50 protein-coding genes (1 of these 50 running past the window's edge) are annotated in these 57,671 nt (G+C 66.3%); 19 read left to right on the top strand and 31 right to left on the bottom strand.

Features of this window, described 5'->3' with window-relative positions; all coding sequences use genetic code 11:
• On the top strand, window positions 1-572 hold the 3' portion of the coding sequence (locus ACAG21_RS18270) for a hypothetical protein (protein ID WP_370497672.1). 163 nt of this gene lie to the left of the window's left edge; only the last 572 of its 735 coding nucleotides appear in the window; the start codon falls outside the window, past its left edge; the stop codon is at window positions 570-572.
• Window positions 573-644: 72 nt separating this feature from the next.
• Here the strand turns inward: ACAG21_RS18270 and ACAG21_RS18265 are convergent, their stop codons facing one another.
• From ACAG21_RS18265 to ACAG21_RS18255, 3 genes are all read right to left on the bottom strand, one after another.
• On the bottom strand, window positions 645-2,897 hold the full coding sequence (locus ACAG21_RS18265; protein ID WP_370497671.1) for a hypothetical protein: 2,253 nt from the start codon (window positions 2,895-2,897) through the stop codon (window positions 645-647).
• 191 nt (window positions 2,898-3,088) lie between these two features.
• Window positions 3,089-4,567 carry a hypothetical protein gene (locus ACAG21_RS18260; protein ID WP_370497670.1) on the bottom strand — a complete coding sequence of 493 codons (1,479 nt, stop codon included), beginning with the start codon at window positions 4,565-4,567 and terminating at the stop codon, window positions 3,089-3,091.
• Window positions 4,568-5,046: 479 nt separating this feature from the next.
• Window positions 5,047-5,766: an FkbM family methyltransferase gene (locus ACAG21_RS18255; protein WP_370497668.1), complete on the bottom strand. Its 720-nt coding sequence runs from the start codon at window positions 5,764-5,766 to the stop codon at window positions 5,047-5,049.
• A gap of 163 nt (window positions 5,767-5,929) precedes the next feature.
• On the opposite strand from ACAG21_RS18255, the gene ACAG21_RS18250 reads away from it, so the two are divergent.
• From ACAG21_RS18250 to ACAG21_RS18230, 5 genes are read left to right on the top strand one after another with little or no spacing between them, the layout of a single operon-like run.
• Window positions 5,930-6,898 (top strand): TauD/TfdA dioxygenase family protein, encoded by a 969-nt coding sequence (locus tag ACAG21_RS18250; RefSeq protein ID WP_370497667.1) that lies wholly within the window; start codon window positions 5,930-5,932, stop codon window positions 6,896-6,898.
• Between the two features lie 13 nt (window positions 6,899-6,911).
• Window positions 6,912-7,754, top strand: a complete 843-nt coding sequence (locus ACAG21_RS18245) for a DUF6065 family protein (RefSeq protein WP_370497666.1) — start codon at window positions 6,912-6,914, stop codon at window positions 7,752-7,754.
• Between the two features lie 14 nt (window positions 7,755-7,768).
• Window positions 7,769-8,743, top strand: a complete 975-nt coding sequence (locus ACAG21_RS18240; RefSeq protein ID WP_370497665.1) for a hypothetical protein — start codon at window positions 7,769-7,771, stop codon at window positions 8,741-8,743.
• A 13-nt stretch (window positions 8,744-8,756) separates the two neighbouring features.
• Window positions 8,757-9,404 carry a hypothetical protein gene (locus tag ACAG21_RS18235; protein ID WP_370497664.1) on the top strand — a complete coding sequence of 216 codons (648 nt, stop codon included), beginning with the start codon at window positions 8,757-8,759 and terminating at the stop codon, window positions 9,402-9,404.
• Window positions 9,401-10,177, top strand: a complete 777-nt coding sequence (locus tag ACAG21_RS18230; RefSeq protein ID WP_370497663.1) for a hypothetical protein — start codon at window positions 9,401-9,403, stop codon at window positions 10,175-10,177. Before ACAG21_RS18235 ends, ACAG21_RS18230 begins: the two co-directional genes overlap by 4 nt.
• A gap of 4 nt (window positions 10,178-10,181) precedes the next feature.
• Here the strand turns inward: ACAG21_RS18230 and ACAG21_RS18225 are convergent, their stop codons facing one another.
• The 19 genes from ACAG21_RS18225 to ACAG21_RS18135 all read right to left on the bottom strand — a co-directional run bounded on the left by ACAG21_RS18225 (window position 10,182) and on the right by ACAG21_RS18135 (window position 32,502).
• Window positions 10,182-10,772 (bottom strand): DUF4254 domain-containing protein, encoded by a 591-nt coding sequence (locus ACAG21_RS18225; protein WP_370497662.1) that lies wholly within the window; start codon window positions 10,770-10,772, stop codon window positions 10,182-10,184.
• A complete protein-coding gene (locus ACAG21_RS18220) occupies window positions 10,765-11,808 on the bottom strand; it encodes a glycosyltransferase family 9 protein (protein ID WP_370497661.1) in 1,044 nt (347 codons plus the stop codon). The genes ACAG21_RS18225 and ACAG21_RS18220 overlap by 8 nt, the downstream gene beginning before the upstream one ends.
• Before the next feature lie 23 nt (window positions 11,809-11,831).
• Window positions 11,832-12,851 (bottom strand): glycosyltransferase family 9 protein, encoded by a 1,020-nt coding sequence (locus ACAG21_RS18215; protein ID WP_370497660.1) that lies wholly within the window; start codon window positions 12,849-12,851, stop codon window positions 11,832-11,834.
• A gap of 12 nt (window positions 12,852-12,863) precedes the next feature.
• Window positions 12,864-13,649, bottom strand: a complete 786-nt coding sequence (locus ACAG21_RS18210; protein ID WP_370497659.1) for a sulfotransferase — start codon at window positions 13,647-13,649, stop codon at window positions 12,864-12,866.
• 53 nt (window positions 13,650-13,702) lie between these two features.
• Entirely contained in the window at window positions 13,703-14,050 is a 348-nt protein-coding gene (locus tag ACAG21_RS18205) for a YbaB/EbfC family nucleoid-associated protein (protein ID WP_370497658.1), read from the bottom strand.
• A gap of 146 nt (window positions 14,051-14,196) precedes the next feature.
• Window positions 14,197-15,597 carry a type VII secretion protein EccE gene (gene eccE / locus ACAG21_RS18200; protein ID WP_370497657.1) on the bottom strand — a complete coding sequence of 467 codons (1,401 nt, stop codon included), beginning with the start codon at window positions 15,595-15,597 and terminating at the stop codon, window positions 14,197-14,199.
• 8 nt (window positions 15,598-15,605) lie between these two features.
• Window positions 15,606-16,952, bottom strand: coding sequence for a type VII secretion-associated serine protease mycosin (gene mycP / locus ACAG21_RS18195; protein WP_370497824.1), 1,347 nt, complete (start codon window positions 16,950-16,952; stop codon window positions 15,606-15,608).
• Window positions 16,953-17,107: 155 nt separating this feature from the next.
• Window positions 17,108-18,958, bottom strand: a complete 1,851-nt coding sequence (eccA, locus tag ACAG21_RS18190) for a type VII secretion AAA-ATPase EccA (RefSeq protein ID WP_370497656.1) — start codon at window positions 18,956-18,958, stop codon at window positions 17,108-17,110.
• Window positions 18,955-20,508, bottom strand: coding sequence for a type VII secretion protein EccE (eccE, locus tag ACAG21_RS18185; protein WP_370497655.1), 1,554 nt, complete (start codon window positions 20,506-20,508; stop codon window positions 18,955-18,957). The genes eccA and eccE (ACAG21_RS18185) overlap by 4 nt, the downstream gene beginning before the upstream one ends.
• Window positions 20,505-22,157, bottom strand: a complete 1,653-nt coding sequence (mycP, locus tag ACAG21_RS18180; protein ID WP_370497823.1) for a type VII secretion-associated serine protease mycosin — start codon at window positions 22,155-22,157, stop codon at window positions 20,505-20,507. The genes eccE (ACAG21_RS18185) and mycP (ACAG21_RS18180) overlap by 4 nt, the downstream gene beginning before the upstream one ends.
• A 5-nt stretch (window positions 22,158-22,162) precedes the next feature.
• Window positions 22,163-23,656 carry a type VII secretion integral membrane protein EccD gene (eccD, locus tag ACAG21_RS18175; RefSeq protein ID WP_370497654.1) on the bottom strand — a complete coding sequence of 498 codons (1,494 nt, stop codon included), beginning with the start codon at window positions 23,654-23,656 and terminating at the stop codon, window positions 22,163-22,165.
• Window positions 23,656-24,684, bottom strand: a complete 1,029-nt coding sequence (locus tag ACAG21_RS18170) for a MinD/ParA family protein (RefSeq protein ID WP_370497653.1) — start codon at window positions 24,682-24,684, stop codon at window positions 23,656-23,658. The genes eccD and ACAG21_RS18170 overlap by 1 nt, the downstream gene beginning before the upstream one ends.
• Window positions 24,685-24,719: 35 nt before the next feature.
• Window positions 24,720-25,553 (bottom strand): ESX secretion-associated protein EspG, encoded by an 834-nt coding sequence (locus ACAG21_RS18165; protein ID WP_370497652.1) that lies wholly within the window; start codon window positions 25,551-25,553, stop codon window positions 24,720-24,722.
• Window positions 25,554-25,611: 58 nt separating this feature from the next.
• The gene (locus ACAG21_RS18160; RefSeq protein WP_370497651.1) at window positions 25,612-25,908 is read right to left on the bottom strand and encodes a WXG100 family type VII secretion target; all 297 of its coding nucleotides are present in this window, start codon (window positions 25,906-25,908) and stop codon (window positions 25,612-25,614) included.
• A gap of 42 nt (window positions 25,909-25,950) precedes the next feature.
• The gene (locus ACAG21_RS18155; RefSeq protein WP_370497650.1) at window positions 25,951-26,274 is read right to left on the bottom strand and encodes a WXG100 family type VII secretion target; all 324 of its coding nucleotides are present in this window, start codon (window positions 26,272-26,274) and stop codon (window positions 25,951-25,953) included.
• Between the two features lie 141 nt (window positions 26,275-26,415).
• On the bottom strand, window positions 26,416-26,922 hold the full coding sequence (locus ACAG21_RS18150) for a pullulanase (RefSeq protein WP_370497649.1): 507 nt from the start codon (window positions 26,920-26,922) through the stop codon (window positions 26,416-26,418).
• A 43-nt stretch (window positions 26,923-26,965) separates the two neighbouring features.
• Window positions 26,966-29,053, bottom strand: coding sequence for a serine/threonine-protein kinase (locus ACAG21_RS18145; protein WP_370497648.1), 2,088 nt, complete (start codon window positions 29,051-29,053; stop codon window positions 26,966-26,968).
• Window positions 29,054-29,093: 40 nt separating this feature from the next.
• A complete protein-coding gene (locus ACAG21_RS18140; protein WP_370497647.1) occupies window positions 29,094-31,028 on the bottom strand; it encodes a serine/threonine-protein kinase in 1,935 nt (644 codons plus the stop codon).
• Window positions 31,029-31,059: 31 nt separating this feature from the next.
• Window positions 31,060-32,502: a CCA tRNA nucleotidyltransferase gene (locus ACAG21_RS18135; protein ID WP_370497646.1), complete on the bottom strand. Its 1,443-nt coding sequence runs from the start codon at window positions 32,500-32,502 to the stop codon at window positions 31,060-31,062.
• Window positions 32,503-32,653: 151 nt separating this feature from the next.
• Here ACAG21_RS18135 and ACAG21_RS18130 point away from each other — a divergent pair, with 151 nt between their 5' ends.
• The 8 genes from ACAG21_RS18130 (at window position 32,654) to ACAG21_RS18095 (ending at window position 43,694) form a co-directional block, all read left to right on the top strand.
• On the top strand, window positions 32,654-33,385 hold the full coding sequence (locus ACAG21_RS18130; RefSeq protein WP_370497645.1) for an NUDIX hydrolase: 732 nt from the start codon (window positions 32,654-32,656) through the stop codon (window positions 33,383-33,385).
• Window positions 33,382-35,790 carry a DUF6049 family protein gene (locus ACAG21_RS18125; protein ID WP_370497644.1) on the top strand — a complete coding sequence of 803 codons (2,409 nt, stop codon included), beginning with the start codon at window positions 33,382-33,384 and terminating at the stop codon, window positions 35,788-35,790. Before ACAG21_RS18130 ends, ACAG21_RS18125 begins: the two co-directional genes overlap by 4 nt.
• Window positions 35,787-39,413: a lipid II flippase MurJ gene (locus tag ACAG21_RS18120; RefSeq protein ID WP_370497643.1), complete on the top strand. Its 3,627-nt coding sequence runs from the start codon at window positions 35,787-35,789 to the stop codon at window positions 39,411-39,413. Before ACAG21_RS18125 ends, ACAG21_RS18120 begins: the two co-directional genes overlap by 4 nt.
• Before the next feature lie 61 nt (window positions 39,414-39,474).
• Window positions 39,475-40,062: an RNA polymerase sigma factor SigM gene (gene sigM / locus ACAG21_RS18115; RefSeq protein ID WP_370497642.1), complete on the top strand. Its 588-nt coding sequence runs from the start codon at window positions 39,475-39,477 to the stop codon at window positions 40,060-40,062.
• Between the two features lie 47 nt (window positions 40,063-40,109).
• A complete protein-coding gene (locus ACAG21_RS18110) occupies window positions 40,110-40,880 on the top strand; it encodes a hypothetical protein (protein ID WP_370497641.1) in 771 nt (256 codons plus the stop codon).
• A 94-nt stretch (window positions 40,881-40,974) separates the two neighbouring features.
• A complete protein-coding gene (trxB, locus tag ACAG21_RS18105) occupies window positions 40,975-41,991 on the top strand; it encodes a thioredoxin-disulfide reductase (RefSeq protein WP_370497640.1) in 1,017 nt (338 codons plus the stop codon).
• On the top strand, window positions 41,988-42,341 hold the full coding sequence (gene trxA, locus ACAG21_RS18100) for a thioredoxin (protein WP_090597962.1): 354 nt from the start codon (window positions 41,988-41,990) through the stop codon (window positions 42,339-42,341). The genes trxB and trxA overlap by 4 nt, the downstream gene beginning before the upstream one ends.
• A gap of 132 nt (window positions 42,342-42,473) precedes the next feature.
• A complete protein-coding gene (locus tag ACAG21_RS18095) occupies window positions 42,474-43,694 on the top strand; it encodes an N-acetylmuramoyl-L-alanine amidase (protein ID WP_370497639.1) in 1,221 nt (406 codons plus the stop codon).
• Here the strand turns inward: ACAG21_RS18095 and ACAG21_RS18090 are convergent.
• The 9 genes from ACAG21_RS18090 to rpmH form a co-directional block, all read right to left on the bottom strand.
• Window positions 43,691-44,455 carry an acetyltransferase gene (locus ACAG21_RS18090; protein ID WP_370497638.1) on the bottom strand — a complete coding sequence of 255 codons (765 nt, stop codon included), beginning with the start codon at window positions 44,453-44,455 and terminating at the stop codon, window positions 43,691-43,693. The genes ACAG21_RS18095 and ACAG21_RS18090 overlap by 4 nt on opposite strands.
• A 285-nt stretch (window positions 44,456-44,740) precedes the next feature.
• Window positions 44,741-45,724 carry a ParB/RepB/Spo0J family partition protein gene (locus ACAG21_RS18085; RefSeq protein WP_370497637.1) on the bottom strand — a complete coding sequence of 328 codons (984 nt, stop codon included), beginning with the start codon at window positions 45,722-45,724 and terminating at the stop codon, window positions 44,741-44,743.
• Window positions 45,725-45,747: 23 nt separating this feature from the next.
• A complete protein-coding gene (locus ACAG21_RS18080) occupies window positions 45,748-46,767 on the bottom strand; it encodes a ParA family protein (RefSeq protein ID WP_370497636.1) in 1,020 nt (339 codons plus the stop codon).
• Window positions 46,764-47,549, bottom strand: a complete 786-nt coding sequence (gene rsmG, locus ACAG21_RS18075) for a 16S rRNA (guanine(527)-N(7))-methyltransferase RsmG (RefSeq protein WP_370497635.1) — start codon at window positions 47,547-47,549, stop codon at window positions 46,764-46,766. The genes ACAG21_RS18080 and rsmG overlap by 4 nt, the downstream gene beginning before the upstream one ends.
• A gap of 68 nt (window positions 47,550-47,617) precedes the next feature.
• A complete protein-coding gene (locus ACAG21_RS18070) occupies window positions 47,618-48,184 on the bottom strand; it encodes a protein jag (RefSeq protein ID WP_370497634.1) in 567 nt (188 codons plus the stop codon).
• An 84-nt stretch (window positions 48,185-48,268) separates the two neighbouring features.
• Window positions 48,269-49,318, bottom strand: coding sequence for a membrane protein insertase YidC (gene yidC, locus ACAG21_RS18065; RefSeq protein ID WP_370497822.1), 1,050 nt, complete (start codon window positions 49,316-49,318; stop codon window positions 48,269-48,271).
• Between the two features lie 43 nt (window positions 49,319-49,361).
• The gene (yidD, locus tag ACAG21_RS18060; RefSeq protein ID WP_370497633.1) at window positions 49,362-49,724 is read right to left on the bottom strand and encodes a membrane protein insertion efficiency factor YidD; all 363 of its coding nucleotides are present in this window, start codon (window positions 49,722-49,724) and stop codon (window positions 49,362-49,364) included.
• Window positions 49,721-50,077 carry a ribonuclease P protein component gene (gene rnpA, locus ACAG21_RS18055; protein ID WP_370497821.1) on the bottom strand — a complete coding sequence of 119 codons (357 nt, stop codon included), beginning with the start codon at window positions 50,075-50,077 and terminating at the stop codon, window positions 49,721-49,723. The genes yidD and rnpA overlap by 4 nt, the downstream gene beginning before the upstream one ends.
• A gap of 23 nt (window positions 50,078-50,100) precedes the next feature.
• Entirely contained in the window at window positions 50,101-50,244 is a 144-nt protein-coding gene (gene rpmH, locus ACAG21_RS18050) for a 50S ribosomal protein L34 (protein ID WP_003874369.1), read from the bottom strand.
• Window positions 50,245-50,866: 622 nt separating this feature from the next.
• Between rpmH and dnaA the strand changes: the two genes are divergently transcribed.
• From dnaA to ACAG21_RS18025, 5 genes are all read left to right on the top strand, one after another.
• A complete protein-coding gene (gene dnaA / locus ACAG21_RS18045) occupies window positions 50,867-52,387 on the top strand; it encodes a chromosomal replication initiator protein DnaA (protein ID WP_370497632.1) in 1,521 nt (506 codons plus the stop codon).
• A 537-nt stretch (window positions 52,388-52,924) separates the two neighbouring features.
• A complete protein-coding gene (gene dnaN / locus ACAG21_RS18040; protein ID WP_370497631.1) occupies window positions 52,925-54,124 on the top strand; it encodes a DNA polymerase III subunit beta in 1,200 nt (399 codons plus the stop codon).
• Window positions 54,125-55,291, top strand: a complete 1,167-nt coding sequence (recF, locus tag ACAG21_RS18035; protein WP_370497630.1) for a DNA replication/repair protein RecF — start codon at window positions 54,125-54,127, stop codon at window positions 55,289-55,291. It begins immediately after the preceding gene.
• A complete protein-coding gene (locus tag ACAG21_RS18030; RefSeq protein ID WP_370497629.1) occupies window positions 55,288-55,854 on the top strand; it encodes a DUF721 family protein in 567 nt (188 codons plus the stop codon). Before recF ends, ACAG21_RS18030 begins: the two co-directional genes overlap by 4 nt.
• A gap of 267 nt (window positions 55,855-56,121) precedes the next feature.
• A partial coding sequence (locus ACAG21_RS18025; RefSeq protein WP_370497628.1) for a DNA gyrase subunit B occupies window positions 56,122-57,671 on the top strand: 1,550 nt, incomplete at its 3' end.

The following is a 57,671-nucleotide window of genomic DNA, read 5'->3' as shown; positions in this document are numbered from 1 at the left end:
TGAAGGGATTGCCGGAAGCCCAAGCGGCCCTTACCAATACGGGCTCGAAGATCGTCACGGCAGCCGACATGTACGCCCAGACCGACCAACGGCTCGGCGAGAACGTCAGCAAGGTGCAGTTTTTTGCTGCTTCCGAACCCGGTGGGACGGACCAACCGCCAAGTGCGTCCAAGCTGCTGGGCGCCCAGACAAACGACAAGAAGACCGACGACAAAGACGGCAAGAAAGACGACAAGAAGCCGCGCCCGACGACGCCGACCGACCTCAGTCAGTTCGCCGCGATGGGTCAGGCGGTGCAACCTCTCTCCCAGGGCCTGCAGACGGTCATGTCGACCGCGCAACAGGCAGGCAGTGGCATGGGAAGCGCGACGCCGGCGAAGCTGGCCGACGACACCAAGAAAGACGAGACCACCAAGCCCGACGACGCACCGGCCGGCGAATCGCGACTGGTCGACGCAACAACGAAGGACACCGACGGCGCCGCGTCGGGCACGGCGGGCTCCGGTAGCGCTCCCGTCGACGCACCGGCGGCCGGCAGCCCAGGGACGACGCAGTCCGAGATCGGGATCTAAGCGACTGTCGCCGTTGACCTTTCGGGCCCGGGCTCTTTCGCCCGGGCCCGGTTCTTTTGGCTGATAGTCCGGCTACGCCGGTGCGAGCACGGGCGCCTCAGCCAAAGCGGCATTGACCAGCTCGCCGATGTACTTCCAGTACATCCAGTCGGCGACCGCGGTGCGTTGTTCGTCCGGGTCGATCGTAGTGTGCGCTTCCTTCAGGAGAACCTCTTCGGCGTGCGCGGCGTAGGCCTGGAACGCCTGCAGGTGCGCAGCCTGGCGGCCGCTCGCATCGCTGGCCATGGGCTTCATCACCTCGAACCACAGCATGAAACGATCGTCCGACGGTACGCCGGCGGCTGGTGCGCCGGCGTCGGCCGACGGGAGCGGCATCTGGGCGAGCAAGTCACCCATTCGCACCCGCCCCGGGCCCGGGGTGACGAGCACGTCCGCGGCCTCGGGCTTGACCACTTCGGCGGATTCGGGCTGCGGTTCCGGCAACGGTTCGGGCTGCGGCTCCGCCGCCGGCTCGGCACCCTCCGGAGGCGGCGGCAGCAGGTCGGCCAAGCGCGTGTCGGGTGTGGCGGCCAGCCGTTCTGCCGCTTCGGAATCCACGACCGCCAACCGGGGCCGGCCGATCATGTCGCCGGTGTCCGGGATGTCGTCGGGTTGCAGGACAATGGTCGCCACCCCGGCATCGGAGTTGGCTAACTGCTCTTGGGTGCCGATGACCGCCCGCAACTCCATCTCGTGGTGAGCCGCCCAGCCCTGCACGGCCATCACCGGATAGGTCGCCCAGCGCGCCCGCTCGCCGGCGGGAATCGTCTCGTCGGCGCTGGCTAGGTAAACCTTCTCCGGCAACTCCACCCCGTCGGGGATGTAGGCCAGGCCGTAGCTGTTGGCTACGACAATCGCTCCTTCGGCGGTCACCCCGGTCACCCAGAAGAACCCGAGGTCGGTACCGCCCATGTCCGGCGCGTTGAGCGCGGCGCCGATACGGCGGGCCAACTGCAGCGGATCGGGCCCGGCGCGACGGGCCGCGTCGGCGGTCGCGGCCGCGGCCAGTGCGTCGCGTTCGATGCGTGCTGCCGAAACCGGAATGGCCGCGGCCGTCGTCACGATGGCTTCGCCGACCTCGGCGCGGTCGGGATGCATCGGTTGCGCTCGGGGCTTGCTCTTGCCCGAACCCCGGGCGGTAGCTGCCGGTCGCGAACTGGCCGATTTGTCGGCGGCCGCTTTCTCCGCGGCTGGGGCGCCCGACCTCCCGCCAGGCCCACCGCTGCCACCAGACCCGCCCGCTCCACCGGCACCGCCGGCGCCCATCGGGCCGGCCGGCACACCACCTGCGCCGGCATGCGCGCCTGCCGCTTCCTCGCCGGGCGTGACCGATGCCGGCATCACGCCGGGCCCCGACGCCGCAGCAGGCGTCACGCCCTTGGGTCCGCCGGCCGCCGGACCCGCACCGGGCTGTGGCAAGCCGGCCGCCGGACTCAACGGCACCGCGGGAGCGGCCGGGCCCAGCGGAGCCGCCGGGGTGACGGGCCCGGACGGGGCAGGCGTCGGCACGGGTCCAACCGGAGACGGCCCCGGGGTCGGCTGCAGACCGCCGCCGCCATCCAACGGGGGCGTCAGCGGTCCCAGCCCGCCACCACCCGGAGTCCCAGGCGTAGGTCCGCCGCCACCCGGGGTCTGCGGATTTAGCCCCCCGCCCCCCGGAGTGACAGGCGCCGGCGGTGGCATCGGCCGCGGGAACGGCGACGGTGACGGGGTGGGACCATCCGGGATGTTGACCGGCGGTGGTGTCTTCTGGTCGAGCAGATCCTGCAGCGCGTTGGCCGGCGGCTTCCACGACTTGCTCACCATGATCTGCGCGGCGGTGCCGTCGACGATGCTGACGTTGGCTCCGAGCGTGGTGGTGACCACCGCGTTGATCTGCTGGGTGCGCTCGGCTTCGTCCAGGCTGGAATCCTTCTCCAGGCTCTCGATCGTCCGATGCGCCTCGACCACGTTATCGATGACGTCCGACTTGGCCTGCACGACTGTCTGGGCAACGTATTTGTGCCAGGTAATCACGGTGGCGAGACCGTTCTGCAGCGTCACCAATCCATCGATCAGCGTGCCGAGTTGGCTGTTGGCGGCAGCGGCCGCGCTACCCGACCAGGATTCGGCGTCGAAGAGTTCGGCCCGCTGCGACTGGCAGGCCTCCAACACGTCGGTGACCTGCCGCAGCACCTGGAGGTACTCCTGGGCGCGGTCGTAGTAGGCCTGCTCATCGACGTCGGGCCACCCGCCCGGGACGAGCATCTGCTCGGCATATCCCCCGGTTGGCTTCGCGAGGCCCATCAGCTACTCCTCCGCAAGGCGGGGCGCACTGCATCGATGCCGCCAATCGCGTGGGCGATAGCGGCTAGCAGGTTGCCGGACATCATGAGTAATAAGCGTAATCGAGGTTGCGACAGGCTAACTGCGCCAAAATTCCGGCTCGTCGACGACCAAATAAGGTGCGTCAATCGAGGTCGGACCGTCGCTTCGAGTCATTGCTTTTCCGACGGGCCCTTGCGCGGACGATTGCCGATCACGCCCTCGGTCCATGACCGCTCCTCGGTGTAGAGGGCGTCCTCGTCGGCTCCGGGTATGCGCTTGCCCTTGCCGCCGCCCTTATCACCGTGCCCGCCCATCGGCATGCCACCCATCCCGCCGCCCGCACCGCCGGCGCCCGGGAGCCCCTTGCCCAGGCCCGCGGTAGCCGGCCCCGGGGCTGCCGCCGCAGCCGGGCGCGACGACGCTTCTCCCGCGCCGGCGGCATCTTGCAGCGGCATCTTCGGCATGCCGCCCATGCCGCCGACGGACGCCGGTTTGATGCCTCCCGCGCCGCCCTTCGGGGCACCTTGCTTCTGCATCGCCTTGTCCACCAGCGCCTGCGCGTCCGGGGTCGGCGGTGTTTGCGGAGTGCCGCCGCCCAGCCCCGTCGGCAACGTCGGCATGGCCGGCATCATCGGCATGTTGGCCGACGGATCCGTGGGAAGGTTGACATCAGGGACATCCGGAACGTCGGGAAGGTCGGCCGGGTCGGGTATGACAAACGCGCCGAACGGTGCGGTCGGGTTCGCCGGAGCCAGCGGAATTCCGCCGGTCGACATATAGGTCTGTATGGCGGTCTCGGACCTTTTCTGCAGGTTCTTGTACCAGTCCATGGCCATGTACAGGTATGGACTTTTGTTCTGGACGTAGTTCCGGTACCAGTAGTCGCACTGTGACACTTCGTAGGACGCGGGGTGCTCACCGTCTTGACCCCATTGCACGGGGTTACCGGGATAACTGCCCGTTGGTTTGACCTTGTTGTGCGCGTCGGCGACCATCTGCGCCTGCTTGGCCAGCGTCGTGAACTGCGTAACCATGCCGAAGATCCACTGCTTCTGTTGCGTGAAATTCGACTCGACGGACGCCCTCGCGTCGCCCTCCCAGTTGACGAACGGGCGGAAGCGGTAGGCGAGCTGCTGAAATTTCAGCTGGTAGCTGTTCCACTCCGTGGCGAACGCCCGGAACGCCGCCCCCTGGTCGGGAGATTCGATATCCGTTGCCGCCTGTCTCACCTCGTAATAGGGGTATTGGAACGGCGGTGGTGGCGGGGGCGGGGGCGGCGGTGCCGGGATGTAGTCCGGGTCGCACATCAGCGATACCTTGTCGTTCGCCGACACCTTGGCCGACGATCCGCCGGACGTCCCGTCCATATTGATCGCGTTGATGCTGTCGGCTGCTCCCTCGTCGGCCTCCTCGTACGCCTTGGCCGCGTTCCGTAGCGACTTCGCCAGCGAACTCCATTCCCGCTGGCACGCTTGGACGTACAACCGCAACGAGTCGGCGTTGATCGCGATTTGCACGGCAGCATCGCGGACAAATGGAAGAGCGCACGGCGCCTGCGGGTTGCCCACGGGCATCTTCGGCAGCGGCGCCTCGATTTCGTCGGCCCGTGCCATGAGTTCTTGGTATTCGACGTTGACCGTCTGCGTCATATCGACTCATTCTCCTCGTGCCCGAGCCACTGTGCTGGGTAGCCCACTTCCCTGGCAGCACCGGCCCGATCAACGAGCTGCGAGGCCAAAGGATGCCAATTCTGTTGTGCCGCTATTTTGTTCGTTCGGCGCACGTCGCGCGGCGACGCTGTCGCCTGAAGCGGGCGACCCGCATCGCCGTCGCGCCCAGCAGCACGATGCGATGCAATCACCGGCCACCTCTTTCGTCTTGCGAGGACATGCGGCGGTGCGGCGGTGCTCCGACCACGACCGAATGCAATCGTAATGCACCAAACAGGGCCCTCGTGCACCGATTTCGCACCCGATCATTTGCGGCTCTTGCGGTTTCGCTGGGCTGTTTTTCGAGACAGCAACCGGCGTGGGCTCGACGGCGTTCGGATTCAGGGCGCCGACACCGCCCGTTAAGCTCGAGTCGCCTGTCATTTACCCGCAGTCCATTTCCGCGGGCCGGTCGGCCGTCAATCGTCGCCGCGGAAAAACACGCCATCGGCTTGCAGCACTTGGCCTGTGCGGATGTCGGTGAAACCGGGCACCAATCCCTTCAGCATGAAACCCAACGAGTCCATCAGGTCGAACGCCTCTTCGGTCAGCATTCCCCCGTCATAAAGGGGTTCGAACGACAGCTCTAATTCGATGCCGACACAACGGTCGTTGACGGTTGCGATGCCGCCGGCGATCACCTGTTTCTCGAACCCCTGGACGTCGATTTTCAGGAACGCCACCTCGTTTGGCGTCAGGACTTCCGAAGCGACCGAGTCGAGCCTGCACACGGTCACTTCCTCGGTGCCGATGTAATTTGCCCTGGGGAACACGTCACGATGTCGTTGCAGCATCGGCAGGATAGAGCTGCTTTCGCCCGCGTTGCCCGCGACATTCATCGAAATCGCGCCGTCGAAATCACCCAGCGCACAGCGCCGGCAATCCCACCGCGGGAGCTTCGAGGCGCCGCGCTGCAAGCGGGCAAACGGCCCGGAGAGGGGTTCGAACGAAACGATGCGGCCGCCGAAATCCGCCTCACGCAGCCGGCCGGCGTACTGGCCGGAATTGGCACCGACATCGAGAACGACGTCGACGCCCCGAAATTTGAGTTCACCCACGAATCTGCGCCGCCAGTCCAATTCGGAATGGTAATTCATCACCTCCTTCTCGGCCCGATTCGCGATCCAATACAAACCCATTGCGCAACACTAACATTGGTCAATTCGGGTCACTGTGTGCTCGCGACGAGCGGTACCCGCGGTCGGCGTCGTTATCCTCGAATCGCGATATGCCCCGGGAGGGGGCATCGATAGGTATATTTCGCATCGCCACGCCCATCCGCAATCAGGAAGGACCGCCGCGATGGTAAGGCCGGCAGAAATCGCGCTGACCGTCACCAAATTGGGCACCCACATTGGCGCGCGCATCGATGGGGTGCGGCTCGGCGGTGATCTCGATGCGGGCGTGGTAGCTCAACTGCACGCGGCGCTGCTGCGTCACAGGGTGATCTTCTTCCGGGATCAGCACCACCTCGACGACGAGCTGCATTTCGCCTTCGCCAAGCGGCTCGGCGCGCCCATCCGGGTGTTCGGCGCCAATGCGATTCCCAATGGCCCACCCGGGGTGTCCCTGGTCGACTCGCAACGGGGCAAGGCCACGCGCTGGCATACCGACCACACGTTTACCCTCAATATCCCGAGGGCCTCGATACTGCGTGCGGTGACCCTGCCCAGCTACGGCGGATCGACGTTGTGGGCGTCGACCGCGGCGGCCTATGCGTCGCTGCCGACGCCGCTGAAACACCTCACCGAAAACCTCTGGGCGCTGCACAGCAGCAACCGCTACGACCAGCTCGGCTACGTCGAGGGGGTGGGTGCCGTGTTGACTCCGGGTGGAACCCCCACCCCGTACCACGCGCTGGCAGACACCAACATGCTGAGCAACCAGCTGCAGGCCGCGCGCGACGAGGAAGCCACCTTCCGGGTCGAACATCCGGTAGTGCGGGTGCACCCCGGGACCGGCGAGCGCACGCTGCTGCTCGGGCAGTGGGCGCGCGGATTCATCGGCCTCGAGCATTACGAGTCGCAGACGCTGTTCGAGCTGCTGCAACGGCGTATCACGTTGCCGGAGAACACTATCCGGTGGGATTGGCAGCCGGGCGACGTCGCGATATGGGACAACTACGCCACCCAACACCGCGCGGTCGACGACTACGACAACGAGTATCGCCTCATGCACCGGGTCGCGTTGATCGGCGAGGTCCCGGTCGATATTCACGGACGACGCAGCCGGCAACTCAGCGGTGGGACACCCGAATCGATTACGGATTAGGAAGCAAAATCTCATGTCAGCGCAGGCGTCCGGCGGTACCGAGCTCACCGGGAGCGATCGCGAACTCATCGCCTACGAGCTGCACAGCGGGCACGGAATCGAGTTGATTCCCGCTCGGCGCGATCGCGGCTGGATGGACTCCACGCACGAGCGATTCGCCAATCGTTGCCTGCCGCTGCTGATGGCCAACCAGGCCGGTTGGCTGGTGATGAATACTGCGCGCGTGCGGGCGCGGTGGAATGGCGGGGCGGGCCGGGACTGCGTCGAGTTCGACTACGGTGACAGTGCGCCGACATTTCGGCCGGCCAGTCACTTCGGGCACGGGATCATCACCTGGAGCCTGCCGTTCCTGTTCCACACCCCACCCGGTTTCAATCTGCTGGTCCGGGGCCCGGCCAATCGCCCGAAGCACGGTATTGCAGCTCTGGAAGGACTCGTCGAAACCGACTGGTCGCCGGCGACTTTCACACTCAACTGGAAGTTCACCCGGCCCCGGGTCTGGGCGACCTTCGACGAGGACGAGCCGGTCGGCATGCTGGTACCGCAACGGCGCGGCGAGCTCGACGAATTCGAGCCGAAGATGGTGTCGATCGCGGCGGCGCCCGACGCGTTGCGCACCGCGTATCACACCTGGTGGCAGAATCGCCGCGCGTTCAATACGGATCTGCAGTATCCGGGGTCATTCGCTCGCCAGGCGGGTTGGCAGAAGGACTACTTTCGCGGCAAGCTCCCCGACGGTTCGGCGGCACCCGATCATGAAACCCGAATGCGTTTACGGCCTTTCACGCGCGTCGAGGCGGAGATCTGCGGATGGCCGATTTCGACCCTGGTCACGTGCCCTGACCGTACCCGTTGACGTTCCGATAATTCATGGGCCACCGCGAACTCGACGACTGGACGCCGATCCGGCTGGATTTCTCCGGTCCGGCCCCGGCGCTCTGGTGGGCCGATCTGTCGGCCGAGCGGTTCACCGATCCCTTCTTCGACCAAACCGTCGCCCGCTGGGAATCCGGCCCGAGCGCGCGGCCGTTGATACGCACCGGGCTCGACGAGCTCGAGAGTCTCGACGGGACAGCGTCGCTCGATCCGGCGGGCATGATCTTTCATCTCTCACGGTGCGGATCAACCCTGGTGTCACGGCTGCTCGGCACCCACCCCGGCCTCGTCGTGGTGGCCGAGCCGGCACCGCTGAACTCGCTGCTCGGCCTCAATCCCGCCCACGTCGACCCGGCCGTCCTGGTGAAGACGGTGCGGCTGCTGGTGCGGGCGCTCGGCCGCCGCCACGGCGACGATCGCCAACTCGTGCTCAAATGCACCAGCTGGAACATCGTCCGCCGGGAGGTCCTTGCCGAGGCGTTCCCCGACACTCCGTGGATCTGGGTGCAGCGAGATCCGGCGAGCGTCCTGGCCTCGCTTCTGGCCGAACCGCCGGGTTGGTTGCGACCACAGGCCGATCTCGTTAAAGCCGCGCAGCTCTTCGGGATTGATCCGACTTTGGTGCCGACGATGGAACGTGCCGAGTTCGCGTCCCGCGCCCTGGCGGCAATGCTCGAGGCGGCGGCGGCGCAACCGGCCGGACGGCTTGTCCTCGATTATGCCTATCTGCCCGAGGCCGTATGGGCGTGCGCGGCACCGCATTTCGGGATCGAAACCAGTGCGGGTGTGATCGCTCGGATGGCCGAACAATCCCGGCTCTACTCGAAGGACCCCACACCTCGGCCTTTTGCCGGCGCCGGCGCCGAAGACCGGCCGGTGTCTGGCACGACGCGAGAAATTGCCGAGCGATTTGCCGGACCAGGGTATCGCGGGCTCAACAGCGTGGCCTTGACCCGAGACGGGGGCTGACGAAATGGCGTTGTTGAGTGCCGACGTCGCTCTGGTGAGCCTCGGCATGTCGTGCCAGGGAGCAATCCAACTGCAGGTGCACCGCGCGCTGGTGGCCCACATCGTCGGATCCGCGGCCGTCATCAAACGCACACCATTCGACTGGCTGATCTGCCCGCCGGCGACCGCGGCGACCATGATTGCCAGCGATCGGTACTACCCCCAGCACGCCGCCGAGTTGGATTGCTGCCCCGAAGCGCCGCCGCGCTGGCCTGCCGTGGGTGACTGTTATTTCTGGCACGAGCCGAAAAGCCTTGCCTCCTGCCCTGACTCATTCTCGGCCAAGTTTGCGCACACATCGCAGACGCTCAGAAGCGTCCGCGAATTCACCCGCCGGATATTCTTCGTCGCCAACACCCAGGACAACCTCGCCGATGAAGTTCAGGCCGTCGCCGCCATCCCTTACATCTTCACCGACGAGGCGATCGACCGCCTCGCCGCGGCTGTTTCACAACGCTTTGATGCGGCGCTCTATGTGGTGTCAACTCCGACGCGCCACGAACTTACGACGCCCGCCAACCTGGACCGGCTGCTGCTGATGGATATCACCCCGGGGATACGCGGCTCGGATTCGGATTGGGCCGAGGTCTTTCGCACCATGCTGCGGCGGTCGATGGCATGAAACTCGACATTCACCTGCAGACCCACTCCGACATCAGCGTGCACGGTGCGCACCGCTACGTCGATGCACCCAAAAATGAGATCCTGCTCCGCTGTACGCAATCACTGGTCACGTCGATCAATCACGCCGAGGGCGACATCATCTTGCGGGTCTTCGACGACCACTCGTCGCGCGAAGTACTGGCGACGCTGCACCGGATACTCGAAACATGCAGCCATCCGGTCGAATTCATCGCACTCGACGATCGCGGATACAACGCATCCTGTCTCTCTTCGTTCTCCAGAGCGCGCGACGACGGCCGCGAACTCGTGTATCTCGTGGAAGACGACTACCTGCACACCCCCTCCGCGATCCAGGAGATGCTCGACGTCCACGTGCTGCTGCGGGACAAGCTCGGCAGCGGTGAGGTCGCGCTGCATCCGTATGACGATCCGAAGAATTACTGGAGCCCGATATTCAGCCGGGAGGACTGTCGCGTCGTATACGGCACCAAGAGGCACTGGCGCACCAACACGCACACCACGAATACCTGCTGGGTAGAGATCGAGACGCTGCGCCGAAACTGGGAGTTGTTCGAGCTGCTCGCCCGCTATTCGAGCACGCCGTATGGCCAGCGGCACCACATCTTCGAAGCGTCGACGATCAACAAGATCTGGCGCGAGCAGGTCACCCTGTATACCCCGATCCCCTCACTGGCACTTCATCTTCAGTACGAGGAACACAAGGACCCCTACCTCGACTGGCGCCAATGGTGGGCGGCCGCGGCCTATTGAAGCCTCAGGCGTCGTGGTTGTCGAACAGGTCGCAATAGCTGCGTTGAGCCGCCGCCTTGAATTGCCGGTACACCTTGAAGCGCAGCTGTCCGGCCTGCATGCGCGCGAGAACCTGCTCAAGCCCGGCGAACAGGTCGTCGTACTGCTCGTCGAGCACGGCCCGACGTGCACCCGACTGGTCGTCACGATCCGTGTGCACGATCCGCAGGGTAAGGACGGACAGCCGGTCGACGATGGTGCCGGGAGTTTCGGTGTGCAGCGCAGCGTTTGGGTTCAGGTCGATGAGATCAAGCACGTCCGTGTCGATGTCTTCGATCGCCCCATTACGCCGCGCGTTGACGTCATCGATACACCGTTTCCGGCGCGCCACCTCCTGGTCGTCGGCACCGGGGCGGCGAACGGCGTCCTCGTGGTGCCACAGCGCGAAATTCAGGGCGTGCAGGTGCAATGCCTTCGCCGCGATGCCGTCGCCAACGGGAGCCTCGGTGGACTCTTCGGTGTGCCACAGCATCGCGATATCGTTGAATCGGCGCACAGCGGCGAGCAAGTCCGCCCCCGCCGAATCGCGCAGTACGCCTTCACCTCGCTCAGACATGCTCTGCCACAATCTCTTCCAGTGCCTCCAGCACTTCCCCCACCGTGATTTCCGTCATGGCGCTCCGGTCGATGTGACGGTGCGGCCCGAATCGGAAACCCCATAGCTCGGGGCGGGTCGGCCCGAAAAGACCCACGCCGGGCACCCGTGCCAGATCGGCGGCGTGCAGCATCGCGGAGTCGACACCGAGGAAAAGGTCCGCGTTGGCGACCATGCCCATGGCGAGGTCGAGGGGTAGTCCGAGATAGGGAAAGACGCGATCGCGCTCGCGCCCGACATTGAGTTCCTCGTCGCCCATCCCGACCACCCACACCACGAAATCGCGGTGCCGTGCCAGGAAACGGTCCAGCACATCGATGAACCGGGTTGCAGGCCAACGTTTTTCTGTCCAACCGGCGTCAGCGTGCACCACCATGACCTTGGTACCGGCCGGTACGGCGGCGCGAATGGACCGGGCTTCGTCCTGCACGGATTGCGCGAGAGGGACCGGCTGGGCGTAGCTTTCGACGCGCAGCGACGGATCGAACAGCCGGGCCAGCTTGAATGTCACGTCGACCGAGTGCGGCAGATCTCGCGGGACGATGATGTCGTAGTCGTCGTCGGTAGGGAAGCCGATGCTCATGGTAGGAGCAAGCCGTCGCCACAGGGAGCGGACGAAGATGTTCGACGGGATGTCCCACGGGATGGCGTTGATAAAGACGTCGACGGCGCCGATATCGGACACCAGTTTGTCGTAGTCGAGGGTCCGACTTGCCTGCCGCCCTATCGGGGGTCCTCCCGGAGCCGTGCCGGTGATGTCGATCAGACGCGGGCTGACCGCATGGAAGCACAGGTCGAAGGCGTCCTTGGGGCAGATCAATGTGAGTGGCGCGGTGAACATTTCGGCCAGCGCGCGCAACGTTGGCAGCGTCAGGATGGAGTCCCCGAGCAGGGTGGAGAAATACACCACCGGGGTGCGTGCCCGCAGCAAGTTGGCGAGCAGGTCGGGCTCAACCCTTGACGCGCGGCCGCCTCGCAGAACTGTAATCTCGTTCAACCCGACCAACCTCCAGCGAGAGCTTAAACGGCCGGGCCATCGCGTCGCACCACAATGTCATGGTCGACGAGGTCTTCCAGCGCGTCCAGCACCGATTCGACGGTGATGTCGGCCATCGTGGGCATATCGATGTGCCGGTGTGGCGCGAACCTGAACCCCCATTCCGCGGCATGCGTTGCGCCGAAGAGCCCGACGCCGGGCACTCGCGCCAGATCGGCGGCATGCAGCATGCTGGAATCTATCCCGACGAAAAGGTCCGCGGTGGCGACCAAGCCCATCGTGAGATCAAGTGGGAGTCCCAGGTGTGAAACCACGCGATCGCCGTGCCGGCCGACATTGAGATCCTCGTATCCCATCCCGACCACCCAGGCCACGAAGTCGCGATGGCGCGCCAAGAACTGATCCAGCAGATCGATGAATCTGGTGACGGGCCAGCGCTTCTCCATCCAGTTGCTGTCCGCATGCACGACGAGAACTCTGGTGCCGGCGGGAACCGCGGCCCGCACCGATCGGGCCCGCTCCGCCACGGCCGCGGGGATGGGCAACGGCTGGGCATAGCTTTCGATGCGCAGCGACGGATCGAACAGCTGGGCCAACCTGAATGTCGAGTCCGCAGCGTGACAATCCCCTTTGGGGATCACAATGTCGTGGCCGGCGTCGGTGAAGCCGATGCTTGTCGTCGGTGCCAGGCGTTGCAGGAGCGGGTGAATGATGACGCTGGACAGCGAACTCCACGGCAGCGTGTCGATGAAGACATCGACCGGTCCGATCTCGGCCGCCAGCGCGTCGTAATCGGGGGGCCGCTGCGGACCTCCCGGCAATGGCGGCGGGCCCACCAGGGGCAGTCCCGTGACGTCGACCAGCCGCGGGCTTACCTCTCGAAAACACAGGTCGAATGCGGCCTTGGGGCAAACCAATGTGATTGGTGCACTGAACATTTCGCCCAATGCGCGCAGGGTCGGCAACGTCAGCACGGCATCGCCGACATTGGTGACGAAACAAAACGTGGGGTTTTGCGCCTGCAGCAATTCACTAAACGTCATTAACCAGCCTGCTCAGTTGTAGCCGAAGCGCTGCGCCAGGGCATCGACCTGGAACCAGATCGGGTCGCCGGCGTCGATGCGGGCCCGAGCCGATGGCGCCTGGCGAAGTGGCGCAAGGTTGCCGGTCTTCCACGGCAGCGGGGCCCCACCACGGTAGAACTGGTTGTCGCCGACCGTCTCCGGGGCCTGATGAGCCAGTGCGACCGCGGTGTCGGAAAACCTCAGACCGAACCGCTGCAGGGCGGTGTCGAGTGTCTGCCTGGGTCGAGCCGCAAAGGCTTCGTAGCGCAGCAACACCAATTCCGCGTCGTGCGCCGTCAGCGGATCCAGGGAACCTTCCACCAGTGCGAAAGCTTCGGCAACCGTGTCCTTGATCCAGAAGTCCAAATCAGTGCGCTGATCCGAATCCCGGTGCAGCAGATACGAGTTCACCACCTCACGCGGATCGCGCAGCACGAACAGGACGACGGCCTCGGGAAAGCATCGCCGCAGGCTCTGCAGCCGCATCGCATACCTCGGGTTCTTCTCGCCCCAGACCGGGCAGGGCTGGGCGATTTCGCTCATGATCGCCCGCAGAGCCTGGGCCGGGTCCGCCGTTTCCTGCAAGAGGCGACGGTAAGTCTGGTAACGGCCGCGCTCGAGCAGGAATGCCGCCAGCGTACCCACGACCGGTCCCCCGGACCGGTCGACGTCGATCAGATCGATCTCGTCGAAGATCTTGATGTCTTCGTGGTCGTTGAGGAACTGGGTGACGATGGTCAACCCGGACCTCGGCGGCCCAACGACAAACAGCTGCACCGCCTGACCGTATCCCCTGAACGGTCCTCCGCTGCGGCAGAATGTCGGTTTGCCTAGTCCTCCCCGGCGATCTTCTGCAGCGAATCGACGATCTGGGACAGCTTTTCGAAGGTCTCCGCCTGGCCCGCCTCGATGCTCGCCGCCGCTTCGGCGGTGGCCTTCGCGAGTGCCTCGTTGATGCGCTCCTGCACCGTTTCGGCGCCCAGCCGCAGCAGCCCATCCTCGAGGTGAACCTGGGTCACACACATGTCACCGTTGATGACCACCTCGACCGTCTCGGATTCGTCCTTGGCGCTGAAGGAGCCGGTGCCCCGCTGCTTCAAGGCGCCCTCGAGGACGTCGCTGAACTTCTTGAACTCGTCCATGACCGCAGTGGCCTGCGGGTGCTCGTGTGGTTGCACGTCATCTTCCTTTGCGTCGGGGATAGCCAGCCTGCCTGGGCGAGTGCCTCGGCCACGCAGACTCTTAGTGTAAAGCGGCGCGCAGTACCCCGAAGACAGTTAAATACCTGTTCATCTGGGCCAAACAAGTGCTCTGAGCGAAGGTGTCAGGAGGCTTCCCGCCTGCCGGGCAGCGCGGTCAGATAGCGACTTTCGTCGGGCTGGGAAACGGGCTGGATCGGCAGTTGGCGGTGCCGCGGGGTGCTGATCAAGTTGTTGCGCAGGATCACCCGGTCCACCCCGGAATGCCGGCCCAGATACGTTGTCGCGTGCGGCCACGACACCTTCGACTCCGGCCCGACTTCAGCGCCGATCAGGTCGGCGAATTCCTGGAAATGTGCTGCGAGCGTGACGGTTCCGCCGGCAGCCGCCGCACGGACGGCGAATTGCATGAATGCCCGGGCGTCACCCAGGTTGATGCTCGCGTCGACATCGTCGAACGGCATGTAGACCGGATACTTGCTCGCCGTCTCGCCGACCAGCACTCCCGCTGACCCGATCGGCAATTGCCAGTGGCGGCCGGAAACGACGGTCTGTCCTTGCAGTGCGGCACGCTGCCCACCCGATACGCGCGAAAAGCCGCGCGGCCTTTTGGCTTTCTTCGGTGTGGTCAGTAGCACGGTGGAACGGGGCGCCATCCCGGCAGCGATGCGGACCCGGGTGATGGTGTGATCGGCCGGCACCGACCACCACACATCCGGGCCCCCGGGTGCGATGTAGGCGGCGGTGACGTTGTCCTGCCCCTTGATCGTCGACCACTTCTCCCGTACGAAGCTGATCTCGGTCGCATGGTCGAAATCGTCGAAACTGCGCGCACATTCGGCATCGACGCCATGGCTGGCCAACCGGTCGGCAATCCGCGTGGTCGACGCCACCAAGTAGCGGGCGATACCCGCGACGCCCTCGTCGCGCCGACGCGCCGACGCCTGAGCGCGCCGCGGTTCGGCGCGCATCACGATCCAGGTTCGCCGGTACGCCGGCGCCGGGTCCTGACCGATCACTTCCCGGTACAAATTCAGCACATCCGGGGACGCCGTCTTGCCCATCCGGAATCCGGCCGACACCACCTCGGCCTCCAAGTCGGGACAATGCACCGCAAGCAGTTGCTCCAGCAGCCGCGTGTCGACCACGTCGTCGGTGTTCGCCTTCCCGTCGACGACCACCGTCGGCGTGAACGGCCGCGGAATGAGCTCGATGACCGCGACCAGCTCCTCGCCTTGCCAGCGCACGGCCACGTGGTCGCCGGGCATCACGGTGGTGCCGACCTCCGCCTCGGAGGGAAGTTCGGGTGACCGGCGATGACGCAGCAACCAAGCGCACATCGCCACCACCCAGCCGGTGAGCCGCCGGCCGCGGAAGGTGACCGTGGCGATCACGGCGCCGACCGCCACCAGGGTCGGGCCGGCCCACTCGTAGCGCGTCCCCATGAACAGCAGGATGCACAGCGGAGCCAGCACGGCCGCCCACATCGCGTGACCGCTGCTGAACCGGAGTCGTATTGATCGCATGGGCTTCGTCAGTGCCGTTTCAGGGCTCGCCCGACGAGTGCGGCGAGTCCCAGCGCGACGATCAAACCCATAACCCCCATCGTGACAGCCTCGATCGGCCCGTGATCCGGGCCCGGCACCGGCACCGGGGCTTGAATCGCTTTGACCGGATCCACCGGCATCGGCGGGCCGGCGGGGACGTCCCAGGTAAGCGCGGCGACCGCATCGATGATGCCCGCACCGACCGCATCGTCGACACCGCCCCCGGGATGGCGTGCGGTCGCGGTGATGCGGTGCATGACCTGGGCCGGCGTCAGATCGGGGAACTTCTGCCGCACCATCGCCGCCAGACCTGACACGTACGCCGCCGCGAACGAGGTTCCCGCGATCGGCACCGGACCCTCTTTGCCCGACAACGCGTCCACCGGGTCGCCGCCGGGTCCGAGCGCGATGACGTTGTCGGCGGCCGCGGCCACACTGACCCACGGCCCGTGCATCGAGAACTCGCTCGGTGCGCCGTTTTGCCCGACACCCCCGACGGTCAGCACCAGCGGCGCGTACCAGGCCGGCGTGACGATCGTCTGAACCCCTTGCCAGCCGCGGGGATCGGAGGGAATGGCCGGGTCGGGTGGCGGATTCTGCTGACAATCACCGCCGACGTTGCCGGCCGCGACGACCACCACGGCGCCCTTGACGTTGACCGCGTAATTGAGCGCGCCACCCAACGTGGTCTCGTCGACCTGCTTCTTGGCCTTGAAGCAGGCCGCCTCGCTGATGTTGATCACACCGGCGCCCAGATTGGCGGCGTGTACCACCGCGCGGGCCAAGCTGCGGACAGAGCCGGCGGCCGGCGTCGCGTTCGGGTCGCCCTGGTCGGGTTGGGAATCCTTCGGCTCGAACGCCTCCGATGTCTGGCGCACCGAGACCAACCGCGCGTCGGGGGCGACACCGACGAATCCGTCGTTCAGCGAGGGCCGCCCCGCGATGATCGACGCGGTCAGCGTCCCGTGCGAGTCACAGTCGGAGAGCCCGTTGCCGTCCTTGACGACGAAGTCGCCGCCCGGATCGGCCGGAACGCGGGGCGAGGCGTCCACCCCGGTATCGATCACGGCCACCGTGACGCCGGCGCCGGTGGCGAACTTCTGGGCCTGGGTGATTCCCAGGTAGGTGTTGGGCCACGGTGCATCGTGGAAATTGGTGCCCGGCAGTGACAACGGCGCCTTGCAGACACGCTTCTGTTCGAGGGGCTGATCGGGACCCGTCACATCGGGTGGAACCGCCGTCGAGTCGATCAACGGTGGCGATACCGCCACGGCGGGAGGTGCACTGACCATGGCTAGCAGCAACGCCACCGTGATCAGCAAGATACGGTGCACCGCCGGACGCTCCATTCGTCAGCCTTGTTTCGCCACCGCACTATCCGGTCGCGGGCCTGCGTGCATCTTAAGCTTTCCGGCAGCGCCGACAACGGGTTTCCCGCAACGCTGGCCACCCGCGCGCCCGCGCGCAACGACTCAGGAATCGGGCCTGATCAAAGCACTATCGGCACATGCTTTTCCGCGCACGCGTCCTTCACCGCCGCAACGATGTCCTGGGTACGCAGCGTTTGCAGATCCTCTACCGTCACCGAGCCTTTGTCGACACGGTGCTGGGCGGCCACCCGCGAGTCGCGCAATCGTTCCGCACGCTCAACGACATTGCGCGCGAACCGGCCGTTGTGCATGACGTCGATGCCGTGCTGCCCATCGGGGGCACGATAGGCGCGCAATGTCGCGCAGGCGGCGGTCAGCGCCTCGCGGGTGGCGGGGTCGAGAACCGTGGCGCGGGGCTTGCCGTAGCGGACCGCGATTTCCACCAACTCGTCGGGTGTGTAGGACTCGAACCGCAGTTTGCGGTTGAATCGGCCCGCCAGACCCGGGTTCACGGTGAGGAATTCGTCGACTTCCTTTTCGTATCCGGCGCCGATGAAGCAGAAGTCGAACCGGTGTACCTCGAGTGCCACCAACAGCTGGTTGACCGCCTCCATGCCGATCATGTCCGGCCGACCGTCCTGGTGGCGTTCCACCAGCGAATAGAACTCGTCCATGAACAGGATGCGGCCCAGCGACCGGTTGATCAGCTCGTTCGTCTTCGGCCCGGATGCACCGATGTGCTCCCCGCAGAAATCCGCCCGCTTGACCTCGACGATCTCCGGGTGGCGCACGATGCCCAGGCCGGCGTAGATCTTGCCGAGCGCCTCGGCGGTGGTGGTTTTACCGGTGCCGGGCGGTCCGACCAGCAGCATGTGGTTGGTCTGATTGGCCACCGGCAAGCCCGCCGCCAGACGCAGTGCGCGAACCTCGATCTGGTCTTCCAGTTCGGCGACCGCGCGTTTGACGTCGGCCAATCCGACTTGGTTGTCGAGCAGCGCGCGACCCTCCTGCAGCAGTTCGGTGCGCCGCCCCTGGTTCTCCTCTTCCTGTCGCTGCTGCTCCGACAGCTCGGTGGTCACGTCCCATTTGTTGGTGCGAGAACTGATCGCATCCTCGTCGGTGACGACCAGCTGCAGCGCGGGGTCGGCCAGCGCTTGCTTGGCCGGCTCGATCAATGCGCCGTTGATCGTCGCTTTGGACAGCCAGATCTGCGCCTTGGGCTCCTCGCCGAGCTGGCGATGTGCCATCCCGCGCACATAGGCGAGGTCGGCGGCGATCAACGGGAAGTCGGTGGGATCGACTGCGGTGACCGCGGTTTCGAGGTGCTGACGGCGCGTCTCGGTCGGGCCGCCGAACCCGGCGCGCAGCTCGACCCGGTCGGTCCAGTCCAGCGCGACGCGTGCCTGCCCGAGATGGGCCGCGGCATGGGCGGCCAGCGTGCAAGTGGCCGCGGTCACCGCGGACATGATGATCGCCTGCGGTGGCAGGATGGCCGCGGCGACCGAGATGACGTCCGGCCACCGTTGGGTGGCGAACATCAGATACGACTCGATGTACTGCTTCCACTGGTGGTTCTCCCAGGTGTCCAGCAGCGTCGAATCGCCCAGCAGCGCTTCAGCTTTCTCGTATTGGCGATCGTCGATGAGTGCACTCGCCAGTGCCAGGCCCGCATGCGATGCCTCGGTGACCGAAATCGACAGATACGGCCCGGCTTTGATCGGGGCGGACAATCGCGCCCCGATCCGGTTGGTCTCCCGGTGCAGCCGGCCGCCGTAGTTGTAGAGCTGTTCGATGGTCGACAACGCCTCGTCACCGGCGGCGATCCGGCCCAGCCACGCGTCGGCCATCGACGGGTCGACTTCCGTCGCCTCCCGAAACCGGGCCGCGGCCGCGGCGGGATCGCTGTCGAGCAACGCCATCGCCGCGTCGAAGTACTTTCGCGCGGCGGCCGGCGTCGTGCTGCTGGTCATGGGGTGTCCACCGCTTCGAGATCAGGGGTTCGCAATGCCATCGGTTCCGACGATACGTATCTATTCTCGGCGCGGAACAGCTCCACTTCCACCGCATGCAGGCGACCATCGGCCGCGATCACATCGACCGTGGCCGGACCCGTCTGGGTGATCAACACGTTTGCGGTTCCCCGGTACGGCTCGCCCGGACCGCCGATCGAGATGAGGGTGTTCGGTCGCGGCGCGGGCGACATGCTGCCGTCGACGACGCTGACCGTGGTGCCCGACACCGGCTTCGGCTGATCGGTCACCGCGACGTCCGGCATCCGAACACTGGCCCACCGCTGCATGTTTCGAGTGTGCACCGTGATCCGCTCGCCGGCACCGGCCAGGCGAATGATGAACCGCTTGGCCAGCGCGTCCTCCGCGGCGATGTGCACCCGGCTGAACTCCCCGGCGTCGTCGAGCGGCAGCAGCATCCGATTCCCGCCGGCGACCTTGCCGAGCAACACACCCGACGGTCCGATCGGCACGACGAGCGGACCGTGCAGCACACCACGACGGATGCCACGCAACGACGGCAGCGGACCGCACAGACTGGCCGCGACGGCCTGCGCCTGCTCGCCCCGCAGAGTCTTCAGTCGCATGCTCAACGATGCCGACGGTGGCTGGGCGCTGCGTACGGTGACGGTCGCCGTCGCGGTGGCCACCCCGTCTTGGGAGCTGAAAAGCGTGACGTTCTGCACAATCCCGTCGACGCGTGCCGACCACGCTTCGGCCAGCGCTTCCGAAGTGATGTCGCCGGGGCGGTACCAGTAGGTGGTCAACCACCCGCTGTCACCGCGCACCGATCGCCACCGCCGATTCGTGACGTCCAGCGCGGAGCGGCCCAACCGCCGCTCCATCTCGACGATGTCGGTGGCGGTGGCGACCTTGGCGCGGATGCCGTGCTGGCGCAGCGCCGCGCTGATCCGCTGGGCGGCCGCGAGGGTGGCGGTACCGACCGAGGTGCGACCGCGTAGCGCCTCGACATTGTCCAGGGCCGCGATGCGCACGATGAGCCAGGTCTCGCGCTGGCCCGCGTAGGGCGGCGTACCGATCAACGTGTCATACACCCGCGGATAGTCACCCGTGCTGCGGCGGCGGGCGCCCGCGGTGACGACGCTCAGCGAATGAAGGGTGAGCCCCAGACTCTGGTGTAGCAGCGGCGTCAGCTCGGTGATGTCGAAGGAGTTCTCGGTATAGGTCGCGGTCGAACCGGTGAACAGCGTTGGCGTGTGCGCCTTTCCGAGCAGCTGGACTGCGGCGACCGCGACGCCGTCCTGATAGCGGATGCCGCCGCCGGCACGGTCATTGGCCACCGTGAGCGGCTCGGTCCACGCGATCGGGCGACGGCGCCGCAGCCACAGAATCAGCCAGGACCACATTGGCTGGCCGCGCCATGGGATCACGCCGACCGCGATACCGATCACCAAACCCGCTGCCGCACCGGGGTATCCGCCGACCGCCCAGCCGATCGTGGCGGCGATGAAAATGGCGACGATGATCGTCAGCTTCGTGGCGGCGGTCATCGCTCGCGCCTGGCCCGAACGATCAGCGCGACGACCGCGATCGCCGCCGCCACGACCCCGGCGAAGATCATCGCGACGTTGCGGGCGCGGTGATCCGGTAGTGGTGGCGGCGGTGCCGGATGGACGATACGACTGGCGGCCGCGGGGGAAAGCCGTTCTCCGGCAGGCACATCGAAGGTCAGCGCGGCCACCGGATCCACGACGCCGTAGCCCACCTGGTTGTCAACCCCGCGGGGTGGATTGTGCGCGGTCTGCAGAATCCTGTTGATGATCTGGTGCGCGGACAGGCTTGGATATTTGGCCCGCACCAACGCGGCCACCCCGCTGACGTACGCCGCGGAAAAGCTGGTGCCCCAGAATGGCATGTTTTTCTCGCCGGGCCGGATCGGCGGATAGGCATTGACCGGTCCCCCGGTTTCCGGCGACAGCCCCATGATCCCGACGCCGGGTGCCGCCGCGGCGACCCAGGGTCCGGCCAGACTCTTGTTGATCGGCGCACCGGCGTTGTCGACCGCGCCCACCGACAACACATAGTCGGAGAACCAGGACGGCGACGATACGGTCTTGACTTGGTGCCAGTCGCGCGGATCGGAGGCGTTGAGTGGGTCGAAGGTTGGGTTTTGGGCGCAGCCTTCTTCGTTGTCATTGCCGGCCGCGGCGACGATGACCGCGTCCTTGACCGTGGCCGCATACCACACGGCGGCGCCGATGGCGGTCTGATCCAGCGGGTCGGCGGCCGAAACACAGGCTGTCACACTGATATTGATCACCTTCGCGCCCATGTTCGCCGCGTGCACGATGGCGCTGGCCAGCGTCGCGATGGTGCCGGCCTTCTTACGTCCCTCGAAGTCGCCGCCGCCGGGGTTCACCGGCTCGAAGGCACGCGAGGACTGGCGGATGGAGATGACGGTCGCGTGCGGCGCGACGCCGGCGACTCCGTCGGGTGCACCCGGCGGCGGCGGCGGCACCTCGGGATCGTCGGGCTGTCCGGGCGCGGGATCCCCCGGCCCGTTCGACGGCGCGTCAGGTGGCGGCGGCGGTGGGGGTGGTGGTGCCACCGTTTGGGTGATCGTCACCGGTGAGGGCGGTGGCGGAGGTGCGGGCGGGGGCGGCGGTCCGCCGGGCGGCGGCGCTCCCGCATCGGTGGGCGGCGGGCCCGCCGGTGGCGGGAAGGCCGGAGCGCTCGGCATCGGAGCCGGCATCGGAGTGCCTTGCGGCGCAGCGGCAATCAGGGACGCCACGACGGTGCCGTGCGCGTCGCAGTCGCTCAGACCGTCGCCGCCCATGATGTAGTCACCACCCGCCACCACTGGCAACCGGCGACTCGGGTTGATGCCGGTGTCGATGACCGCGACGGGCACGCCGTTGCCGGTCGAGTACTGCCAGGCCTTGCTGACGTTGAGCATCGTGAAACCGGGCGCCGGCAGGGCCACGTTCGGATCGGCGACGGTCATCGTCCGGGCACAGGTGAACGACTGCCGCATCGGCTGATCGGACGCGGGCTTACCGTCGGCGGGTACCCGGCCGGGATCAACGACCGGTGGTGGAATCGCCTGGGCCGCAGGTAATCCCGCTATCAGGGCGACCAGCAGGCTCGTCAGCGCCGAGGCGGCGACCCGCTGGGTCATTGCGCGACCGGTGAGCGCCATCGGGGTCATCGCATGCGCACCCAGGTGAACAATCCGCCGATCCATGCGGCCAGCGGCAGGGCCGCGATGATCGCTGCTATCTCCACCCATTCGGCGGTCATCCGCACCAGCGGGGTGAACCGCGTGATCGGCACGAGTAGGGCGGCCAGCAGCCCGGCACCGCCGAAGGCGGCCAGCACCAGCGTGCCCCACAACAGCCCGTACCCCGATGAAGTGGGCTCGTGCAGAACGTATTTCGCGACGCCGACGCACAATGCTGCAGCCGCGCCGCAGACCAGCGCGATCGCTTGTCGTTTGTCGGCGAACGCCCGCCCCCGGCTGATGAAGATCACCACGAACAGGCCGGCCAGCACGGCGGCCGGCAGGCCGCGGTCGTGGCCCGGCATCAGGGTGGCCCACACCGCGACAGGGAGGGTCAGCCCCGCTCCCACGCAGATTCCGGTCAGTACGTTGTTGGCGTGGATCGCCGCGAGCGCGATCTGGGCACCGCGCGGCGTGGTGTCGGAATTCGCGTCGTCGTCGCTGCCTTCCTCCACCGGCGACACCGCGTCGGCGGGCAGGCCCGCGCTGCGCCGGAACAGATCGCGCCCGGTGATCGAGCCGAAATAGGGCGGCCGGATCCGCGCGACCCACAGCGCGATCGTCGGGGCCATGGTCAGCAACAGCAACAGGGCGACAAGCCCGCACATGCCCAGCCATTGCGCGGGCACGGGCCACCACATCCGGGCCGCGGCGGCCGCGCCACCGAGCCCCAGTACGGTCACCACGGTCGCGGCCACATTCGCGTGCCGCCCCGTCGCCGACGTGATTCCACAGGTCAGCACCGCGCCCGCCAGAGCGGCGATAAAGCCGTGGGCGGCCCCGACCGGACCCGGCGCGCCGGACGCCACGCCGGCGGTGAGCAATGGCAACGAGATCCAGCCGAGCCCGTCGACCATGTCGCTGCGGTGCGGCCACCACCGCCATACCGTGGTCGCACCACCGGCGATCAGCAGACCGGCCGTCCCGGTCACGATCGTGGGCATCAGTGAGTCTGTCGAGAAGCGTTGGCGCACAGCCAGTCCCAACAGGGTCAGCGAGACCAACGCCAAGATCACCAACGCGGTGTGCGCGGCGGTCTGCAGCGTTACCGGCTCGAACAGGGCCTTGCCGACCCGGGCCAAACCGGTCGACAGGGACTCGTACTGCGGCTCGAACGATTCACCCGCGACCGCGGGGACCAGCGTGAGTGTGGCGCCGTCTTCGACGCCCAGTTCGTCGAGCGTCTTCGTAACGTCCAGCCGAACTCCGTTGGCCTTGTGGAGTTCGTATCCGATGCCAGACTCGAGTCCGATGAACCCCCGGCGTTTGAGTTCCTCGTTGAGTAGCTCGACGACGTTGTCGATGAAGGCCTCGATCGGGACCGAGGCCGGATAGACCTGTGAAACCAGATGTTCTCCACATACGACCGCGACCGCACAGCGGGCTGGAAACGAGACCTTACCCACGTATGGGGTCATTAACGCGGCCTGTCGGCATCTGGAATGTATTTGTCGGCCAATGCCGCGGTGATTTCGAATATCCGCAGGCGGGTTTTCTTCTTCAGCTCATGCCGGGTATCAATTATGCCGCCTTTTGCAAGGAATGGATCGTACGGCATGAATTCGACCGTTGCGCCCGATTGAGCGAAACGCTCGGTGAGATAGGTGCGCGCCTCCGCGTCGTATTTGTCGCGACTGTCGTTCAGGATCACCATGCTGCGCGACACCAGCTCGTGGTAGCCCATCGAGCGCAGCAGGTCGATGGCTCGGGTTACCGGTAAGGAGGTGTCGGCGGTGAGACCGGACACGAAAACCAGGGTGTCGCACGCGTCGAGCACCGCCTTCATCACGGGGTGCTCGAGGTCGTCGGAGGTGTCCACCACGATCACGGTGTGGGTGCGACGCAGCCGCGACAGCACGCCGGAGAACATCGAGGCGACCAACGGCCGCGGTTGGTCGGACGCACGGTTGCCGGCCAGCACGTCGAGTCCAAGACTGTTCTGCCCCAAGTGTTCTCGGATATCAGCGTAGCCCTGCACGTCGGTGTCGTTGAGGACCGCCGCGTAGTCGCCGGGTGGAGATTCGTCGATCCGCCCGGCCAGCGTGCCGAAGCCGGGGGCCGCGTCGATCGCGACGACGTTTTCGGGCCGGCATTCCCGGAACACCGCGCCGATGCAAGCGGTCATCGTGGTCTTACCGACGCCGCCTTTTCCCGAGACGACCCCGACCACGTACTGCTTGCGGATGTGGCGGCGGATGCGCTCCTGCAGCTCGCGGTAGTGCCTTTCGGCTGGCGATTCGCCGAAGTTGATGACATGGCCCGATATCTGGTAAAGGAATTTACGCCAGCCTCCGCCGGGCGGAATTTTGCGCGGGGCGACCATATCGGAAATGCGTAATGTGCCGGATACTGAGTCTTGATTTTGATACTGCGCGGCGGGCGCTTCTCGCCGCGTCGGTCCGCCCTGTTCCGGAGAATTGGATGAGCCCGTCCACGGATTCGTCACGATGCCGATGCTATCATTTTCGGACTGCCTTTCGACTACACGACTTTTCGGTACGAATGCCATTCCTCGCTGGCCGGTAGCCGCCGCACCATCTGGTAGATCGCGGTACCGATGTTGTTCTTGGTCCCCGGCGCGATGATCATCCAGTTCTTGCCCCCGGACGAAACCTGTTCGGCGACAACACGTCCCTCTGTCGTATCGATGATCGTCACCGCCCCCGGTTCGAAATGGGTCCGGGTCGGCAGGCCGGTTTCCACCCCGGACTGCAGGGCGACGAACGAGGCCTGAGCCGAGCGGCTGGGATCGGTGGCCAGTTTCAGCATGTGCACCTGATCGGCATCGAGCCCTTGACTGTCCAGGAACTCGTGCAGTGATCGCTCGTCGGTCGCGGTGGCGCGCATCGCATCCGCATCCAGCGTGACCGGACGCAGCGGCGCGGGATCACTTGCGCCGCATAGTCTTTCGATCTGTGCATTGAGCGCCGCGCTGGCCGTGCCCTCGTTGTTCGCGATGCCCGCCCCACTGATGCGGACCAGATCTCCCGATCGTTCGATGGCGACCCACCACTGCGCGAACCTGGCGAGCAGCGCGCGCGCCGGCTCGCCGTCGTCGGCCAGCCGGAAGTGCACCAGCAGTCCGATGTCGCGGCGCGACAGCACGGTCAGCCATTCGACGATCGCGCCGTCGACGGAGCCGGTTTCGTCGATCGCGCCGGCGGCGCGCAATTCCGCGGTCACCGGGTGGGCCAGCGCCTGATGCTTGGGCTCGACGCGGGGCAGATGGGGTCGCAGCCCCATCTCGGGAGCCAGGACCTCGATGCCGGTGAGTACTTGTAGGACCCAGAGGCCGTCTAGAGAGGTGGTCAGCACGGTCTTCCCTTGAAGCCAAGTGCGGGGCGCACGCTAGGTGCGCCCCGCCAAGCCCGGACTACGCCTGGTGAAAGAGGTTGCCCATCGCGTTGTCTGCGATGATGGCGGCATCGTGCACATTGCCCACGGTGTGCCCGTGCAGGCTGACCGTCTGAATCATGTCCTGCAGCCCGTGCAGCATCTGCTGCTGCGCGTCGAAGAACGACGTGGCGCCGTGGCCCTGGAAGAACTCCGCCAGCGACTGGGTGATGTGCAGAACGTCGTCGTGAATTTCCATCAGCTGCGCGGCTTGAGTCGCGATGTCACCGGTGAGGCCGCTGACGACGGCATGGTTGTACGTGATCTGGTCTGACATTTTGGTTATTCCTTACGGTAAATAAGCTTTTAGGATTGCCGACTAGGCGGACTGAACTCCGCCGAACACACCGTTGAGGTTGTGGGCGGAATCGGCTTCGTGGTGTTCCATCAGCGTGGCCGCCTGACCCAGCCCGTGTGCCAACCGGTTACCGCCCGTCATGATCTGCTGCAGGTCGTGCTGAATCTGGCCGGCGGTGTTCAGCGACGTCGACCCGGCCTGACCGGTCCACCCGGCGGCGCTGACCACGTTTTCGTGTCCGCTCAAATATTGGTTGGCGATGGCCGCCGCCTCTTGCAGTCGCGATTCGATCTTCTGCTTCGAAGCGCGCAGCAGATCGGGTGTAACAACGGTTGAACTTGCCATGTTTTTCTCCCTCGATTTCCTAGGCCTCCCCGACCGGATATGGATAAGAGTGTAGACAGGGATCGGGGTCTGTCACTTCAGTTGTTCTGCCTGCTGCACAGGCGTTGATTTACCCATTCGGCAAAGCCACAAAACACCATGTCAAAGGCGGGTCGCGCCATCTGCCGACCCGTCACCGTCGGTATCGGATAACCGGACATCCCAGCGCCCGTCGCCGTCGGTATCCACATAACCGGTCGTGGCGGTCTCGTCGGTGCACAGCACCCGGTCGGCCACCCCATTGCCGTCGACGTCCACCAGCCGATCGTCCGGCTGCCCGCGTCCGTCGAAGTCAACCAGCGGTCCACCCGTGTGCTCGATCCCGTCGAGCCCATACCAGCGCAATCCCCCGGCCCGGTCCGCCGCTAGCGCCCAGGTTCCCGACCCGTCGTCGGTGAAGTACGCCTCGGGCGTCCCGTCATTGTCGAGGTCGAGCACGGCGTGGTCGACGACGCCGTCGCCGTCGAAATCCGCCAACGCATCGTCGCGCATGCCGTCGTGGTCGAAGTCCAGCCCGATCGATTCGAGACGGCCGTCGTGATCGAGGTCGAGGTCGGGTTGGCCGTGCCACATTGCCGCGCCGTTATCGCCTGCCAGGCAGTAATCCATGACCTTTCCGACGCGTGTCGGCTGTCGGTGGTTCCAAGGCCGGTCAGCTCCCCGGCTTGCGAAACCAGACCGGCGGGTCTTTGGTCAGGTCGACATGGCTGTCCTGCACGGTGACGGCGTCCCGGAAGATCGCCGGTTTGGCGTACTGAATCACCTGCGCCCGGTAGTTGAAGACACCCGAGACATGAACCGTCATCGTGTTGGGGTCCAGGTCGTAAGTCATGCCCTGGGTGTTCTCAAGGTCCTCGAGTGTCTCGCTGTCCGGCTCGACTCCCGGAGGCGGGGCAGGCTGGGGCTTGCAGCCATCTTTGGGACAGCACTCCGGCGGCTTGGGACCGCTTTTGAAACAGATGCGGAGCTGGGCATCCACGGCGGCCAGGGCCGCCTGGCGACCCGCATCGTTGAGTGCGACAGTCGGGTGGATGACCGGTCGGCTGGCCGCCGGTGCGGTAAGCGCCTCGAGCAGCACTCGTTCCGGCGGCGCGGTGATATCGATGAAGCGATTGGTTGATCCGATCTGAACAATGCCGGGAAAGACCGAGATGGGATTGGCGCCGTTCGTCCCTACGCCATAGATCGCAACGGTTTTCATCGCTTCGACCGCGTCAGGCGGATTGTCCACTGCTAGCGCGGCGGTGGTGGTGTCGAGCTTCCACTGGCCGTCTTTCTTGTGCGCCCAGATCACGACCTGGGTGGGCGTGACGCCGAATTTCGCGGCCAAGACCAGCCGCTGGGCATCGGATGGGGTGCCCGGGTCCGGAGCTGGATCGGTGGTGACCTTGATTTCGGTGATTGGTGTGGTAGCCAGCTGGGCGCGCAGTACTTTGTCGGTCAGCAGCTGCGGCGTAGCTGGCTGATCTGCCGCCACCGACAGCGCGGTGCGGGCGTCGCCGACCGCCAGCGCCTCCAGGTAGTGTTGCCCGGCCAACCGGGCGGCTTCGCGGTCCTGCTCGGCACGTTTCGTGTCGTCGCCGCCGATGATCTCGCTTGCCGCGAAAATACCCGCCCCTGCGAGCAGGGCCAGCACAGCCAGCACCGAAAGAACCAGTGCCACAGGCCGTTTGCGGCGGCGCGGTTGTTGGGGGCGGACGTTGAACGGGGGCGGCGCGCCCCACGAAGGCGGAGGCGGCATGTGTGGACTGGGGTAACCGGCCGGGCTTGGCGGCGGGTATTGCGGGCGGGGCGGTGTGATCGGGCGAGTGGCTTCAGTCGCTACCGCGGGCCCGGGCAGGGTTTGTTCGGATGCCGGCGCCGGGGTCGGCGAGAGGGGCGCGTGGCCCATAGCGACGCGCGGCATGTGGGTGGCCAATGCGGCGGCGAAATCGCCACAACGCTCGAACCGTTCGGCGGGTTTCTTCGCCAAGGCGCGTGCGAAAACCCCGTTGGCGCTGGCCAAATCGGGGCGCAACCCACCGAGCAGCGGTGCGGGCAATGTCAGGTGCGCGTTGATCACCGCGACCGGGTTGACATGGGGAAACAGCTTGGCCCCGGTCAGCAAGTAGTAGGCGGTAGCGGCTAACGCATACTGGTCGGCGCGACCATCGAGCGGGCCACCCGAAAGTTGCTCGGGAGCGCAGTACGGCACGGTGCCGACCGTCATATTGGTCACCGTCAGACCGGTGGTGTCATCGACGGGACGCGCGATACCGAAGTCACACAACAGGATTCGCGGCGGACTGCCGTCGTCGGGCCGGCTGATCATGATGTTGGCCGGCTTGATGTCGCGATGCAGCAAACCGCGGTGATGCGCATGGTCCAAGGCCGCGCCGACCGCGGTCACGATCGCCAGCACTTCCTCGGCCGGCATCCCGCTCGGGTATTGCTCGTCCATCAGCGCGTCGAGGTCGGTCCCGTCCACGTAATCCATCGCGATCCACAGCCGGCCCTCGAACTCGCCACGGTCCTGCACGCCCACAATATGGGGGTGCCACAGCCCGGCCGCGAGTTCGGCCTCACGGTTAAACCGTTGCTGGTAGCCAGGATCCGCCGATACCTCGGGGGCCAACACTTTCAACGCTTCGAATCGCGGCAGTCGCGGGTGGCGCACCAAATACACCTCACCCATACCGCCGGCCCCCAGCAGCCGCACCACGGTATAGCCCGCGAACTGTGCCCCCTCACTCAACGGCATGCGCGCATCTTAGGCTCGTCGAGCGACGGACGACCGGTGTTTATCCATGCTTTTCGGTGCGCACATATACCGGGGGTTCCTTAGTGAGGTCGACGATGCCGATGGGTTTCTCCGTCACGGTGTAGTCGGGTACGCCGGCCGCGTGTCCCTGATACACGATGGTGCCGCCGATCGCGACCACCATCCTGGCGGCGTCGAAGTTGAAGGTGGCCTTGCTGAAATCGCCGGAGCCCTCCGTAGCGATCGTAGGGTTGTCGGGGCTCAGGCGCGCGCAATCGTCGGTCGGTTCGACGCCGTGGTAGCAGTTGTGGGTCCACGTGTCGAAAGCCGCCTTGGCGGCCTGGCTCCCCGCATCGTTGAGCGTGGCCACCGGCTTGATGGTCGGCCGGTCGGTGGCGCCGCCGAGCGCGTCGAGAAACACCGGCGGAGTCGGCGCGGTGATGTCGACGTAGCGGTTACTGGACGACACCGACATTGCACCGGGAAACACTGCGACCGGCGATGCGCCGTCGGTCGGAACACCCCACAGCGCAACCGCTTTCAGCGATGCGTCCTTGCTGCCGGATGGTCCGATATCGACGGCGACGGTGGCGGTGTCGAGTTTCCATTCGTCGCCCTTGCGGTGCACGGCGATGCGGGCCTGTGACAACGTCGGGCCGAATCTGGCGGACAGCATCAGGTACTGCACCTGCTGCGGGTCGTCGCCGGCAGCCACCGGGGCCGCCGTGGCGGTGATGTCGGTGATGGGCGCGGCCGCGAGCTGGGCACGCAGTACCTCGCTGGTCGCGAATTGTGGTGTCGCCGTCGGGTTTACACTCAACGCAAGTGCGGCCGCGGCATCACCGCGGGCGAGCGCCTCCAGGTAGTGCTGTCCGGCCAGCCGGGCGGCTTCCTGTAGCTGCGGTTCCGATTGCGCGGGGTGCGCGTGATCGACCAGTCGTGGGATCGCAATGGCGGCAACGACGCCGACGACCGCAATCCCGGCCGTGACCAACGCGGCGGCTCGCCATCGACGCGGACGCGGACGTTGTTCCGGGCCCGGCCAGGCCGGCGGCGCGAACTGCGGGGCCGGCATCGCCGGGGCGTGCGTCGGCGGGGCTACGGGGGCCGGTCGAGGGGGCTCGGCGGGTGGGGCGTGATGCAGCTGGCGAGCCAGCGCCGTGGCGAAATCGCCGCAACGAGCGAACCGCTCGGCGGGGTTTTTCGCCAGCGCCCGCGCGAAAACCGGGTCGGCACTGCCCAATTCGGGGCGGCGCGCACCCAGCAGCGGCGGCGGCGCGGTCAGGTGCGCGCTGATCACCGCGACCGGGCTGGTACCGGTAAACAGCTTCGCGCCGGTCAGCAAGTAGTAGGCAGTGGCGGCCAGCGCGTACTGGTCGGCCCGGCCGTCGATCGGATGTCCCAGCAGCTGCTCGGGCGCGGAGTAATCCACCGTCCCGACGGTCGCATTAGTCACCGTCAGCCCCGTGTTGTCGTCGACCGGGCGTGCGATGCCGAAGTCGCTCAACAGAATTCGGGGTGGACTGCCGTCCTCGGGCCGGCTGATCATGATGTTGCCCGGTTTGACGTCACGGTGCAGCAGCCCGCGGTGATGGGCATGGTCCAGCGCCGCGGCGACAGCGGTCACCACCGCCACGACTTGGTCCACCGGCATACCGCCCGGGTGCTGATCCATCAGCGCGCGCATATCAGGCCCATTGACATAATCCATCGCGATCCACAACTGACCGTCGAATTCACCGCGGTCGTGCACGCCAACGATATGGGGATGCCACAGGCTGCCCGCCAATTCGGCCTCCCGGTTGAACCGCTGCTGAAAGTCGGGATCCGCCGAGACGTCGGCGCGCAGTATCTTCAGAGCTTCAAAGCGCGGCAGCCGCGGATGGCGCACCAGATACACCTCACCCATACCGCCGATCCCCAACGGCCGGATCACGGTATAGCCCGCGAATTGCGCCCCCTCCCCCAACGGCATGGGCAAATCCTAGAACTCGCGGCCGCCCCGGCTATGCGTTCCCGCGCGAATGCCACCAGGCCAGCAGCTCCGCGGTGGCTTCCTCGTCGGTCAGCGGCCCGCGGTCCAGGCGCAGCTCTTTCAAGAACCGCCAGGCCTCGCCGACCTGCGGCCCGGCCGGGATGTCCAGCAGCTCCATGATCCGGTTGCCGTCCAGATCGGGACGGACCCGCGCCAGATCCTCCTGGGCGGCCAGCTCGGCGATGCGCGCCTCCAGCCGGTCGTAGTTGGCCTGCAGCCGCGCGGCGCGGCGCTTGTTGCGGGTGGTGCAGTCGGCGCGGACCAGCTTGTGCAGCCGCGGCAATAGCGGTCCGGCGTCGGTGACGTAGCGGCGTACCGCGGAGTCGGTCCACTTCCCGTCGCCGTAGCCGTGGAACCGCAGATGTAGATACACCAACTGAGAGACGTCGTCGACCATCTGCTTGGAGTATTTGAGCGCCCGCATCCGCTTGCGGGTCATCTTGGCGCCGACTACCTCATGGTGGTGAAAGCTCACGCCGCCGTTGTCTTCGTGGCGCCTGGTGGCGGGCTTGCCGATGTCATGCAGCAGCGCCGCCCACCGCAGCACCAGATCGGGGCCGTCATCTTCGAGCTCGACGGCTTGGCGCAGCACGGTCAGCGAGTGCTGATAGACGTCCTTGTGCTGGTGGTGTTCGTCGATGGCCATCTGCATGGCGCCGACTTCGGGCAGCACAACTTCGCCCATCCCGGTCTGAACCAGCAAGTCGATGCCGGCCACCGGGTCGGCGCCGAGCAGCAGCTTATCCAGCTCGGCGGCCACGCGTTCCGCGCTGATCCGGGCCAGCTGCGGGGCCATCTCCTCGATCGCCGTGCGCACCCGAGGGGCGACAGTGAACCCGAGCTGCGAGACGAACCGCGCGGCGCGCAGCATCCGCAGCGGATCGTCGCCGAACGACACCGACGGCGCCGCGGGGGTGTCCAGTACGCGGGCCTTGAGCGCCGCCAAACCGCCGAGGGGATCGAGGAATTCTCCCGGGCCGGCCGACGTGATGCGCACGGCCATCGCGTTCGCGGTGAAATCGCGGCGCAGCAGGTCATCTTCGAGGCGGTCACCGAAGCGCACCTCGGGACTGCGTGACACCTGGTCGTAGCTATCCGCGCGGAACGTGGTGATCTCCAGGCGGTGCTCGTCCTTGCCGACGCCCACGGTGCCGAATTGGATGCCGGTATCCCAGACCGCGTCGGCCCAGCCTCGCACCATCTGCTGCACCTGCTCGGGCCGCGCGTCGGTGGTGAAGTCCAGATCGGGGCTCAACCGGCGCAGCAGCGCGTCGCGCACCGATCCGCCGACCAGATACAAGTCGTGGCCCGCGGCCTCGAACAAGGCGCCCAATCCACCCAGCACGTCGGCATGCTGATTGAGGGCAATCCAAGCCGACGTCAGCAGCTCTACATCGTCGGCGGCTTCAGACACGTTCGATCAGCCTAGTCGTGTGACGATGCGGGCAGGCACGGCCCGCTGAGGAGCCCGACAATTCAGCCTAGTCGTCGGCGGGCCGTCGTCGCGCCCGCACCAGCGGCGAGTGTGTCCAGAAGAACAGCTCGTGCCAGCTACTATCGCTTGGGTGTCGGATGGCGAACAAGCCAAACCACGTCGGCGTCGGGGGCGCCGTCGCGGTCGTGGCGGTGTAGGCGCGTCCGAAAACGACGCCGACGCCAAAGTGACCGCCGACTCGGCGACAACCAACAGGCGTCGACCGCGCCCAACCCGCCGGGTGCCGGAGCGGCTGCGGACCGTGCATGAAACGTCCGCGGGCGGCCTGGTCATCGACGGCATCGACGGCCCGATGGACGCGCAGGTCGCGGCGCTGATCGGGCGCATCGACCGGCGGGGACGAATGCTCTGGTCGCTGCCCAAGGGGCACATCGAGCTCGGCGAGACCGCCGAGCAGACCGCCATTCGGGAGGTCGCCGAGGAGACCGGGATCCGCGGCAGCGTGTTGGCCGCACTCGGACGCATCGACTACTGGTTCGTCACCGACGGCCGCCGTGTGCACAAGACCGTGCACCACTATTTGATGCGTTTCTCCGGCGGCGAGCTGTGCGACGAGGACCTGGAAGTCGCCGAGGTGGCGTGGGTTCCGATCCAGGAGCTGCCGTCGCGTTTGGCCTACGCCGACGAACGTCGACTCGCCGAGGTCGCCAATGAGCTGATCGGAAAGCTGCAGACCGACGGTCCCGCCGCGCTTCCACCGCTGCCGCCCAGCACGCCCCGGCGCAACCCGCAGACCCATTCCCGAACCCGGCATGCCGACAAGCCCCGCGGTCGTAAGAACGGTCACGGGCCGGGCCCGTGACCGCGCCACGACTCTGCTGGGCCGCCACGTTGCGCCTTGCCGTCGTGATCGGCATCGTGGCCGGTTTCGCGGTGGTGCTCACCGGCCCGATCGGCATGCCCCGCGCCGCGGCCAACGAACCCGGTTCGACGCCGTTCGTCCGGGTCCGCATCGACCAGGTGACCCCGGACGTCGTCACCACGACCAGCCCGCCGGTCGTCACGGTCAGCGGAATGGTGACCAACATCGGTGACCGCCCGGTGCGCGACGTGATGGTCCGGCTCGAACATGCCGCCGCGGTCACCGCATCGGCGGGCTTGCGGACCTCGTTGGACGGCAGCACCGATCAATACCAGCCGGCCGCCGACTTTCTCACGGTGGCGCCCGAACTCCAGCGCGGCCAAGAGGTCGGCTTCACGTTGTCCGCGCCGCTGCGCTCGCTGGCCAAACCGTCGCTGGGAATCGACCAGCCGGGCATCTATCCACTGCTTGTCAACGCCAACGGCACACCCGACTACGGCGCCCCCGCCCGGCTGGACAATGCGCGGTTCCTGCTGCCGGTGATCGGCGTGCCACCCGACCACGCCGACGCGTTGGAGTCCGCGGTCGCGCCGGACACCTCGAAACCCGTGTGGGTCACCATGCTGTGGCCGCTGGCCGACCGCCCCCGGTTGTCCCCGGGCCAACCGGGCGGCACCATCGGCGTCCGGCTGGTCGACGACGACCTGGCCTCCTCGCTGGCTACCGGCGGCCGGCTGGACATCCTGCTGTCCGCGGCCGAGGTCGCGACCAGCCACGACGTCGACCCCGATGGCGCCGTCGGCCGCGCGCTATGCCTGGCCATCGACCCGGACCTGCTGGTGACCGTTAACGCGATGACCGCCGGCTATGTCGTGTCAAACTCCCCCGACGGGCCGGCGCAACAGCCGGGCACCCCGACACACCCCGGCACCGGGCAGACCGCGGCGACCGGCTGGCTGAACCGGTTGCGCGCGCTGGGCAGGCGCACCTGCGTCGCACCGCTGCCCTACGCGCAGGCCGATCTCGACGCGTTGCAGCGCGTCAACGATCCGGGCCTCAGCGCGATTGCCACCACCAGCGTCGGTGACATCGTCGACCACATCCTCGACATCTCCTCGACCCGCGGCGCCACGCTGCTGCCCGACGGCCCGCTGACCGGCGACACGGTGAAGTTGCTCAGCGCCAACAACAGCACGGTCGCGGTGGCCGCCGGCGAGCTCGTCGCCGCGGATCCGCAGACATCCGGGCCCGACGGCGTCGACACCGCGCCGCGGCGGCTGTCCCCGCAGGTGGTGGTCGCGCCGTTCGACCCCGCGGTCGGTGCGGCGCTGGCCGGGGCGGGCAACAACCCCGGCGCGCCGACCTATCTGGACCCGTCGCTGACGGTTCGGCTCGCGCACGATTCCAACACCGCGCGCCGCCAAGACGCCCTGGGCTCGATGTTCTGGCATGCGCTGGATCGAGACGCCCCGCCGCGCACCCAACTCCTGGTTCCGCCGGCGACGTGGAACCTCGGCGCGGACGACGCACAGGTGATCCTCACGGCGCTGGCAACGACGATCCGTTCCGGCCTGGGGGTGCCGCGGCCGCTGCCGGCGGTGATCGCCGAGGCCCAGGCCGTTGAGGGGGCCCGCACCGAGCCGGCGCAGCCGCTGGACGTCGCCAGCCCCGAGCGCGGCAGGTTCGGCGAGAACGTCATCGCCGACATCAACGGTCAGACCGCCAGGCTGTGGAAACTGACCTCCGCGCTGAGCACCGACGAGCGCACCGGCCTGACCGGCGTCCAGTACACCGCTCCACTGCGTGAAGACATGCTGCGCGCGCTGAGCCAGTCCAATCCTCCCGACACCCGCAACGGGCTGGCCCAGCAGCGGCTGGCGGTCGTCGGCAACACGATCAACGACCTGTTCGGTGCGGTGACGATCGTCAACCCCGGCGGCTCCTACACCCTGGCCACCGAGCACAGTCCGCTGCCGTTGGCGCTGCACAACGGTCTGGCCGTGCCGATCAAGGTCCGCCTGCAGGTCGACGCCCCACCCGGGATGACCGTGACCGACGTCGGGCAGATCGAATTGCCGCCCGGCTACCTGCCACTGCGGGTGCCGATCGAAGTGAACTTCACCCAGCGCGTCGCGATCGACGTCACGCTGCGCACCCCGGACGGCACCCGGCTGGGCGACCCGGTGCGCATGTCGGTGCACTCCAACGCCTACGGCAAGGTGCTGTTCGCGATCACCATGACCGCGGCAGCGGTGCTGGTGCTGCTCGCCGGCCGCCGCCTGTGGCACCGATTCCGCGGCCAGCCCGACCGCGCCGACCTGGACCGCCCCGACCCGCCCCACCACCATCCTGCCGAAACGCGGCGTGAGGTCGGCGGACGCGTCGACGAAGAGCACCGCGTATGAAACCCGCCTACCGGCGGTCCCATCCTCAGCAACCGCCGCAGCGGCAGCAGCCGCCACCACGTCCGTCCGGGCCGCCGGGCCGGATTCCGGCGCCGACGGGGCCCCTGCCGCCGGTGACCGACCTGCCCACGCGGCGCGTGGAACTGTCCGACGCCGCGTTGGTATCGCGGTCGTGGGCGATGGCGCTCGCGACACTGGTCAGCCGGATCACCGGGTTCGGCCGGATCGTGCTGCTGGCCGCGATCCTGGGTGCGGCGCTGTCCAGCGCTTTCTCGGTGGCCAATCAGCTGCCGAACCTGGTCGCCGCGCTGGTGCTGGAAGCGACGTTCACGGCGATCTTCGTGCCGGTGCTGGCGCGGGCCGAGCAGAGCGACGCCGACGGCGGCGCCGCGTTCGTCCGGCGCCTGGTCACGGTGACTACCACGCTGCTGCTGTTCGCCACGCTGGTGTCGGTGGCGGCCGCGCCGCTGCTGGTCCGGCTGATGCTGGGCCGCACCCCGCAGGTCAACGAGCCGCTGACCACCGCATTCGCCTACCTGCTGCTGCCGCAGGTACTGGCCTACGGCCTGACGTCGGTGTTCATGGCAATCCTGAACACCCGCAACGTGTTCGGGCCGACGGCGTGGGCGCCGGTCGTCAACAACGTCGTCGCGCTGGTGACGCTGGCGGTGTATCTGGTCGTCCCCGGCGAGCTGTCGGTCGATCCCGTCCGGATGGGCAACACCAAGCTGCTGGTACTGGCTATCGGCACCACTCTGGGCGTGTACGCGCAGACCGCGGTACTGCTGGTCGCGCTGCGCCGCGAGCGCGTCAGCCTGCGCCCGCTGTGGGGAATCGACGAGCGGCTCAAGCGGTTCGGCACGATGGCTGCCGCGATGGTGCTCTATGTGCTGATCAGCCAGCTCGGCCTGGTCGTGGGAAACCAAATCGCCAGCACCGCGGCGGCGTCCGGCCCGGCGATCTACAACTACACCTGGCTGGTGCTGATGCTGCCGTTCGGCATGATCGGCGTAACGGTGCTGACCGTCGTAATGCCGCGCCTGAGCCGCAACGCGGCCGCCGACGACACCAAAGCCGTGCTCGCCGATCTGTCACTGGCCACCCGGCTGACGTTGATCACGCTGATTCCGATCGTGGCGTTCATGACCGTCGGCGGACCCGCGATCGGCAGCGCGCTGTTCGCCTACGGTCACTTCGGCGGGGTCGACGCCGGTTACCTGGGCGCCGCGATCGCCTTGTCGGCGTTCACGCTGATCCCGTACGGCCTGGTCCTCCTGCAGCTGCGGGTGTTCTACGCGCGCGAGCAGCCCTGGACGCCGATCGTGATCATCCTCGTCATCACGGCCGTCAAGATCGCCGGTTCGGTGCTCGCGCCGCACCTGACCAGCGATCCTCAACTGGTGGCCGGCTACCTCGGGCTGGCCAACGGACTCGGGTTCTTCGCCGGTGCGCTCGTCGGCTACTACCTGCTGCGGCGCACGCTGCTGCCGGCCGGCGGTCAGCTGGTCGGGTCTGCGGAGGTACGGACGATCCTGGTGACGATCGTCGCGTCGATGCTGGCCGGCCTGATCGCCCACATCGCCGACCGGCTGCTCGGGCTGGCCGCCTTGACCACACAGGGCGGCGCCGCCGGTTCCCTGCTGCGGCTGTTGGTGCTGGGCTGCATCATGGCGCCGATCATGGTGGCGGTCATGGTTCGCGCGCAGGTCCCGGAGGCGGTGGCGGCGATGGCGGCCGTCCGTCGCCGGGTCGGCGGTCGCGGCGCCAGGCCGGCCGCCGCCCTGGAATCCCGGCCGCCCGCCGGCCCACGGGGATCGTCTCAGCCGGGCCCGGTCACGTACCCTGAGCAGAGGAATTCGTCCCCGCCGGGGGTAGCTGCGGTCCAGGAGCCGATCCGGCGCCGGCCTCCGGATCGAGCAGGCGACGCCCGGCTAGCGAAAGGACCGGAGGTGACCGACCGCCCCTTGGAGAGCGCTGCCGCGGGCCCTGGGTCCGGTTTGGGTTCGGGTGGCGACCGACCCCCTCAAACACCAAGGCCGGCAGCCGACGACTTCCAGCCCGACATTGCGGCCGGGCGCAAGCCCGAACCATCGCCGCCGCGCAACGGAGATCTCGCGCGCGAGCGGGCAGCGGAATCGTCGGGCGATGACGCCCACCTGGTTCCCGGCGCCCGGATCGCCGGGGGACGGTACCGGCTGCTGGTCTTCCACGGCGGCGCGCCGCCGTTGCAGTTCTGGCAGGCACTCGATACCGCGCTGGACCGGCAGGTGGCGCTGACGTTCGTCGATCCGGAGGGCGCCCTGCCCGAGGACGTGCTGCAGGAGATCCTGTCCCGCACGCTGCGGCTGAGCCGTATCGACAAGCCCGGCATCGCCCGTGTGCTCGACGTCGTCCACACCGGTCATGGTGGCCTGGTCGTCGCGGAGTGGATCCGCGGCGGCTCGCTGCAAGAGGTGGCCGATACCGCGCCCTCGGCCGTCGGCGCCGTGCGGGCGATGCAGTCGCTGGCCGCGGCCGCCGACACCGCTCACCGCGCGGGCGTCGCCCTGTCGATCGATCACCCCAGCCGGGTTCGGGTCAGCATCGACGGCGATGTGGTGCTGGCCTACCCGGCGACGATGCCCGACGCCAACCCGGAGGACGACATCCGCGGCATCGGCGCCTCGCTGTACGCCCTACTGGTCAACCGATGGCCGCTGCCGGAGTTCGGGGTGCGCAGCGGGCTGGCACCGGCCGAGCGGGACGCATCGGGCCTACCCGTCGAACCCAACTCCATCGATCGCGACATTCCCTTCCAGATCTCGGCGGTCGCCGTCCGTTCGGTCCAGGAAGATGGCGGAATCCGCAGTGCGTCAACCCTTTTGAACCTTTTACAGCAGGCCACCGCGGTCGCCGACCGCACCGAGGTGCTCGGCCCCATCGACGACTCCCCGCCACCCGAAGCGCCGCGGCCGACCGGGCAGGAATACGCGACGTTGGCCCGCCGACGCCGCAACCTGATCATCGGCGGCGCCGCGGCACTCGCGGTCATCGTGGTCGCGTTGTTGGTGCTGGCGTCGATCGTGAGCAAGATCTTCGGCAATGTCGGCGGCGGCCTCAACAAGGACGAGCTCGGGCTCAACGGGCCGAGTTCGTCGAGCGCCTCAGCGTCGCCGAACCCCGCCCCGGCCGGCAGCATCGTCAAACCCACTCGGGCCACGGTCTTTTCGCCCGACGGCGATGCCGACAATCCGGGTACGGCCGGGCAGGCGATCGACGGCGACCCCACCACCGCGTGGGCGACCGAGGTCTATACCGATGCCGTGCCGTTTCCCAGCTTCAAGCAGGGCGAGGGGCTGATCCTGCAGCTGCCGAAACCCACGGTGATCGGTCAGGTCAGCATCGACACGCCGAGCAGCGGCACCAAGGTCGAGATTCGCGCCGCATCCACAGCGTCGCCCTCGAAGCTGGACGACACCACCGTGCTGGCCCCGGCGTTCACCCTCAAGCCCGGTCATAACGTCATCCCGGTCAAGGCCGGCGCCCCGACGTCGAACCTGCTGGTGTGGATCTCCACCTTGGGAACCACCAGCGGCAAGAGCCAGGCCGGCTTCTCGGAGATCACCGTTCAAGCCGCCTCCTAAGACTCACAACCACGCCCTCGGGTGAAGTGCCGCAGGGCAACCGATTGGATACTGTCCGGCCGTGGGCGTCGGGGGGTATATCCAGCAGGAACGCAGTGATGCCGAGCTGCTGGCCGCCCATGTCGCCGGGGACCGCTACGCCTTCGGCGAGCTGTTCGGACGCCACCGGCGCCAGCTGCACCGCCTTGCCCGGCTGACCACTCGCACGCCCGAGGACGCCGAAGACGCACTGCAGGACGCCATGCTGTCGGCACACCGCGGCGCCGGCTCGTTTCGGAATGACGCCGCGGTCGGCAGCTGGCTGCACCGGATCGTGGTCAACGCCTGCCTGGATCGGCTGCGGCGCACCAAATCTCACCGGACCACACCGCTCGAGGACATCTATCCGGTGCCCGATCGTACGGCTCAGGTCGAAACCGCGATGGTGGTACAACGCGCGCTGATGCGGCTTCCGCTCGAGCAACGCGCCACGATCGTGGCGGTCGACATGCAGGGCTATTCGATCGCCGACACCGCGGCGCTGCTGGGCGTCGCCGAGGGCACGGTCAAAAGCAGATGCGCGCGCGCCCGGGTCCGGCTGGCCCACCTGCTCGGCTATCTGGACGCCGGCGCCAACACCATCCCCGACCGCCCCGGCGGCCAGCATTAACGGGCCGGGCGCGACCACCGGTCCGGGCATGACGGACACTGGGGCGGATGGGCGAGGCGGAGAACGAACCGGCGGATCATGATCCGCGGAATGCGGGAGCGGACCCGCCGCTGACGGCCGAGTCGCTCGCCGACCTGCAGGCTGGTCTGCTGGACGACGAGGCCGCCGCCCGGCTGCGCCGGCAAGTACGCCAAGACCCGGACGCCCAACGGGTCCTGAGGGCGTTGAATCGGGTGCGCCGCGATGTCGCGGCCCTCGGCGCGGATCCGGAATCGGCGCCTGAACCACCGGCCGAGACATCGGACCGGATCTCCGCTGCGCTGCGGGCGGTCTCCCCCGCTGCCCCGGCGACGGTGGCGACTCACGCCGCTCGCCCACGCATCCGGCCTGCGCGGGTCGCCGCCGGGGTGGCCGGTGTCGGCGCGGCACTCGCGGCGGTCGGCTTCGGCACGACGGCGCTGCTCAACGAGCCCGAACCCGCCCCGAGCACCCCGACCACCGCGATGCACATCACGGTGTCGACCCCACCGATGGCGATCCCGCTGTCCGCGTCCGAAATCGGGGCCCTGCTGGGCCGTGCCCCCGATTACGGTCCGCTCGGCGACCCCAGCCGGCGCGCATCCTGCCTGGGCGGTCTCGGCTACCCGGCTTCCACGCAGGTGCTCGCCGCGCGGCCGATCGAGATCAACGCTCGCCCCGGCGTGCTGCTGGTGCTGCCCGCCGACAGTCCGGGCGAGCTCGCGGTCTTTGCGGTGGCCTTGAACTGCAGCGCGGCCGATACGGGGCTATTAGCCAGCACCCAGGTCCCCCGCCCTTAAGGTGGTGGCACGTGTTGCGCGACACGGCCGGGAACACCCGCGCCTAGGCTGGCGTTCGACACGATTGAGAAATCTGTATCTCTGAAAGGCTCGCATGACCGATACCGCTCATGACAAAGTCCACGACGTCATCATCATCGGTTCCGGTCCGGCCGGGTACACGGCAGCCCTCTACGCGGCGCGCGCACAACTGGCCCCGGTGGTCTTCGAAGGCACGTCGTTCGGCGGCGCGCTGATGACCACGACCGAAGTGGAGAACTACCCCGGCTTCCGCGACGGCATCACCGGCCCGGAGTTGATGGACCAGATGCGCGAGCAGGCGTTGCGCTTCGGGGCCGATCTGCGGATGGAAGACGTCGAATCTGTTTCGCTGGAGGGGCCGGTCAAGTCCGTTGTGACCGCCGAAGGTGAAACCTTCAAGGCGCGCGCCGTCATCTTGGCGATGGGCGCCGCGGCGCGTTACCTGCAGGTGCCCGGCGAGCAGGAGTTGCTGGGCCGCGGGGTCAGCGCATGTGCCACCTGTGATGGGTTCTTCTTCCGCGACCAGGACATCGCCGTGATCGGCGGCGGTGACTCGGCGATGGAAGAGGCGACGTTCCTGACCCGGTTCGCGCGCAGCGTGACGCTGGTGCACCGTCGTGACGAATTCCGGGCGTCCAAGATCATGCTCGAGCGCGCGCGCACCAACGACAAGATCAAATTCATCACCAACCAGACCGTGCTCGCGGTGGACGGCGAGACAACCGTCACGGGATTGCAGTTGCGCGACAACATAACTGGCGAAGAGACCACACTCCCGGTCACGGGTGTGTTCGTCGCGATCGGCCATGAACCACGGTCGGTTCTGGTGCGCGACGTGATCGATGTCGACCCGGACGGCTACGTACTTGTCAAGGGGCGCACCACGAATACCACGATCGAAGGTGTCTTCGCGGCCGGCGACCTGGTGGACCGCACCTACCGGCAAGCCGTCACCGCGGCGGGCAGTGGCTGCGCGGCGGCCATTGACGCCGAGCGCTGGTTGGCCGAGCACGAAGAGACCGAAGCCGCCGGCGAAAAGTCGGCGGCCGGAAATGCGGACGACACTGATTTGATTGGAGCACCACGATGAGCGACGCCGAAAAAGCCGGGGCCACAAAGGAAGTCTCTGACGCCTCTTTCTCCGCAGACGTGTTATCCAGCAATAAGCCTGTGCTGGTTGACTTTTGGGCGACGTGGTGCGGACCATGCAAGATGGTCGCACCGGTCCTCGAAGAGATCGCGGCCGAGCGATCGGATCAGCTCACCGTCGCCAAGCTCGACGTCGATGCGAATCCCGAGACGGCGCGTGACTTCCAGGTGGTATCGATCCCCACGATGATCCTATTCAAGGACGGCCAGCCGGTGAAGCGAATCGTCGGCGCGAAGGGCAAGGCGGCGCTGCTGCGCGAGCTTTCCGACGCGGTGCCCAACCTGACCTGATCGCGATCCGGTTTGCGCCGACGCATCGCCGTTCAGCCTGGGGTTTTCCGGAAATTGAGAAGAATCTGCGACAATACCGGTTAGCTGTAGTGCGTTTGTCAGCCTGTCAGTTTGTCCCGGAGGGCCCTTGGTATGTCGAGTCCGCGCCGCGAAAACGGCGACGCTCTGCGCTGTGGTGACCGCAGCGCAGCTGTGACCGAAATCCGGGCCTCACTGGCTGCATTAGGACTACTGGACAGCGCTGGCGAAGATCTGACGACGGGTCGGCACGTGGCCCTCGAGGTGTTCGACGCCGAGCTTGACCAGGCTGTCCGCGCCTTCCAGCAGCATCGTGGGCTGCTCGTCGACGGCATCGTCGGCGAGGCGACGTACCGGGCACTCAAAGAGGCGTCCTACCGGCTCGGCGCGCGCACGCTGTACCACCAATTCGGCGCTCCGCTCTACGGCGACGACGTCGCGACATTGCAGGCCCGGCTGCAAGATCTCGGTTTCTACACCGGCCTGGTCGACGGACATTTCGGCCTGCAAACCCACAACGCGTTGATGTCCTACCAACGCGAGTACGGAATGTCGGCGGACGGCATTTGCGGACCGGAAACCCTGCGTTCCTTGTACTTTCTGAGTTCGCGGGTCAGCGGCGGTTCGCCCCACGCCATTCGCGAAGAAGAACTCGTCCGCCGCTCCGGTCCCCGACTTTCGGGCAAGCGGATCATCATCGATCCGGGTCGCGGCGGTGACGACCATGGTCTGATCGCACACGGCCCGGCCGGCCCGGTCAGCGAAGCAGATATCTTGTGGGACTTGGCCAGTCGGCTGGAAGGCCGGATGACCGCGATCGGCATGGAGACCTTCCTGTCCCGCCCGACCAACCGCAGCCCGTCGGACGCCGAACGGGCCGCTACCGCCAACAACGTCGGTGCCGACCTGATGATCAGCCTGCGCTGCGAAGCTCAGGTCAGCACGTCTGCCAACGGCGTGGCGTCGTTTCACTTCGGCAACTCGCACGGATCGGTGTCGACCATCGGCCGCAATCTCGCCGACTTCATCCAGCGAGAAGTGGTGGCCCGCACCGGCTTACGCGATTGCCGGACGCATGGGCGCACCTGGGATCTGCTGCGACTGACCCGGATGCCCACCGTCCAGGTCGACGTCGGCTACATCACCAACCCCGGTGACCGGGACAGGCTGCTCTCGACGCAAACGCGCGACGCGGTGGCCGAAGGCATCCTCGCCGCCGTCAAGCGGCTCTACCTGCTCGGCAAGAACGACCGGCCCACCGGCACCTTCACTTTCGCCGAGCTCCTTGCTCACGAATTGTCGGTCGAACGGACGACCCGCCTCGGCGGTACCTAACCGTTCTGCTTGTGCTGCAACGTATTTGCCGTCTTCAATACGTTGCACGACCCGGCGCCGACCGGCTGCTGAAGCTCAGCATTTGTCAGTAGACGCTCCAGGGCCGCTTCCACCTCGGCCTTCCACCCCAGGCCCTTGTCGAGCTCGAGACGTAACCGCGGGAAATACGGATGTGGCGCTACCACAACGAAACCCACGTCTTGCAAGAACTCTGCATCGATGATGCAACGGTCGACCGAACAATCCCCGAGGGACTCCAGCACCGGCCGGACGTCAGGGTCGGCGAGCGTGGGGTCCAACAACTCCGACGCCGCCGGGGTGCGACCGAAGGCTTCCAGCGCGCGGACCCCGCGGCGCATCAACTCGTCGATCACCCGAGCCAGCAGATCATGCGGCAAGTCGTCGGCGGCGTGCCCTAGCTCGACACCCATCGAGGTCAGCAGGACCGCGTCCGGAGACACCGGAGCGGTCGGGAACCGATGCGCTCGCGGCACCGCACCCGGCGGCGCGTACAGCACGTAGCCCAGACACGGCGGATCGGTGACGCTTTGTTCGTCGGGAATCGCGGTCGCGACCTGACCGCACGACCCCCACTCCAGCATCACCATCGACAGCCATGCCTCTTTTTCGAATTCCGGGTCGGCGAGGTGGTCCTGATCGCCGAGGGTCGCGGGATCGACCTCCCAGAACACACAGCGGCGCGCATGCTTGGGCAGCTGCTCGAAGCCTTCGAGCCGCAGGGGCGTGATTCGAGCAGACACTAGCCTCCTGGCTTCCGTGCGTACCGCAGCCCATTGCCGCAAGCCCGGCTGTACCCAGGCTGACGTGCACCACCAACCGCTCCAGGATAGGAGAGTTTGTTGTTCTCGGGCCAGTGTTGACCCGGCCACTCCGGCGTCGCGACCCAAACGCTCCGAAACGCACGGCCGGCAGCAACCGCGCCTCGAAAAGGCTTGCTGTACAACGGATCTCCGCACTCGAGGGCTTCGGGTACGCGTTCGGAACGTACCCGGTGTCACAGTGACGTAATTACACGGTGTAACGGGTCATGCCTTGGGCGGGGTCATGGTGTCGATAATCCGCTGTAGATCCTCGACCGAGGCGAACTCCACCACGATCCTGCCCTTGCGCTTGCCCAGGCTGACGGTCACCCGGGTGTCGAAGGCGTTCGACAGCCGTTCGGCGACGTCTTGCAGACCGGGCATCTGAATCGGCTTGCGGCGCGGCGCCGCCGGGGCCGCCGCATCACCACGGTTGGCCAATGTCACGGCCTCCTCAGTGGCGCGCACCGACAAACCCTCGGCGACGATCCGGCTCGCCAACTCCTCCTGCGCCTCCGGCCCGGATTCCAGCGCCAGCAGCGCGCGGGCGTGGCCGGCCGACAGCACTCCGGCGGCCACTCGCCGCTGCACGGCGATCGGCAATTTGAGCAACCGGATCATGTTGGTGATCAACGGCCGTGATCGTCCGATTCGCGAGGCCAGTTCGTCGTGGGTGACGCCGAACTCATCGAGCAGCTGTTGGTATGCCGCGGCTTCTTCCAACGGGTTCAGCTGAGCCCGGTGGATGTTCTCGAGAAGAGCGTCGCGCAACAGGTTGTCATCGGTCGTCTGTCGCACGATGGCGGGAAGGGTGGCCAGCTGCGCCTCCTGGGCCGCCCTCCAACGCCGCTCCCCCATCACGATCTGGTACCGCGCACCGCCCGGTGCTGGGGTGACCGCGCGCACCACGATCGGCTGCAAAAGACCGAACTCGCGGATCGAGTGCACCAGTTCGGCCAGTGCCTCGTCGTCGAACACCTGCCTGGGCTGCTTGGGATTGGGCTCGATATCGGCCGGCGAGATCTCGCGATACACCGCGCCCATCTCGTTGGCGATTGGCGCCGACCCGCCGATCAGCACGTTGGCGGCGGCGTCTCCCATCCTCGGACCCAGGGTCACAGGTCCCCCATCGCCCTCGGCGGGTCCGGTGGGAATCAGGGCAGCAAGACCTCGGCCGAGCCCGCCCTTCTTTTTGCCCGCACTCGTCATTGTCGTCCCTTCACGAATGGTGGTTAGTCGCGCTGCGCGAGTTCGCGGCTCGCGTCGAGATAGCTCATCGCCCCGCGGGATCCGGGGTCGTAGTCAATGATCGTCATGCTGTAGCCGGGCGCCTCCGAAACCTTGACGCTGCGCGGGATGACGGTGCGCAGCACCTTGTCGCCGAAGTAGCGGCGCACTTCCTCCGCAACCTGATCGGCGAGCTTGGTCCGGCCGTCGTACATCGTCAGAATCACGGTCGTCACATCCAGCTGCGGGTTGAGGTGCGCCTTCACCATCTCGATGTTCCGCATCAGCTGTGACACCCCTTCAAGGGCGTAGTACTCGCATTGAATCGGGATCATCACCTCGGGTGCCGCGACGAGTGCGTTGATCGTGAGCAGGCCGAGCGAGGGCGGGCAGTCCACGAAGACGTAGTCGAAGTCGAAGTGGTCCAGCTCCGCCAAAGCGTTACGCAATCGATTCTCGCGCGCGACCATGCTCACCAATTCGATCTCGGCACCCGCCAGATCGATGGTCGACGGAACGCAGAACAGTCGGTCGCTGTGCGGACTGCGGCGCAGTGCGGTCTCGATCGTCTCCTCACCGAGAAGCACTTCGTAAGACGACGGTGTGCCTGATTGCCGGTCCGTGATGCCCAGTGCCGTGCTCGCATTGCCCTGCGGATCGAGATCGATGACGAGCGTCTTGAGTCCTTGCAGCGCCAGTGCGGCGGCGAGATTGACGGCGGTCGTCGTCTTGCCGACGCCGCCCTTCTGGTTAGCGATGGTGAAAACCCGGCGATGTGCCGGCCGTGGCAGCGGCGGGTAGGTCGTGTGCAGCACCCGCATCGCGCGTTCCGCCGCGGCACCGATCGGGGTGTCGAATTCGTTCGATGTTTCACGTGAAACATCCGCCGTGGTGCCACTGCGCGGTTCGTCCGCCAGTGGGGCCGTGTCTTCCGGCGCGAGTGGCGGTGCCAACGGTGCCGGCGCCAACTGCGGGTGCTCCGCGCTCGGACCCGAGCCTGCGGACCGATCCTCGGGCGAGCTCATCGCATTCTCCTGTCCGCCCTTGGTGCCGACCCGCGTCGCGACCGTGTTGCGCGCTGCGCTACCACCACGGTTGCGGGCGGACGCAAATAGCTCGCGCCACATGTCACCACCCTGACATCAACTGCCTCCAGCGCGGCCATCCCACGCCGGTGTTCTTCGACCTCGGCGGGAGCGCGCTCCCCCTTGATCGCAATCATGCGTCCGCCCGGCCGTAGCAACGGCATGCTCCACTTCGTCAACTTATCCAACGCCGCGACTGCTCGCGAGACCGCGACATCGCGCTCGCCGAAGTGCCTACGTACCGCTGGCTCTTCGGCCCGACCGCGGACCACCTCGACCGCTAACCCTAGTTCGGCGACGACCTCTTTGAGAAACTCGCTGCGGCGCAGGAGTGGTTCCAGCAGCGCGATATTCAAATCGGGCCGCGCGATCGCCAACGGTATGCCCGGTAGTCCCGCCCCGCTGCCGATGTCGACGAGCCGCTCGCCGTCCTCCAGCAATTCGGCGACGGCGGCACTATTTAATAGGTGGCGGTCCCAGACTCGGTCTACTTCGCGGGGGCCCAGCAATCCGCGTTCAACGCCGGTAGTCCCGAGGATGTCGGCGTAGGCCTGAGCGATGTCGAGACGCGGTCCGAAGATTTCAGCCGCCGCAGCACTCGCGCCCGCGGCGACGACAGAGCCGAGCGACGCGGCGGATGCCGAGTCCTGTTCCACCGACTCCCGCGCTTCAGCCCCTGCCTCCGCCCGATCGGATCCGCCGCCATGTTTCACGTGAAACATTCCTCCGGTCTCCGGACCTACAGCATCGTCTGCGCGGGGTGAACTACACCGCTGTAATCCAGTGCCGACTAGTCGTGCAGGACAACGACGCGGCGGCTCGGCTCTACGCCTTCGCTCTCGCTGTGGACGCCGGCCACCGCCGCGACGGCGTCATGGACGATCTTTCGCTCGAACGGGGTCATCGGCTTGAGTTCTTCGCGCTCGCCGCTCTCCAGCACGCGGCGTGCGACCTTGTCGCCCAGCGCGGCCAACTCCTCGCGGCGACGCCGGCGCCAACTCGCGATGTCGAGCATCAGCCGACTGCGCACCCCGGTCTTCTGGTGGACTGCGAGTCGGGTGAGTTCCTGGAGTGCATCGAGCACCTCTCCGCCGCGGCCCACCAACTTGTTCAAGTCGTCGCTGCCGTCGATGCTGACGACCGCGCGGTTGCCCTCGACGTCTAGGTCGATGTCACCGTCGAAGTCCAGCAGATCCAACAACTCTTCCAGGTAGTCGCCGGCGATCTCGCCTTCGGCGACCAACCGCTCCTCCAGGTCGTCACCCTCCTCGGCACTGGCCTCCGCCGCCGTCGATTCCTCGTCCTCGACCGCCGCTTCGGTGTCCAACTCGCGTTCGGTGGTGTCAGCGTCCGTCATTTTCTCTCCCTCATCCATGGGTCCGTCCCTGTCTCATTCGGATCACTCTCCGGAGACGGCCCGGTAAAGCTGTGGCGCTTTTCGTCAGCGCTTCCGGCGTTTGGGTCGAGCCCCAGGCCGGGGCGTGCGGTTGGCCGGACCGTCCGTGCTGCCGGTCGTATCCGGTTTGTCGGGTGCCGTGGCTGTTGTCTTTCCTTCGGGCGCGTCGCCCGACGCATCTGTCTCCGTCGGGCCGCCGTCGTCAACGGTCGACGAGCCGTTGCCGCTCGCCGACGCCTTGCGCTTCGGCTTGGCTCCGGGCAGCGGTGCATTGGCCGCCCGGCGCTGCAGCACCTCTTGCTTCTTGGCCTCGTCCTCTTTCTCAATCATGTTGAAGACGTAGTGCTGCTGCCCGAACGTCCAGATGTTGTTCGAGAACCAGTACAGAATGATCGCCAGCGGAAGGAACGGGCCACCGACGACGACACCGAGCGGGAAGACGTACAGCGCGAGTTTGTTCATCATCGCGGTCTGCGGATTGGCAGCGGCTTCCGCGCTTTGGCGGGCAATCGATGCGCGGCTGTTGAAATACGTGGCGACGCCGGCAAGCAACATCACCGGCGCACCGACCAAGATGACGGAGGGGCGGCTGAAGTCGATGAAGGCGTCCAACCCGGTGCGCTGTGTCATGGACGCACCGATCGGCGCACCGAACAGATTCGCGTCCAGGAAGTGCCCGACGTCGGTCGGGCTGAACACGTAGTTGCCCGTCAACCGGTTCTGGATGACCGACATCTGCGGCTGGCCGAAGCCGCCCGTTGTGCGGTTGAAGGAACGCAACACGTGATACAGCCCGAGGAACACCGGGATCTGGGCGAGCATCGGCAAACAGCCGAGAATCGGGTTGAACCCGTGCTCGCGTTGCAGCTTCTGCATCTCGAGCGCCATGCGCTGACGATCCTTGCCGTACTTCTTCTGCAGTGCCTTGATCTGTGGCTGCAGTTCCTGCATCTGGCGGGTGGTGCGGATCTGGCGCACGAACGGCTTGTAGAGCAGCGCCCGCAACGTGAAGACCAGGAACATCACCGACAGCGCCCAGGCGAAAAAGTTCGACGGCCCCAGCAATGCGGCGAACAGCTTGTACCAAACCCACATGATCCACGACACGGGGTAGTAGACGAAGTCGAGGCTAAACAGATCAAACGACAAAAGATTCACTCTCCCCTCGCGGCGCCGGGAGGTCCCCGACGGCGCTGGTGTGTGCAAAGTCCACCCGGCAGTCCCGGTGTGCACAGGCGCGTTCCGGTATCGGGTCCCATCCTCCCCGATGCCACGGTCCGCACTTGGCGAGCCTGGCTGCCGCCAGCCAGCTCCCGCGAATCAACCCGTATTCGCTCAGCGCATCCACGGCGTATTGACTACAGGTCGGGATGAAGCGACATGTCGCCGGTCGCAGCGGCGAAACCATATGCCGGTACAGCTGGATCAGGAAAATCAGCCCGCGCACCACGGTCCGGCTCGCGCTGCCCACTCCCGAGCGGACCGGTGCCGTGACGGTCACCGGTCAGTCTCCGGACGTTCGAACGCGCGCCGCAGACCCTTACGCAATTCCTGCTCCAAGCGAGCCGACGACACCTGCCGACTACTCGGCAGCGCCCGGATGACCACCTGGTCGTGTCGATGAAGATCGGGCAACATCCCCCGCACGGCGTGGCGGAGCCGACGCGAAACCCGATGGCGGTCGACGGCCGACCCGACTGATTTGGCGACGATCAACCCCACCCGTGGACCCGGTTCGTCATCGTCTTCCCGGCGCACGTGGACGACGAGATCGGGCTGCGCGGTGCGCATCCCCTTCTTCACTGTCGCGTCGAATTCCCGTGACCGCCTCATGCGGTTGCGCGCGGGAAGCACCGCCACCACGCCTGTCGGTCAGATCAGGCAGATAGCGCGCGGCGACCCTTGCGGCGCCGGCCAGACACGATGGCGCGCCCGGCCCGAGTGCGCATCCGCAAGCGGAAGCCGTGCACACGAGCACGGCGCCGGTTGTTCGGCTGGAAAGTCCGCTTGCCCTTGGCCACGGCGTTCTCCTCGTTCTGTCTCGCTAGAAGCTTGTCCCCGCCATCCGGCCGTCCACATTCAGCTCAGCGAGATGCGTCGTGACTCGGTCGAAAGGTGGTTCTTGCTGCTGGCCGGCGCGGTCCCCGGGCGAATTACTCCCGGGTCGCAGCCGTATCGCCGACTTTCGGGCGACTGTATGAGGGTACTGACGAGCGTTGCCTGGGTCAAACTTGGTCTGCCCCAACGACCCGACTACTACCCGAGTTGCAATCTCGGCTGTCTGCGCAGGCGATCGGCACGACGTCATCGACAAGCCGCAGCACGCCCCGGTGAACTCTAAAGAACGCGACTGGAATGCAACAGAACTGTTGGCAGCCGCACGGAAAACTGTTAGCTTCGGGCAATGCTGTTCCAGAGTTGGAACGGCGCTCGACAACGAAGCATGATGGCGGATCTACTCGCTGTGCAGACGGCCTGACCTGGGTTGTCTCCAGCCCGCGGATCGCGAGCCGTCGCCGGTAGGTTGCGGCCCGTGTACGCCTATCCTGTCCACACCTGTGTATAACTATGTGGACAGTTGCTTTGTCGCCAAGCGTGGTTGTAGCTCGACCCGGGACGTTCTAGAACCAGGGAGATGCGTCGTTGACCGATGACTCCGGTTCTGGTTTCACGACAGTGTGGAATGCGGTCGTCTCTGAACTCAACGGCGATTCCGACACAGACGGTGTCGGCAATCGCGCGACCCTTGTCACCCCGCTGACTCCGCAGCAACGCGCGTGGCTGAATCTTGTTCAGCCGCTGACCATCGTCGAGGGATTCGCCCTGCTGTCGGTGCCGAGCAGTTTCGTGCAAAACGAAATCGAACGGCATCTGCGCACCCCGATCACCGATGCACTCAGCCGCCGGCTCGGCCAGCAAATCCAACTCGGGGTACGTATCGCGCCGCCTTCCGACGACGCCGACGACGCAGCCTTTCCGCCGGGTGACACGTTCGCCGACGACATCGGTCTAGAAACGTCAAGTGACGCCGACGAGGCCGACGAAAACGGCGAGGCGATCGGCGTCGAACAGAGCTGGCCCAACTACTTCGCCGAACGTCCACACAGCACCGACTCGGCCGCGGCCGCCGGCGGGACCAGTCTCAACCGGCGCTACACCTTCGAGACTTTCGTCATCGGGGCCTCCAATCGCTTCGCCCATGCCGCGGCACTGGCCATCGCCGAAGCGCCGGCGCGTGCCTACAACCCGTTGTTCATCTGGGGCGAGTCCGGCCTCGGCAAGACCCACTTGTTGCATGCCGCAGGCAATTACGCGCAGCGACTGTTCCCCGGCATGCGCGTGAAGTACGTGTCGACCGAGGAGTTCACCAACGACTTCATCAACTCGCTGCGCGACGATCGCAAGGTCGCGTTCAAGCGCAGTTACCGCGACGTCGACGTCTTGCTGGTCGATGACATTCAGTTCATCGAGGGCAAAGAAGGCATCCAGGAGGAGTTCTTCCACACCTTCAACACGTTGCACAACGCCAACAAGCAGATCGTCATCTCGTCGGACCGGCCGCCCAAACAACTCGCCACACTGGAAGACCGGCTGCGGACACGCTTCGAGTGGGGACTGATCACCGACGTCCAGCCCCCCGAACTGGAAACCCGCATCGCGATTCTGCGCAAGAAGGCCCAGATGGAGCGGCTTGCGGTCCCCGACGATGTCCTCGAGCTCATCGCCAGCAGCATCGAGCGCAACATTCGCGAACTCGAGGGAGCCCTGATCCGGGTCACCGCGTTCGCCTCGCTGAACAAGACGCCAATCGACAAGTCATTGGCCGAGATCGTGCTGCGCGACCTGATCGCCGATGCGAGCACGATGCAAATCAGTGCGGCGACCATCATGGCCGCCACCGCCGAATACTTCGACACCACCGTCGAGGAGTTGCGCGGTCCCGGCAAAACCCGTGCCCTGGCTCAGTCGCGCCAGATCGCGATGTATCTGTGCCGCGAGCTCACCGATCTGTCATTGCCCAAGATCGGCCAGGCGTTCGGCCGCGACCACACCACGGTCATGTACGCCCAGCGAAAAATCTTGTCCGAAATGGCCGAGCGGCGTGAGGTGTTCGATCACGTCAAAGAACTCACTACTCGGATCCGACAGCGCTCCAAGCGCTGATTTCCGCGGTTTCGGCCAGCGCGCGCCAAACTTTTTTCAAAAAACTTCCCGCACGTCCGTAACTCCAGTCACAGCGCGACGATGTGCGCAGCGTTGTGTACAAGCGTCCCAAACAACAGTGCAGCAATCGACCGTGACGTGCACACCAGCGACCCATCCCCAGTGGCCCAACATCGACTACACAGTTACCCACGCCGTCATCCACAAGCCGATCGCCGCGCTAGCTGCGCGGAACCGGGCCTGTCCCCAGATTGCACAGGCCTTAATACTGGTACTGAGATCTATCCGTTGTTTCTTCTTTGAAGAACAGCTTTGGGGACGCGTCGCTGCACAGCGCCCGCGGATCTCTCGTCGACTCGGCTTGTCGGCCTTAACGATTAGCTTTCAAGATGGGCGCAGAAGCTCTACGGTTGTGATTCGACTCCCGTTGTGGACGTCGTGGCATGTAACTCGCCTCGGTGTTCGTCGCGGGCCCCACGCTAGCGGGGCAGGAAGCTAGCGACCGGATTTCGAACTTTGGTTGGGTGAAGGGACGCTATGGACGTGGCGACGACAAGTGCTGGTCTCACCGATCTGAAGTTTCGCCTGGTCCGAGAATCTTTTGCCGACGCGGTGTCGTGGGTTGCGAAGAATCTACCGAGCCGGCCGGCCGTCCCCGTTCTTTCCGGTGTACTGCTCACCGGTTCCGATGAGGGTTTGACGATCTCGGGATTCGACTACGAAGTTTCCGCCGAAGCGCAGATCGCAGCCGAAATCGCTTCTCCGGGAAGCGTTTTGGTGTCAGGGCGGCTGTTATCCGATATCACCAGGGCGTTGCCGGACAAGCCGATCGACTTTTACGTCGACGGCAATCGTGTCGCGTTGACGTGCGGCAGCGCCAAGTTCTCGTTGCCGACGATGGCGGTCGAGGATTACCCGACGCTGCCGACGCTGCCCGAAGAGACCGGAAGCTTGCCGTCGGATTTGTTCGCCGAGGCGATCAGCCAGGTCGCGATCGCCGCCGGCCGGGACGACACGTTGCCGATGTTGACCGGCATCCGGGTCGAGATCTCGGGTGAGACGGTGGTTTTGGCCGCGACCGACCGGTTCCGCTTGGCGGTTCGTGAGCTGACGTGGTCAGCGTTGTCGCCCGACATCGAGGCGGCCGTGCTGGTGCCGGCGAAGACGCTGGCCGAAGCCGCGAAAACAGGTACGGACGGTTCCGAGGTTCGATTGTCATTGGGTGCGGGCAGCGGAGTTGGCAAAGAAGGGTTGCTCGGAATCAGCGGCAACGGCAAGCGCAGCACCACGCGACTGCTGGATGCGGAGTTCCCGAAGTTTCGCCAGTTGCTACCGGCCGAGCACACCGCGGTCGCGACGATCAACGTTGCCGAGCTGACCGAGGCCATCAAGCTGGTTGCGTTGGTGGCAGACCGGGGTGCACAGGTGCGGATGGAATTCGCCGAGGGGCTGTTGCGGCTCTCGGCCGGCGCCGACGATGTCGGTCGCGCCGAGGAAGAACTCGCGGTCGATTTCTCCGGCGAACCGTTGACGATCGCCTTCAACCCGACCTACCTGACCGACGGACTCAGCTCGGTGAAGGCCGACCGGGTGTCGTTTGGTTTCACCACCCCGGGTAAGCCGGCGTTGCTGCGTCCGGCGTTCGACGACGACAGCCATCCCACGGGCACCGGTCCATTCTCGGCGTTGCCGACGGATTACGTGTATCTGCTGATGCCAGTTCGGTTGCCCGGATAGGTGTACGTCCGGCATTTGGGGCTGCGTAATTTTCGGTCCTGGGCACAAGCCGACCTCGAGCTCGAACCGGGCCGGACGGTGTTCGTCGGTCCTAATGGTTTCGGGAAGACGAATTTGGTTGAGGCACTGTGGTATTCGACCACTTTGGGATCACACCGCGTTGGAACCGATGCGCCGTTGATCCGGGCGGGCGCCGCCCGCGCGGTGGTTTCGACGATTGTGGTCAACGAGGGCCGGGAATGCGCGATCGATTTGGAGATTGCCGCGGGACGAGCGAACAAGGCTCGGTTGAACCGCTCGCCGGTGCGCAGTACCCGCGAAGTGGTCGGGGTATTACGTGCGGTGTTGTTTGCTCCCGAAGACTTGTCGCTGGTTCGGGGTGATCCCGCGGACCGGCGTCGCTACCTCGACGATTTGGCGACCGTGCGGCGCCCGGCGGTCGCCGCGCTGCGCGCGGATTACGACAAGGTGCTGCGGCAGCGCACCGCACTGTTGAAGTCACTGGCCGGGTCCCGGCACCGTGGCGATATCGGTGCGCTGGAAACCCTTGACGTGTGGGACAGCCGATTGGCCGAGCACGGAGCCGAATTAATGGCCACGCGTATCGATCTGGTGAATCAACTGGCACCGGAGGTGGAGAAGGCCTACCAGCTGCTGGCACCGGGATCGCGGCCGGCGGGCATCAATTACCGAACAAGCCTGGACGGTTTGGGTCTGGACGGCGCGCAGGAAAAAGCGGGGCCCGACCGCGAATTTCTGGAAGCCGCCCTGCTGGCCGCATTGGCGGGCCGGCGCAACGCCGAACTGGAACGCGGTGTGTGTCTGGTGGGCCCGCATCGTGACGACCTGGAGCTTCGTCTCGGCGATCAACCGGCGAAAGGCTTTGCCAGCCATGGTGAATCGTGGTCTTTTGCGATCGCGCTGCGGTTGGCCGCGTATGAGTTACTTCGCGACGACGGCAGCGAGCCGGTGCTGTTGCTCGACGACGTTTTCGCCGAGCTCGACGCCGCCCGACGCCGCGCCCTGGCCGCGGTAGCGGAATCAGCCGAACAAGTATTGGTCACCGCGGCGGTACTGGAAGATATCCCGGCAGGCTGGGACGCTAGGCGGGTGCACATCGACTTGCAAGACGATGACAGCGGCCGGGTTTCGGTGATGCGACCATGATCGACGGCGAATCGGACGCGGCGCCGGCCGAAGTGCCGGGATCAGCAAGCGGGCTCAGCGGGATCGACTTGGTGCGGCGCACTCTCGAAGAAGCTCGCGCCGCGGCGCGGGCGCAGGGCAAGGACGCGGGGCGCGGCCGCACAAGCAATCCGGTTCCACGCCGGGTTGCCGGGCAGCGGCGGAGCTGGTCGGGTCCGGGACCCGATGTTCGCGATCCGCAACCGATGGGCAGGGTTGTCCGAGAAATCGCGAAAAAGCGCGGCTGGTCGGGACGCGTCGCCGAAGGCACGGTGCTCGGTCACTGGGCGTCGGTCGTGGGCCATCAGATCGCCGATCACGCGACCCCCACCGCGCTGAGCGAGGGCGTGCTGAGCGTGACAGCCGAATCCACCGCCTGGGCCACCCAATTGCGGATGATCCAGGCGCAGTTGTTGGCCAAGATCGCCGCGGCGGTGGGCAATGGTGTGGTGACCGCACTGAAGATCACCGGGCCTGCGGCTCCGTCCTGGCGCAAGGGGCCCCGACACATCTCCGGGCGAGGCCCGCGCGACACCTACGGCTGACACAATCAGGTGGCTGCGCCGATGTCGGCGACATGCGTCAACAAGGCGTAAAGGTTAGCCCTCTCAGATCCGCGAGAACGAAACGGACCCCCGCCGCGCACGTCCGGACGCGGCGTCAATAGAGAAATTGAGCGCACGGCGCGTCCAGATAGGTAGAAACGCGCCCAGAAAATCGGTCCAGACCCCCGATCACGGTAGAGTGGGCTGATGCGACTGATGCGGTGACTGGAACCGCCCGCATGAAACCCCGAGGAGAGCATTCCGACCGTGGCTGCCCAGAAGAAGAAGGCGCAAGACGAATACGGCGCGTCAGCGATCACCGTGCTCGAAGGGCTGGAGGCGGTCCGTAAACGCCCCGGCATGTACATCGGGTCCACCGGGGAGCGAGGTCTGCACCACCTCATTTGGGAGGTGGTCGACAACTCCGTCGACGAGGCGATGGCCGGCTACGCCAACCAGGTCGACGTGCGCATCCTCGATGACGGCAGCGTCGAGGTCGCCGACAACGGGCGCGGCATCCCCGTGGCCATGCACGCCACCGGCGCGCCGACCGTCGACGTCGTCATGACGCAACTGCACGCCGGCGGCAAGTTCGGTGGCGAGAACAGCGGTTACAACGTCAGTGGTGGTTTGCACGGCGTCGGTGTGTCGGTGGTCAACGCACTGTCGACGCGGCTCGAGGTCGAGATCTCCCGCGACGGCCATGAGTGGTCGCAGTACTACGAGCGGGCGGTGCCCGGAACCCTCAAACAGGGCGAGGCCACCAAGAAGACCGGCACCACGATCAGATTCTGGGCCGACCCCGACATCTTCGAAACCACCGACTACGACTTCGAGACGGTGGCCCGCCGACTGCAGGAAATGGCATTCCTCAACAAGGGTTTGACGATCAACCTCACCGACGAGCGCGTGACCCGCGAAGAGGTTGTCGACGACGTCGTCAGCGACACCGCGGACGCACCCAAGTCCGCCGAGGAAAAAGCCGCCGAGTCCAGTGCCCCGCACAAGGTCAAGCACCGGACGTTTCACTACCCGGGCGGTCTGGTCGATTTCGTCAAGCACATCAATCGCACCAAGAGCCCGATCCAGCAGAGCGTCATCGATTTCGACGGCAAGGGGCCCGGTCACGAGGTCGAGATCGCCATGCAGTGGAACGGCGGTTACTCCGAGTCGGTGCACACCTTCGCCAATACGATCAACACCCATGAGGGTGGCACGCATGAGGAGGGTTTCCGCAGTGCGTTGACGTCGGTGGTGAACAAGTACGCCAAAGACAAGAAGCTGCTGAAGGAAAAAGACGCCAACCTCACCGGGGATGACATCCGTGAGGGCCTGGCCGCGGTGATCTCGGTGAAGGTCAGCGAGCCGGAGTTCGAGGGCCAGACCAAAACCAAACTCGGCAACACCGAGGTGAAGTCTTTCGTGCAGCGGGTCTGCAACGAACAACTCACGCACTGGTTCGAAGCCAACCCCTCTGAGGCGAAAACCGTTGTGAATAAGGCGGTTTCGTCGGCGCAAGCCCGTATTGCGGCGCGTAAGGCGCGTGAGTTGGTGCGTCGTAAGAGTGCTACTGATCTGGGTGGGTTGCCGGGTAAGTTGGCCGATTGCCGTTCGACGGATCCGCGTAAGTCGGAACTGTATGTGGTGGAGGGTGATTCGGCCGGCGGTTCGGCGAAGTCTGGCCGTGACTCGATGTTTCAGGCGATCCTGCCGTTGCGCGGCAAGATCATCAACGTCGAAAAGGCGCGCATCGACCGGGTGTTGAAGAACACCGAAGTCCAGGCGATCATCACCGCGCTGGGCACCGGTATCCACGA

The organism is Mycobacterium sp. pR1184 (assembly GCF_041287235.1).
Taxonomy (GTDB): Bacteria; Actinomycetota; Actinomycetes; order Mycobacteriales; family Mycobacteriaceae; genus Mycobacterium.
This window is presented reverse-complemented; position numbering and strand designations above follow the sequence as displayed.

Coding starts and splice junctions, on each gene's coding strand:
- ACAG21_RS18265 (WP_370497671.1), bottom strand. CDS start 2,897: ATGGGCCTCGCGAAGCCAACCGGGGGATATGCCGAGCAGATGCTCGTC.
- ACAG21_RS18260 (WP_370497670.1), bottom strand. CDS start 4,567: ATGACGCAGACGGTCAACGTCGAATACCAAGAACTCATGGCACGGGCC.
- ACAG21_RS18255 (WP_370497668.1), bottom strand. CDS start 5,766: ATGGGTTTGTATTGGATCGCGAATCGGGCCGAGAAGGAGGTGATGAAT.
- ACAG21_RS18250 (WP_370497667.1), top strand. CDS start 5,930: ATGGTAAGGCCGGCAGAAATCGCGCTGACCGTCACCAAATTGGGCACC.
- ACAG21_RS18245 (WP_370497666.1), top strand. CDS start 6,912: ATGTCAGCGCAGGCGTCCGGCGGTACCGAGCTCACCGGGAGCGATCGC.
- ACAG21_RS18240 (WP_370497665.1), top strand. CDS start 7,769: ATGGGCCACCGCGAACTCGACGACTGGACGCCGATCCGGCTGGATTTC.
- ACAG21_RS18230 (WP_370497663.1), top strand. CDS start 9,401: ATGAAACTCGACATTCACCTGCAGACCCACTCCGACATCAGCGTGCAC.
- ACAG21_RS18225 (WP_370497662.1), bottom strand. CDS start 10,772: ATGTCTGAGCGAGGTGAAGGCGTACTGCGCGATTCGGCGGGGGCGGAC.
- ACAG21_RS18215 (WP_370497660.1), bottom strand. CDS start 12,851: ATGACGTTTAGTGAATTGCTGCAGGCGCAAAACCCCACGTTTTGTTTC.
- eccE (WP_370497657.1), bottom strand. CDS start 15,597: ATGCGATCAATACGACTCCGGTTCAGCAGCGGTCACGCGATGTGGGCG.
- eccA (WP_370497656.1), bottom strand. CDS start 18,958: ATGACCAGCAGCACGACGCCGGCCGCCGCGCGAAAGTACTTCGACGCG.
- eccE (WP_370497655.1), bottom strand. CDS start 20,508: ATGACCGCCGCCACGAAGCTGACGATCATCGTCGCCATTTTCATCGCC.
- mycP (WP_370497823.1), bottom strand. CDS start 22,157: ATGGCGCTCACCGGTCGCGCAATGACCCAGCGGGTCGCCGCCTCGGCG.
- eccD (WP_370497654.1), bottom strand. CDS start 23,656: ATGACCCCATACGTGGGTAAGGTCTCGTTTCCAGCCCGCTGTGCGGTC.
- ACAG21_RS18160 (WP_370497651.1), bottom strand. CDS start 25,908: ATGTCAGACCAGATCACGTACAACCATGCCGTCGTCAGCGGCCTCACC.
- ACAG21_RS18155 (WP_370497650.1), bottom strand. CDS start 26,274: ATGGCAAGTTCAACCGTTGTTACACCCGATCTGCTGCGCGCTTCGAAG.
- ACAG21_RS18150 (WP_370497649.1), bottom strand. CDS start 26,922: ATGGATTACTGCCTGGCAGGCGATAACGGCGCGGCAATGTGGCACGGC.
- ACAG21_RS18145 (WP_370497648.1), bottom strand. CDS start 29,053: ATGCCGTTGAGTGAGGGGGCACAGTTCGCGGGCTATACCGTGGTGCGG.
- ACAG21_RS18140 (WP_370497647.1), bottom strand. CDS start 31,028: ATGCCGTTGGGGGAGGGGGCGCAATTCGCGGGCTATACCGTGATCCGG.
- ACAG21_RS18120 (WP_370497643.1), top strand. CDS start 35,787: ATGAAACCCGCCTACCGGCGGTCCCATCCTCAGCAACCGCCGCAGCGG.
- ACAG21_RS18110 (WP_370497641.1), top strand. CDS start 40,110: ATGGGCGAGGCGGAGAACGAACCGGCGGATCATGATCCGCGGAATGCG.
- trxB (WP_370497640.1), top strand. CDS start 40,975: ATGACCGATACCGCTCATGACAAAGTCCACGACGTCATCATCATCGGT.
- trxA (WP_090597962.1), top strand. CDS start 41,988: ATGAGCGACGCCGAAAAAGCCGGGGCCACAAAGGAAGTCTCTGACGCC.
- ACAG21_RS18095 (WP_370497639.1), top strand. CDS start 42,474: ATGTCGAGTCCGCGCCGCGAAAACGGCGACGCTCTGCGCTGTGGTGAC.
- ACAG21_RS18085 (WP_370497637.1), bottom strand. CDS start 45,724: ATGACGAGTGCGGGCAAAAAGAAGGGCGGGCTCGGCCGAGGTCTTGCT.
- ACAG21_RS18080 (WP_370497636.1), bottom strand. CDS start 46,767: ATGAGCTCGCCCGAGGATCGGTCCGCAGGCTCGGGTCCGAGCGCGGAG.
- rsmG (WP_370497635.1), bottom strand. CDS start 47,549: ATGTTTCACGTGAAACATGGCGGCGGATCCGATCGGGCGGAGGCAGGG.
- ACAG21_RS18070 (WP_370497634.1), bottom strand. CDS start 48,184: ATGACGGACGCTGACACCACCGAACGCGAGTTGGACACCGAAGCGGCG.
- yidC (WP_370497822.1), bottom strand. CDS start 49,318: ATGTGGGTTTGGTACAAGCTGTTCGCCGCATTGCTGGGGCCGTCGAAC.
- dnaN (WP_370497631.1), top strand. CDS start 52,925: ATGGACGTGGCGACGACAAGTGCTGGTCTCACCGATCTGAAGTTTCGC.
- ACAG21_RS18030 (WP_370497629.1), top strand. CDS start 55,288: ATGATCGACGGCGAATCGGACGCGGCGCCGGCCGAAGTGCCGGGATCA.